General features: G+C 73.4%; 37 protein-coding genes and 2 pseudogenes (2 of these 39 running past the window's edge). 29 read left to right on the forward strand and 10 right to left on the reverse strand.

The features are described 5' to 3' along the window. The 5 genes and pseudogenes from ACWCRA_RS21240 to ACWCRA_RS21260 all read left to right on the forward strand — a co-directional run. Positions 1-1,042, forward strand: the 3' portion of a protein-coding gene (locus tag ACWCRA_RS21240; protein WP_451068318.1) for a hypothetical protein. Its footprint begins 266 nt before the window's first position; only the last 1,042 of its 1,308 coding nucleotides appear in the window; its start codon lies beyond the left edge, outside the window; the stop codon is at positions 1,040-1,042. 516 nt (positions 1,043-1,558) lie between these two features. Next, positions 1,559-1,753, forward strand: a pseudogene (locus ACWCRA_RS21245) (IS5 family transposase); the annotation flags it as partial. A 389-nt stretch (positions 1,754-2,142) separates the two neighbouring features. Further along, entirely contained in the window at positions 2,143-4,092 is a 1,950-nt protein-coding gene (locus tag ACWCRA_RS21250) for an FG-GAP-like repeat-containing protein (protein ID WP_451068319.1), read from the forward strand. Between the two features lie 481 nt (positions 4,093-4,573). Next, a pseudogene (locus tag ACWCRA_RS21255) lies at positions 4,574-5,311 on the forward strand (Tn3 family transposase); the annotation flags it as partial. Between the two features lie 608 nt (positions 5,312-5,919). Then, complete coding sequence (locus ACWCRA_RS21260) at positions 5,920-13,296, forward strand: LamG-like jellyroll fold domain-containing protein (protein ID WP_451068320.1); 7,377 nt, start codon at positions 5,920-5,922, stop codon at positions 13,294-13,296. A gap of 203 nt (positions 13,297-13,499) precedes the next feature. Here ACWCRA_RS21260 and ACWCRA_RS21265 read toward each other — a convergent pair whose 3' ends face one another. Further along, the gene (locus ACWCRA_RS21265; RefSeq protein WP_451068321.1) at positions 13,500-14,135 is read right to left on the reverse strand and encodes a peptidase inhibitor family I36 protein; all 636 of its coding nucleotides are present in this window, start codon (positions 14,133-14,135) and stop codon (positions 13,500-13,502) included. A 332-nt stretch (positions 14,136-14,467) separates the two neighbouring features. Between ACWCRA_RS21265 and cutA the strand changes: the two genes are divergently transcribed. Continuing rightward, complete coding sequence (cutA, locus tag ACWCRA_RS21270; RefSeq protein WP_451068322.1) at positions 14,468-14,683, forward strand: divalent cation tolerance protein CutA; 216 nt, start codon at positions 14,468-14,470, stop codon at positions 14,681-14,683. A 352-nt stretch (positions 14,684-15,035) separates the two neighbouring features. Here cutA and ACWCRA_RS21275 read toward each other — a convergent pair whose 3' ends face one another. Further along, positions 15,036-15,458, reverse strand: a complete 423-nt coding sequence (locus ACWCRA_RS21275; protein WP_351549853.1) for a YjbQ family protein — start codon at positions 15,456-15,458, stop codon at positions 15,036-15,038. 146 nt (positions 15,459-15,604) lie between these two features. On the opposite strand from ACWCRA_RS21275, the gene ACWCRA_RS21280 reads away from it, so the two are divergent. Further along, complete coding sequence (locus ACWCRA_RS21280; RefSeq protein WP_451068323.1) at positions 15,605-16,675, forward strand: NAD(P)-binding domain-containing protein; 1,071 nt, start codon at positions 15,605-15,607, stop codon at positions 16,673-16,675. Between the two features lie 30 nt (positions 16,676-16,705). On the opposite strand, the gene ACWCRA_RS21285 is transcribed toward ACWCRA_RS21280, so the two are convergent. Further along, complete coding sequence (locus tag ACWCRA_RS21285; RefSeq protein ID WP_451068324.1) at positions 16,706-18,526, reverse strand: ABC transporter ATP-binding protein; 1,821 nt, start codon at positions 18,524-18,526, stop codon at positions 16,706-16,708. A gap of 178 nt (positions 18,527-18,704) precedes the next feature. Between ACWCRA_RS21285 and ACWCRA_RS21290 the strand changes: the two genes are divergently transcribed. From ACWCRA_RS21290 to ACWCRA_RS21355, 14 genes are all read left to right on the forward strand, one after another. Then, a complete protein-coding gene (locus ACWCRA_RS21290; protein ID WP_351549844.1) occupies positions 18,705-19,214 on the forward strand; it encodes a MarR family winged helix-turn-helix transcriptional regulator in 510 nt (169 codons plus the stop codon). Between the two features lie 112 nt (positions 19,215-19,326). Continuing rightward, complete coding sequence (locus tag ACWCRA_RS21295; RefSeq protein ID WP_451068325.1) at positions 19,327-21,279, forward strand: HAD-IIIC family phosphatase; 1,953 nt, start codon at positions 19,327-19,329, stop codon at positions 21,277-21,279. A gap of 22 nt (positions 21,280-21,301) precedes the next feature. Further along, a complete protein-coding gene (locus ACWCRA_RS21300) occupies positions 21,302-21,655 on the forward strand; it encodes a DUF6059 family protein (RefSeq protein WP_351549838.1) in 354 nt (117 codons plus the stop codon). Positions 21,656-21,860: 205 nt separating this feature from the next. Further along, positions 21,861-23,777 carry a fatty acyl-AMP ligase gene (locus ACWCRA_RS21305; protein ID WP_451068326.1) on the forward strand — a complete coding sequence of 639 codons (1,917 nt, stop codon included), beginning with the start codon at positions 21,861-21,863 and terminating at the stop codon, positions 23,775-23,777. A 3-nt stretch (positions 23,778-23,780) separates the two neighbouring features. Continuing rightward, on the forward strand, positions 23,781-25,736 hold the full coding sequence (locus ACWCRA_RS21310; protein ID WP_451068327.1) for an acyl-CoA dehydrogenase family protein: 1,956 nt from the start codon (positions 23,781-23,783) through the stop codon (positions 25,734-25,736). Continuing rightward, positions 25,726-27,519 (forward strand): acyl-CoA dehydrogenase family protein, encoded by a 1,794-nt coding sequence (locus ACWCRA_RS21315; protein WP_451068328.1) that lies wholly within the window; start codon positions 25,726-25,728, stop codon positions 27,517-27,519. The genes ACWCRA_RS21310 and ACWCRA_RS21315 overlap by 11 nt, the downstream gene beginning before the upstream one ends. Before the next feature lie 36 nt (positions 27,520-27,555). After that, positions 27,556-27,876, forward strand: a complete 321-nt coding sequence (locus ACWCRA_RS21320; protein ID WP_351549826.1) for an acyl carrier protein — start codon at positions 27,556-27,558, stop codon at positions 27,874-27,876. After that, positions 27,873-30,932 (forward strand): type I polyketide synthase, encoded by a 3,060-nt coding sequence (locus ACWCRA_RS21325; RefSeq protein ID WP_351549823.1) that lies wholly within the window; start codon positions 27,873-27,875, stop codon positions 30,930-30,932. The genes ACWCRA_RS21320 and ACWCRA_RS21325 overlap by 4 nt, the downstream gene beginning before the upstream one ends. Positions 30,933-30,999: 67 nt before the next feature. Next, positions 31,000-32,037 carry a 3-oxoacyl-ACP synthase III family protein gene (locus ACWCRA_RS21330; RefSeq protein WP_351549820.1) on the forward strand — a complete coding sequence of 346 codons (1,038 nt, stop codon included), beginning with the start codon at positions 31,000-31,002 and terminating at the stop codon, positions 32,035-32,037. A 139-nt stretch (positions 32,038-32,176) separates the two neighbouring features. Further along, complete coding sequence (locus ACWCRA_RS21335) at positions 32,177-32,404, forward strand: acyl carrier protein (RefSeq protein ID WP_351549817.1); 228 nt, start codon at positions 32,177-32,179, stop codon at positions 32,402-32,404. Next, positions 32,401-33,267 carry a 2-oxo acid dehydrogenase subunit E2 gene (locus tag ACWCRA_RS21340; protein ID WP_351549815.1) on the forward strand — a complete coding sequence of 289 codons (867 nt, stop codon included), beginning with the start codon at positions 32,401-32,403 and terminating at the stop codon, positions 33,265-33,267. Before ACWCRA_RS21335 ends, ACWCRA_RS21340 begins: the two co-directional genes overlap by 4 nt. Continuing rightward, positions 33,248-34,120, forward strand: coding sequence for a 4'-phosphopantetheinyl transferase superfamily protein (locus tag ACWCRA_RS21345; RefSeq protein WP_451068329.1), 873 nt, complete (start codon positions 33,248-33,250; stop codon positions 34,118-34,120). Before ACWCRA_RS21340 ends, ACWCRA_RS21345 begins: the two co-directional genes overlap by 20 nt. A 247-nt stretch (positions 34,121-34,367) precedes the next feature. Then, complete coding sequence (locus ACWCRA_RS21350) at positions 34,368-35,447, forward strand: alpha/beta fold hydrolase (RefSeq protein WP_451068330.1); 1,080 nt, start codon at positions 34,368-34,370, stop codon at positions 35,445-35,447. A gap of 48 nt (positions 35,448-35,495) precedes the next feature. Continuing rightward, positions 35,496-35,702: a hypothetical protein gene (locus tag ACWCRA_RS21355; protein ID WP_351549806.1), complete on the forward strand. Its 207-nt coding sequence runs from the start codon at positions 35,496-35,498 to the stop codon at positions 35,700-35,702. Between the two features lie 214 nt (positions 35,703-35,916). On the opposite strand, the gene ACWCRA_RS21360 is transcribed toward ACWCRA_RS21355, so the two are convergent. Beyond that, positions 35,917-36,222 (reverse strand): beta-Ig-H3/fasciclin, encoded by a 306-nt coding sequence (locus tag ACWCRA_RS21360; RefSeq protein ID WP_351549803.1) that lies wholly within the window; start codon positions 36,220-36,222, stop codon positions 35,917-35,919. 141 nt (positions 36,223-36,363) lie between these two features. Here ACWCRA_RS21360 and ACWCRA_RS21365 point away from each other — a divergent pair, with 141 nt between their 5' ends. Further along, a complete protein-coding gene (locus tag ACWCRA_RS21365; RefSeq protein ID WP_351549800.1) occupies positions 36,364-39,168 on the forward strand; it encodes an AfsR/SARP family transcriptional regulator in 2,805 nt (934 codons plus the stop codon). A gap of 21 nt (positions 39,169-39,189) precedes the next feature. Here ACWCRA_RS21365 and ACWCRA_RS21370 read toward each other — a convergent pair whose 3' ends face one another. Continuing rightward, on the reverse strand, positions 39,190-41,877 hold the full coding sequence (locus ACWCRA_RS21370; protein WP_451068331.1) for an AfsR/SARP family transcriptional regulator: 2,688 nt from the start codon (positions 41,875-41,877) through the stop codon (positions 39,190-39,192). A gap of 98 nt (positions 41,878-41,975) precedes the next feature. Beyond that, positions 41,976-43,022 carry an AfsA-related hotdog domain-containing protein gene (locus tag ACWCRA_RS21375; protein WP_351549794.1) on the reverse strand — a complete coding sequence of 349 codons (1,047 nt, stop codon included), beginning with the start codon at positions 43,020-43,022 and terminating at the stop codon, positions 41,976-41,978. Positions 43,023-43,435: 413 nt separating this feature from the next. Between ACWCRA_RS21375 and ACWCRA_RS21380 the strand changes: the two genes are divergently transcribed. The 6 genes from ACWCRA_RS21380 (at position 43,436) to ACWCRA_RS21405 (ending at position 51,369) form a co-directional block, all read left to right on the forward strand. Next, positions 43,436-44,488 carry an SMP-30/gluconolactonase/LRE family protein gene (locus ACWCRA_RS21380; RefSeq protein ID WP_351549791.1) on the forward strand — a complete coding sequence of 351 codons (1,053 nt, stop codon included), beginning with the start codon at positions 43,436-43,438 and terminating at the stop codon, positions 44,486-44,488. Between the two features lie 135 nt (positions 44,489-44,623). Beyond that, complete coding sequence (locus tag ACWCRA_RS21385; RefSeq protein WP_451068332.1) at positions 44,624-46,954, forward strand: MMPL family transporter; 2,331 nt, start codon at positions 44,624-44,626, stop codon at positions 46,952-46,954. Positions 46,955-47,253: 299 nt separating this feature from the next. Further along, a complete protein-coding gene (locus ACWCRA_RS21390) occupies positions 47,254-47,919 on the forward strand; it encodes an HAD family hydrolase (RefSeq protein WP_351549788.1) in 666 nt (221 codons plus the stop codon). Then, positions 47,916-49,574: an FAD-dependent monooxygenase gene (locus ACWCRA_RS21395; RefSeq protein ID WP_451068333.1), complete on the forward strand. Its 1,659-nt coding sequence runs from the start codon at positions 47,916-47,918 to the stop codon at positions 49,572-49,574. The genes ACWCRA_RS21390 and ACWCRA_RS21395 overlap by 4 nt, the downstream gene beginning before the upstream one ends. A 30-nt stretch (positions 49,575-49,604) precedes the next feature. After that, on the forward strand, positions 49,605-50,657 hold the full coding sequence (locus ACWCRA_RS21400; protein WP_351549782.1) for a ScbA/BarX family gamma-butyrolactone biosynthesis protein: 1,053 nt from the start codon (positions 49,605-49,607) through the stop codon (positions 50,655-50,657). A 103-nt stretch (positions 50,658-50,760) separates the two neighbouring features. After that, entirely contained in the window at positions 50,761-51,369 is a 609-nt protein-coding gene (locus ACWCRA_RS21405; protein ID WP_351549779.1) for a response regulator transcription factor, read from the forward strand. Positions 51,370-51,419: 50 nt separating this feature from the next. Here the strand turns inward: ACWCRA_RS21405 and ACWCRA_RS21410 are convergent, their stop codons facing one another. Genes ACWCRA_RS21410 through ACWCRA_RS21425 form a run of 4 tightly spaced genes read right to left on the reverse strand, consistent with a single transcriptional unit; the run spans position 51,420 to position 57,178 of the window. After that, entirely contained in the window at positions 51,420-52,676 is a 1,257-nt protein-coding gene (locus ACWCRA_RS21410) for a sensor histidine kinase (protein ID WP_351549777.1), read from the reverse strand. Between the two features lie 30 nt (positions 52,677-52,706). Then, a complete protein-coding gene (locus ACWCRA_RS21415; protein ID WP_451068334.1) occupies positions 52,707-54,386 on the reverse strand; it encodes a SagB/ThcOx family dehydrogenase in 1,680 nt (559 codons plus the stop codon). A 54-nt stretch (positions 54,387-54,440) separates the two neighbouring features. Beyond that, positions 54,441-56,816 carry a TOMM precursor leader peptide-binding protein gene (locus ACWCRA_RS21420; protein ID WP_351549772.1) on the reverse strand — a complete coding sequence of 792 codons (2,376 nt, stop codon included), beginning with the start codon at positions 56,814-56,816 and terminating at the stop codon, positions 54,441-54,443. Further along, positions 56,813-57,178 carry a TIGR04351 family putative TOMM peptide gene (locus ACWCRA_RS21425; protein WP_351549769.1) on the reverse strand — a complete coding sequence of 122 codons (366 nt, stop codon included), beginning with the start codon at positions 57,176-57,178 and terminating at the stop codon, positions 56,813-56,815. Before ACWCRA_RS21425 ends, ACWCRA_RS21420 begins: the two co-directional genes overlap by 4 nt. A gap of 251 nt (positions 57,179-57,429) precedes the next feature. Between ACWCRA_RS21425 and ACWCRA_RS21430 the strand changes: the two genes are divergently transcribed. Beyond that, positions 57,430-57,671, forward strand: the 5' portion of a protein-coding gene (locus ACWCRA_RS21430; RefSeq protein WP_451068335.1) for an AfsR/SARP family transcriptional regulator. Its footprint extends 598 nt past the window's final position; 242 of the gene's 840 nt are visible here — the first part of the coding sequence; its start codon is at positions 57,430-57,432; its stop codon lies off the right edge, out of view.

Genomic DNA, 57,671 nt, shown 5'->3' on the forward strand with positions numbered 1-57,671 from the left:
CACCGCCGACTACACCGCCACCATCGTCTACGACGCACTCACCGGCACCGCCCAGCCCATCGGCATCGGTCTCACCCTCGGTCTGGAAGGCGCGGTCAACAGCACATTCGGAGACACAGAGATCCGGATCCGGGAAACCTCCGGCACCACCCCCGACCCCGCCACTTTCACCACCAAGGAGACCAAGGTCATGGTCCGCAAAACCCCCGCCGACTTCTACATCAGGAACTTCATCGCCACCAAGCCGGCCAGCCCGACGGTCCCCTGCTCCGACTTCACCAAAGGCACAGACATCCGGCTGCAGTGGGAAAGCAATGGCACCAACTTCAAGATCACAACTCCGACTCAAACCATTGACCTGGGCACCCGCACCGAATACACCCTCACCGGCGGCGCCGGCCGCGACATCACCCTCCTGCTCATCGCGACCTCCACCCCCGCAACCGGCAGCCAGGCCGTTCTCTACGAAACGCTCACTCTCACCATCTCCAACCCCGACCTCACACCCACCAGCGTCGACATCGCCGGCACGCTCAACGTCACAGGAGACGCCACCCTGGCCACCGCGACGGCCGCCGCACTCACCGCCACCAACCTGACCGCGTCAGACGCCGCCATCAAGGTCAAACTCGACGCGGAAGAACTCGACACCAAGAAACTGACAGCCGCGTCCGCAGCGCTCACCGACCTCACCGCAAACGGTTTGACACAAGTACTCGGGCGGGTATCCCTCTTCGGCCGGCGCGAATTAATATACAGAGGAACTGACAGTAACGGCGAAAGTTCGGTAACAAGGAATACGGACGGGTTCATCCTGATGGAATCCAAGGGAGAGTGGAACCATCGAGCGGACGGAGGCATGACCGTGACCGTCAATATCGATGGCGAACAATTTGATCTGGGTCCCTCAGAATACTTGGAAACCGCCATCATTCCCGTTCCGGCCGGAACTCGTTGGACCTACAACGTCAGCACTACCAGCTTCGACTTCAACGTGGAGCCCACCATTTACTGGTGCCCCCTGGGAAAGACCCAGACGTAAACCCCGACCGGCTTCATTGAAAGAACGGCTCTTACCGGGGTTCGCAGACGCCGGCCGGTCGCTCGTTGCGGACCCGGTCAGGGGCTCTGCTGCGGCGTCGTTGCTGTTGGCGAGCCGGAGGGGGTCGGCGACTCTGTTGTAGAAGTCGTCGAATTGGGTGTTGTCCTGGCCGAGGTAGAAGGTCATGAAGCGGTACGCGTCGACCTTGCCGGGTGCCAGGATCGGTTCGCCGGGGGTGTCGTACTGGGTTGCCGTCGGCGTATTGCTGGAGGTCGCGGGCGGGGTTGCAGGCGACGTCGAGACGGTGGGTCCGGGTGGATGCCGTGGAGCGGTGGCGGGTGGTGGTCATGCCGCCGCCGGCGGCGGCGGAAGCGTCCGTCTGAAAGCCGGCGCCGGCAACAAGGCCCTGAACAGAGCTTCTATGCCTTTCAGTGCTGTCGGAGCCTTCCCTGATCACGCGGCGGAGAGTCCCTGGATCGGCCCTGGGGCAGGCGTGAAAGTCGCTCAGAGGTCGTTTTCACCGTAGAGCGGACCTACGGCCGGCTCACGCCGAACCGCCGCCTGGCCCGCGACTGCGAGACCCTCCCGGCCCGCTCCGAAGCCATGATCCACCTGGCCATGACCGACCTCATGGCCCGCCGCCTCGCCGGAGAGACCACCATCTCCTGGCGCGACCCGGCATCACCGGAACAAAATCGCGCAATGAGATAGAACAAAGAGAGAAAACGACGTCATAGTGGCAACTCCCCTGTGGTGAGCGGGACGGGGCGGGGGGTTGTGCGGCGATCGGTGTCCGGCACCGCGGGGCGGTCTCGGCGAGCCCAGCAAGACTCAGAAGAGACGACCTGGGGGGTGGGAGTGGCGGGTGGTGCCCCGGGCGCCGATGGCAGCCGGGGCGTCTCCTGCTTCACCGATCCCAGGAGGATCTTGAATGATCTAATGATCGACGGCCCAGCAGGCGTCGGTCGCCGTCTTCGCCATGGCTGTGGCGGGATGAACGATCCGGCCGGGCGAGGCCCGCCCCCGCGCACCCCCGCCGAGGGGTGCCTTTCTCTCGTTCGACGGCAAGGGATGTGAAGAGCTGCATGAGGAGACCCTCCATGGCAGTGGGCTCGGCCGTGCTGTGCTTCGCTCTGCTCGGCCTGTCCGCAGGCGCCGGCAGTGCGACCGCCGCGCCCGGGCAACCAGCAGGGACGGCCGCCGCATTCGACGGCACGGCGGATGCGCCGGCCAGTGAGGCGGCCGGACCGGGCACCGGTGTCCGCCACGACTACAACGGCGACGGCCGCAGCGATCTGGCCGCCTGGTACGACTACGCAGACGGGCACGACGCCGTACGCACCTTCCTCGCGGGCCCGGACGGCGCTTTCGCCGCGCCCGGGGTGGGCTGGGAGACCCCCGCGGGCAACTACTGGGCCGAGAACATGAAGCGCCTCACCGGCGACTTCGACGGGGACGGTGTGGGCGACCTCGCGGCCTTCTACGGTTACGAGAACGGCCGGGTCACCCTGCTGACCTGGCTCGGCCGTGGAGACGGCAGCTTTGCGGCTCCTCTCCATTCCTGGACCGCGGAGCCGGGCAACTGGAATTTCGAGGCCATGACCGCCCAGGCCGGCGACTTCAACGGGGACGGCCGTGACGACGTCGCCGTCTGGTACGCCTACGGGGACGGCAGCGACAAACTCTTCACGATGCTCGCTCGCCCGGACGGCGGTTTCGGCGGGCACTTCTCCTCCTTCCAGCGGGCCCCTGGGGATGGCTGGCACGTCAACCGCATGAAATTCGCCACCGGCGACTTCAACGGGGACGGCCGCGACGACCTCGCGGCGCTGTACGGGTACCGGGACGGCAGCGTGAAGCTGATGTACTGGGCCGGGCGGACCGATGGCGGGTTCGCCGAGCCCGTGCACGGCTGGGAGTCCACGGGCTGGACGTTCCGGCAGCCGAGTCTGCACGCGGGTGACTTCGACGGTGACGGCCGTGACGAACTGGCTGCTTGGTACAACTACGCAGACGGGCACGACGCGGTGATCGGGTTCCGTCTCGGCACGGACGGAAAGTTCGGCAACCGGCGGGACATGCTGGTCCTCCCGGCGGGCTCGTACGACCATGCGCGCATGAAGATCGTCACCGGCGACTTCAACGGGGACGGCCGCGACGACCTGGCCACTCTCTACGGCTACTCCGACGGACGGGTGAAGACGATCACCTTCACCGCCAGGTCCGACGGTGCCCTCAACAGCCCCCTGCACAGCTGGGAGTCCCAGCCGGGCAACTGGACCTTCGGCCGGGTCCACATGATCGAGGGGTACACCAGCCCCGCCACGCTGCCCTACTGTCCCGCTGTATTCGGGCACGGCGGGTATCCCCAGCAGGCGCAGGCCTCGACAGTCGACCAGATCCGTGCACCGAACCACCCCAGGGGCCTCGCCCAGGAGAAGAGCTGGGGCGCAGCCGGGGTGGAGGCCGATCTGCGGCTGACCAAGAACGGCACCAAGGCCGTGATGTGGCACAACGCCAGCACCAACGGGCTGACCGGACCGAACGGTTCCGTCTCGGAGCTGCCGTGGGCGAGCGGGACGAACCCGCTCAAGGGACGCACCATCACGCGCGGCCCTTACACGGGCGAGACCGTGTACACGTTCCGCGAGTGGCTCGACAGCGCCAGGTCCCTCGGCGTGGTCGTGATGGTGGAGGTGAAGGGGGAAACGAAGCAGTTCCTCCTCCACAGCGACCCGTCGGTACGGGAGACGGCCTGGAACGAGGTGCTCGCACCGGTCGCGGAGCGCATCGCGTCCCAGGAGATCATGATCTACACACATGACGAGGAGCTGGCTCCAGAGCTCCGGAGCCGGGTCGGCGCCGCCGGCCTCTCCGCGGCCCTCACCGGCTTCCCCAAGTGGTACGACGTCGTCGACTGGAAGGAGCCGCCCCCGCCGGCCTCCGGCAACCACGCTTCCTGGCAGCGGGCGCTGGACGCCGATGTGACCCGGCTGGCCACCTCGTGGACGAAGGACCTCACCGGCTGGATGGACGGACGCTGCGTCTGACGTTCGCACCGGGCCGCGGGGGAGGCGATGAAATCCGCCTCCCCCGCGGCCGGTACTCTCCGCATGCCGCTCCACGGCCGGATCAGCGGGAGAGCGCAGGCAGGAGCCGCGAATCCGCCGTGACCAGCTCCCACCATCGGGACAGACACCCCAGCCCACCGTGCTTCGGGCCTCTCTGTGCACCGCTTCGTCGCTCACGTCGACCGACACACCGCGACATCGGGGATCGACGGGAACAGCGACTCCTCCAGCCGGAGCACCACTTCTCCCACGGGCCGAACTGCCGGCCGTGCCGGTCGTACAGGTCCCTCACCATGTCACCGGTCAGCTGGAGGTGGCCGGTGGGGTCGGGCAGGACGCTGAAGTCGTCGCCGTGGCCTTGGACGAATCCGGGTTTCATGCGGCCGGCCGCGGCGCCGGCGCGGACGGTGGATGCCGTGAGCCCGGCGACGGTCCCGGTCTCGGCGTCGACAAGCAGGTCGTCGTTCTGCTCGCCCTGCTGGTCTCCCAGAGCGGCGACATCGGGCTGACCCCGGTCGTCGACCCGAAGAACAAGGCGCTGACCCGCTCGCGGCTCTCGCACGTCGACCGGAACCACGTGCGCGCCGACACCATCACCGCGGCGAACGCCGCGCTGATCGGCGCGCAGTCCCGCATCGAGCCGGCCCAGATGCGGGGCGGCGGACTGCTCGCCTCCGTCGACGGCCCGCGCTTCGTCGTCCCCGTCAAGAGCATCAACGCCGGGCCTTCGCCCAAGTACTGCGGCTGCAAACGCGGCGTGACCTGGCTCAACGCCGTCAACGACCAAGTCGCCGGTATTGGCGCGATGGTGGTGCGCGGCAGCCCGCGCGACAGCCTCTACACCCTGGACACCCCGCTGAACCCGGACGGCGGGGTGAAGCCGGAGATGGTGGCGACCGATAACGCCTCGTACTCCGACCTGGCGTTTGGCCTGTACAAGATGCTCGGATTCCGCTTCGCCCCGCGCTTCCGTGACCTGGCCGATCAGCGGTTCCGGCGGTCCGACCTGCCCGACGGAGAAAAGCCGTCGGCCGGGTCCGGACCGCTGGAGGACGTGGCCTGCAACAAGGTCGACTGCGAGAAGATCGCCACGCACTGGCCGGACATGCTGCGGGTGGCCGGGTCGCTCATCACCCACCAGGTGCGGGCTTACGATCTGCTGCGGATGTTCGGCCGCGAGGGGCACCCCCCCTGGCCAACCCCGACCTCCAGATCTATCCCGGCCAGGGCATGACCCGCGTCCGCCGCATCGGCACCAACTGAGCGCGGACGGCCGAGCGCCCGGCGCGGAGCCCGCGCCCGAACAGGCGGTGAGGGACTCCGGCTCGATACTCGTTTCACGGGGCTTCAACAGCGTGGCAAAGCCCCAGGGCACCACGTCCCAGCTCGTTGGTCTGCCATCTCAGTGTCGATGGAAGGCGCAACGGCCGACACCGCGAGGGGAGACTCCGGGTCATTCTTCACCATTGAGCTGAACGGTTCAGCTTGATGGTGCGCCACGGCGGGTGGTTGGGCGGGGTGGTATTCGCCGTGGTGGTGGCTGGTGCGGTGTGACGTGTTGTGGTGGCGGTGAGGGCGTCCTTCCTGTGGCGGGCAGGGGGTATGCGCCATTCCGTAACTGTGCGAGGGCTTTTGGCTGTGTGTTCGATATCCGGTGGGGGTGGGGTGTGGTCTGCTGTGCCCGGCCTCGTGTTGACCGCGTCTTTGCCGCCCCTTGGGGCGGCTTCTTTCTGTTGTCCGGCGTTTGCTCCACCCGTCTGCCCCACGCCCTGCTTCGCAGGGCATGGCCTGTCCGAGGGATGGTTCATGAGCACGGCTGATCAGAGTCTGGTGAAGATCTACAGCGACCGCACCTACACCCACACCACGATGGTGCGTCATCAGGGCACGGTGATCGCGTTCGCCGTCGACGACAAGCGGAGGATCGTTTACGCGGTTCTCGACCTGTCCTCCTTCGACGAGAAGAAGGGGGAGCTGGATGTGGCGTACTGGTCGGAGAACCCGGCCGAGTTACCCTTCCCCACCGAGGTGGTGAAGGTCGGCTACGCGGTGGCCGGCGCGACCGCGATGCCGGTGGTGAAGAAGGGCGGCCGGACCGAGGCCGGACCCAACGACCTCCTGACGCCGGAGGAGACGGACCCGTTCCTGTCCTCCACCGCGCGGCTGACCGCGCCCGGCGCCCCGTTCCAGGTGGTCTCCGACGGCTCGCATGTGGTGGTGCTGCGGCAGTCGATCGACGCGGGTCATGTGGACGCGGTGTTCACCCTCGCCGACGGTGTGAGTTCCACGGGGGACAGGGGCCGGGCGGATGTGGTGAAGACGGGCACCACCCCTGCGCCGGTCGTGGACGGGACCTTGCTGTGCGACCGGTTCCTGCTGGTCGGGGGGCGGCTGAAGCCGGTGGCGGAGGTGCGGTTCAAGCGCAGCCGGCACAAGACGCTGCCCGCGTCGGAGAAGGACAGCCTCGGCCCGGCCGACATGGACGGGAAGGCGTTCTTCGAGCCCACGCAGGAGCTGGACCTGATCCGCAACCTGACCGGGGGCCGGTTCACCGCCGTCCTCACCCCGACCGCGGTGCAGGGGCAGCAGCGGTGGCAGTTCTTCGCCCACAACAGCGCCACGCGCCGGATCGACTCCTTCAGCATTGAGCAGGACCCGGACGGGCTGTTCAACACGCAGGGCAGCCGCTACTGGACCAGCCCCGACCCGCAGTACCGGGGGTCGGTGTACGAGCGGGCGCCCGGTATCTGCCCGTTCACCGGCAAGGCACTGGTCCCGCTGGTCCCCGACACCCGGCATGCCGAGACCGCGCTCCAGTTCGACGGCGTCAACAATTATCTGAACGTGGGGGAGGCGTCCGCGCTGAAGTTCCAGGGCGGGGCCTACGCGGTGGAGGCGTGGGTCCGGCCGGGGGCGGCGGGCGGTCCGGTCGTCGCCCGGTGGGACGGTCCGGAGCAGGGTGGTTTCCAGCTGCGGATCACCGATGGCGGTCAGGTGGCGCTCGATCACAGCGGCGGCACCCTCACCTCGGAGCAGACCATCACGCCGGACACGTGGGCGCACATCGCCGCCTCGTTCGACGGCACCGCCGCCACCCTCTACATCGACGGGGCCTTCAGCGGCAGCAAGGTCCTGCCGGCCTCCGGTGACGAGTCGGCGCTGGTGCACATCGGGGCCAGGGAACACGGTCCGTTCTACAGCGGGACCATTGACGAGCTGCGGATCTGGAAACGGGCACGGGGCCAGAGCGAGATCGTCGACAGCAGCCGCTACCGGCTGATCGGCAACGAGCCCGGTCTGGTGGCCTACTACCGCTTCGACGAAGGCAGTGGCACCACCGCCCACGACCAGACCGACACCGCCGCCCACGCCCATCTGGACTCCTCTCCGCAGTGGGTGGCCTCCTCCGCCCCGGTCGGTGACCACCCCGGGGTCCGCCGCGACAGCTTCACCGTCGCCGGCCGCGACACCGTCTCCGGACTCGCCGCGACGCTCTACTACCAGCAGGAGGACGCCGCCTCCGGCTACCGGGCCGAGGCGCAGCCCGTCAAACGCCAGGCGAGGGTTCTGCTCGCCTTCGCCACCCGCCCCGCCGGGGACTCGTCGGCCGAGGCGCATCTCGCGAGTATCGACTTCGGTGTGGGGATCGACGGGCGGCTCGCGGACATCCCCGACGCGGTCACCCTGGCCGAGCTGGGCCTGGCGCAGGAGCAGGGCATGGACAGGGCCAAAACCCTGGAAGGGCTCATTCCCCGGCTGGAGGAGCAGGCGGCCGGGATCCAGCAGGACATCGATCCCCTCACGGCCGAGGGACAGCGGCTGGACGCGACGATCTCGTCCATCACGAGCGGGAACCGGGACGCGCTGGGATGGACCTACAAGCTGCAAGGCACGACATACCTTCCCTCCGGGCAAACCATTACCTATCGCTGGGATGGCCAGTGGTGGGCGCTGCCGCTCACCGGGGTGGCCGGGCGCTACGGCAACCCTGCCGTGGCTCTGTACGGCATCAACCTGCCCGGCGACTTCCCGACGAGCATCCTCATGCCGTGGGAGGGCAGGACGATTGACACCGTAGGGTGCGAATACACCGATCCGGTGCCTGAGAAAGCCCGTTGGTACATCGACGGCTCCTTCCCTGGTTCCTTCCGTCTGCAGCACGCCATCGACGACACATGGCTGATCATGGCCGGCAGGGGGGGTGCGACCGAGGCCGGCGAGGCCAATGGCACGCTGTTCTCCGGAACGCGAGGGGGAGCGGCGCCCACTCCGCAGCTGGCTTCCCTGATTGCCCGCCGGGCGGAGATCACCTCCGAGCTCGACAAGCTGAACGGGGACCTTCTCGCCAAGCGGGCGGAGATCAAGGCCGCCCAGGACGAGCTGAACCGGCTCCTGGGCGTCGGCGATGTCGCCCTGGTCCCTATCAGTGTCGACGTGGCCGGTCTGAGCTGCGCCGGGGGGCTGCTGAGGTTCGCGCGCACCGATACCGCGCCGTTCCTGATGGACGGTGCGGACGGGCGGGTGGCGCTCTACTTCCGGGGCGCGAACGGTCAGTTCTTCGCCGCCTATCTCGACACCGGCACCCTGCGGGGTGTGCAGCAGCTGACCGGCGGCGGGCAGACTCTCCGGTTCACCGCCCGTGACCCCGGGGTGGACCTGGGTTCGGGGACGGTCATCACCATCGCGGACAGTTCGGTCGCCGCCCGATTGTGCGATCTGACGATCGTGCGGGGCACGGACAGCGAGACGTTCCCCGGGGTGCCGCGCGCGGCGCGGGAGCTGGCGGCGGTCGTCAACGGGACGCCCGGTGAGAGTGTCCCGGTGGGCACGGTGGACTCGGTCCAGGGCACCGTGGTCACCCTCGCGGCCGGCACCCCCGTCGCACTGCCGGCTGCCGGATATCTGAGGATCGGTGACACCGTCCATCAGGTGACCGGTGCCGTGGAGGCGGGCGGCACCAGGGTCACCGTCACCGTCGAACCACCGGCCGAGTCGGCGGGGGCGGTGGTGTCCCTGGTGCCCTACGACACATCGCTGGCCACCGCGTCCCGCCCGGGGGCCTCGCTCACCGGAGGGTCGCGATGGGTCACGGTCAGCGCGGCCAAGGCCGATACCTCGGTACCCAACGGCACCGCGGCCGTGCTGGTCACCGGCTACGGTTCGCGCTGGGGGGCGGATTCCCCGGGGCGCGCGTTCACCTTCGACGGCACGGCCCAGCTCCTCGCCCTCCCCGACGGCCTGCTGGACCAGGTCACCACCCCGGCCGGGGATCTGAGCGCGGAGGCATGGTTCAAACCCGGCCTGCTCACCGGCGCGCGGGCCCGGCTCCTGCACCTCAACCGCGGGCAGACGAAGGCGGCACTCACCCTGCTCCCCGACCCCGTCGCGGGCGGCATGCTCCTGGACGGCAGCGACGACGCCCTGCAGATCGACGGCTTCAACCCGGCCGGGACGGACTTCACCATCGAGTGCTGGCTCCAGCGCGCCACCGGCCACAACGTCGTCGACACCGTCGTCGCGGACGGCACCAGCGGCCTGACCGTCGGTTTCACCCCGGAGGGGACCTTCAGTTTCGGCTTCGGCACGGACAGCGACGCCGAGCTCCTCACCACCCCCACCGCCATCACCGACGGGGCGTGGCACCACTGGGCGGTCACCTTCGACCGCACCACCCTCGCCCAGGTCATCTACCGCGACGGAGCGGAGGTGGCCCGCCGCACCGCTGCCGCACCGCCCGCCTCCGGCGCCAAGACCATCGTGGGCCGCACCGACAGCGGCGGTTCCGCCACCTTCTTCTCCGGCCGGCTCGGGGAGCTGCGGACCTGGAGCACGGCACGGTCCGGCGCGGACATCGACGCCGACCGTTTCCGCCGGGTCACCGCGGGTGAGCCGGGTCTGACCGGGGCCTGGATCTACGAGAAGGACCGCACCGGCACCACGTCCGCCGACGGACAGCAGCGGTTCACCGACATCAGCGGCAACAACCACCACGGCGGCGTCTGGGGCAACCCGGCCGCATCCGACTCCATCCCCATGACCTACCGCGTCCAGGCCGCGGTGGGCGACAAGGTCCGTGCCGGGCGGGAGAGCCACCGGTGCGGGGAGTGGGCGCATCTGGCGGCGGTGTACGAGCAGTCGTGGGCGCTGCGGTTCGACGGCTCCTCCTGGGCGGAGACCCCGGACGCCGATCAGCTGGACATCACCGGTGATCTGACGATCGAAGTCTTCGCGACCATCGACACCATCGGTGCCCGGCAGGGCCTCATCTCCAAGGGGCGGCTCGCCGACGGGGCCGGCGGGAGCGTTCCGTATCAGCTCTCCGTCCTCGCGAACGGGAAGCTGGAGTTCGCGTTCGAGGAGCCGGGACCGGTCGTCAAGCGGTTCACCTCCTCCACCGCGCTGTCCGCCGGCTTCCACCGCATCGCCGTCGTACGCCGGGCCGGCCGCACCACCCAGGAGGTCAAGAAGGCGCGCGACTTCCCCATCACCAACAGTGATGGGAACACCACCGTGCAGACGCTCGACGTGATCGAGCGGGTGGATGTCGAGGAGTGGCAGGACATCCAGTTCTTCGTCGACGGACATGATTACGGCACCACCCGCTACACCGGCCCCGGCCCGCGGGGCAACGACGGGGTGCTGGAGATCGGCCGCGCCCAGGACGGCGCCAGCCGCTATCCACTGACCGGGACGGTCGGCGAGGTGCGGATCTGGGGGAAGGCGCGGGACACCGACCGGCTCGGCACCCCTCTCCAGCCGCGTGACGAGGCCCTGCTCGCCCGCTGGACGTTCGAGGAGAACACCGGCAACACCGCCGCCGACCCCGTCGGCGGATTCGACCTGAAACTCCGCGGCGCCAGGTGGGCCACCGACCCCGACCCGGGCGCCTCCTCCTTCACCCTCTACCACAACGGCCTCCCGATCCCCACCGACACCCCCGACCCCAACCCGCTGACCGAGTGGGGCGACGACCAGCTCACCTTCGCCGCCCTCAAGAAGTCCGGGGCCTACAGCGACTTCTACGGCGGCACCCTCGAAGAGGTGCGGCTGTGGCGCACCGCCCGCACCCCGGAGGAGATCCTCGACAGCCTTTTCACCCGGCTCAAGGGCGACAAGCAGGACCTCCTCGGGTACTGGCCCTTCGACGACGCCTCCACCGCGGTCACCGCCAAGTCTGTCGCCGACCAGTCCCTGCGCGGCAACAACCTCGACCTGGGCACGGACGACACCCGCCCCAAGACCCTGCTGTCCACCGCTCCCGTGTCCACGGACACCGCCTCCGTCCGCTCGGCGCTGGCCGGAGTCCGCACTTCCTTCCAGGAACTCGTCTCCACCCCGCCCGCCGCCGGCGAGTACGCCGACGTCCAGTACACAGCCACCGGTGAGACCCGCGGTGTCCTCAAGCGCGCCTACACCCACACCACCGACGGCACCTGGCATCTGACCACCGGCTACAAGGTCGGCGACCTCGTCAGTGAATGGGTCAGCCAGGTCCAGTACGACCCCCAGCTCATCGGGTACATCGAAGGCGCACCTCCGGTCCCCTCCGAGAACCTCACCTCCACGGTTCATGATCCCGAGGGCTGCTCCAGCGTCACTTTCCGCCAGGCCGAACAGGTCACCTCCACCCTCTCCTCCTCCACCGAGAAAAGCGTCAACACCGCCTTCCACCTCGCCGCCGGAGTCGAGGTCGACGAGCACATCCTGCTGCTGACCGCGCCGCTCGGCTTCGGCACCGCCGAACCGCTGGCCCAGGTCACCGTCCGGGCCAAGGTCGGCGGCAGCTTCGAGTTCTCCAACGCCTGGACGGACGAAACCTCCGTCTCCCAGGGCACCACCACCGAACGCGACACCTCCGCCACCCTCACCGGCCACTGGGAAGACCGCGACCACATCCTCAACACCGCGATCGGCCAACGCTACGTGCCCGCCAACACCGGCTACGCCCTCGTCCAGTCCGAGACCGCCGACGTCTACGCCCTGCGCCTGGCGCACACCGGGGCGCTGGTCGCCTACCGGATGCTGCCGAACCCGGACATCCCCAAGGACTGGAACATCATCGACTTCCCGCTGAATCCGCAGTACACCAAGCAGGGCACCCTGGACGGGGCGGTCGGCTTCGACGAACACGGCAAGGTCCTCGACCCCGCCTACCCGAACGCGCGAGGGTACGGGGAGTACAGCTACTTCAAACCCCGTGAGGCGTACGCGCTCAAGCGGCGCATCCTGCGCGAGAGCCAGGAGCTGGAGAGCTACTACAACAATGTCTCGACCGACACCGGGGACAGCGACCCCACCGCCGGCCGGGCCCAGCGCCTCCTGGAGTCCTTCTCCGGACCCCTGCCCCCGGCCCCCGACAAGAGCGCGCCCTCACAGTCCCAGGACGCCTTCGCCAACCGCAACATCGCCAACACCTACGTCTGGACCGCCGACGGCGGCTTCTTCGCCGAGTCCACCAGCACCGTCGACGTCGTCACCCAGACCACCGGCGGCTCCTACAGCCTCTCCGGCTCCGTCACCGCCTCCGTCGACATCGGCTTCGAAATCGCCGGAGTCGGCGCCGGCGTCCAGTTCGACGCCTCCGTCGGCGGCGGCATGACCGTCACCCGTCACCGCTCCAAGGAATCCAGCCGCACCCACAGCCTCGATGTCGTCTGCAGCCCCACCCGCGACCTCCAGCAGTACGGCACCGACAACAAGCCCCGGTACGACGCCGGCAAACCGGTCCTGGTGCCCGGCAAGGTCGACGCGTACCGCTTCATGACCTTCTACCTCGGCCAGGACAACACCCACTTCGACGACTTCTACAACAAGGTCGCCGACCCCACCTGGCTCGCGAACAGCAACGACGCCGCGGCCGCAGCGCTCCGACAGGCCCGCCAGTCCGACACCAAACCCCCCTGCTGGCGCATCCTCCACCGCGTCACCTACATCTCCCGCATCCTCCCGCCCGTTCCACCCGCCGACGCACCCCCCGTGGAGAAAGCCCTCCACGACATCGACATCCCCAGCAACTACCAGCTCATCCAACGCCTCGACCCCTACACCGCCACCGCCACCGGCTCCCTCGGCGAACTCACCACCGCCACCCGCAACGCCCTCACCGCCCACCTCCCCCAGCTCCTCCCCCACGCCGATCAGATCGTCCAGTTCCTCGCCGACTACTACGGCATCGAAAGCTAGACCCGCGCCGGGAACTCTCCGTCCCGCCCCCGGATCGGGGCAGGACGGAGAACCTCGGGGATACCGCCCTGGCGCAGCCCGCCGCGAATCTCAGGAGCGGAATCAGCGCACGTGTGCGGTGCCCTGACCATCAGGAACAGGCACACGCCCCGTCCCTCGGGCTCGATGGGACGGGGCGTGTGCGCTGCGCCAAGTGCTCCGTGTCAGGCGAGGTTCCAGCGGCCCACCCATTGGCTCAGCGGGGCGGCTCTGCCCGTGTCGATGGTCCGGAGCCAGTTGGCCCCCAGACAGAAGTTGCCCGCGTAGAGATTGATGGTGCTGCCGCTGTTGTTGTAGACGGCCGTGGCCGTGATCCCCCTGGTGTTCTGGCAGAAGTTGGCCCACGGCCTGGTCGCCATCTCGCCGGTGAAGTCACCGTTCGCCCAGAAGCAGACATTCCCGGGGGCGCAGCCCCGGAACACCCGGAAGGACCCGATGTCCTGGGTGTTCGCGCCGGTTTTATGGCCCAGGACCTCCCCGGTGGACTCGCCCGAGCAGTCGGTGGGGGTCAGCTGGGCGACCGAGCCGGTGTCGAGCTGGTTGTAGACGCTGCGCACGGCCGCGGTGGTCCCGTCCGGCCATGTCTGGGTGGCGGAGATACAGGTGCCGTCCGCCGGCGCGTCGAACCGGATGATCTGCCCCGTGTTGTCGGCCTGGTCCCACACACAGACCTGATGGGTCCCACAGCTCTCCGCGGGGCTGGCCGGCGGTGCCGCGATCAGCGCCGTCCCCGCGACCGTCGCCAACGCCACCGCGATCAGGCGCACACCGCGCACCATCCGTACGAAGCGATCCGTCATGAATCCCACCCCTTGCCGACGAGGGCCGCCCACAGCGCACGGAGGCGGTCACGTGAGTGACTCCTGGTGAGATCTTCAGAGGAAGACGCAGTCCGAACCAGGGCGAGTACCAAGAATCCACCCTTAAGTGTCCGGCCGGACAATCGTTCGACCATACTCTGGGAAGGCAGCGAGGTCCGCATCTGACGGAGTGGCGAATCACGCCTGCCGACGGGTGAGAATCCGTCACCGCCGCGGCTGTCTGGGGACTTCGACCGCGACGGCAGCGGACCGGGGAGCAGGCCGCCGGACGGCTGGAGCTGAGCGTCCGCCACGCCGATGGTTCCACGACGGTGCGCGGCCGGGCCCTGGCGGAGCCCACGGTCCATACCCCGCTGCCGGCCCAGGCCGCGTACGGGATCTATGACGCGCTGGGTCCGGAGCGGGCCCGGGCCCGGGTGGCCGGGGAGCACACATACGAGGTGCCGGAATGGATTGTGCTCTCTGTCGAGGGAGGTTCGGAAGAGCATCTGTCCTGGGTGGTACGGGAGAGTGCGCCGGAAGACTGAGCACAGAGGGATGGACGGTGGGGCACATGGGCCGCACCGTCCTTCCTGTGCGGGCTCACGGTCCACGCGGCGAGTCCGCGCAGATGTTCCCCGGGATCCGAGACCTCCCAGTCGTCGGCCCAGCCGACGATATGGCCGCCGATCGAGGCGGCCGCGGCGAGCACGTCGGCGCGCTGCCGCTCCGGGGAGGTCGTGGCGAGCTTCATCCGGGACAGCCTGCCAACGCCGAGCAGGCACTTGCCGCGCCGTCATAGGGCCGTTCGATCACGTTCTGGTCCGTACCGCGCGCACTCTCTCCGTTGCGAACACGCAGAGTACGGAGATTGGACGGCCGACTCCAGGATGATCTTGCTCAGCCGAGGAAGCTCAGCCGCACCTGACGGTTGGCATTGTCGACATTGGTGTCGACCAGGCACACCGACTGCCAGGTCCCCAGCGACAGTCTCCCGGCGATCACGGGGAGGGTCGCGTGCGGGGGGACGAGCGCCGGGAGGACGTGGTCGCGGCCGTGGCCGGGGGTGCCGTGGCGGTGGTGCCAGCGGTCGTCGGCCGGGAGGAGGGTGCGGAGGGCGGCGAGGAGGTCGTCGTCGCTGCCCGCGCCCGTCTCGATAACGGCGATTCCCGCCGTGGCGTGGGGGACGAAGACATGGAGCAGGCCGTCGCGGCCGGCCGCAGCCGAGCGGAGGAACCGCTCGCAGGCCGGGGTCAGATCGGTCACCGTCTCCTGGGAGCCGGTGGTGAGGTCGAGCAGCTTGGTGGTGAAGGGTCCGGGCATGGGGGCATTCTCTCCCGGGCCGGGGCGGGGCGGGGCGCAGGGCAGTCCGGCGGGTTCGGGACGGTGGGCCGGGCGGGGTGCCGGGTGCGGGGTGCGGGAAGATCCATGGCTTCCGGCTAGTTAGTAGAAACGTGAACGATTCTGGGGTGCGCGAAGTCGATGTGGCCGTCATCGGGGCCGGGCAGGCGGGTCTCTCCGCCGCCCACCATCTGCGGCGGGTGGGGCTCGTACCGGACGAGGACTTCGTGACGCTGGACCACGCTCCCCGCCCGGGCGGCGCCTGGCAGTACCGGTGGCCCTCGCTGACCTACGACCGGGTGCACGGGATGCACGCCCTGCCCGGCATGGAGCTGACCGGGGCCGATGGCGCACGGCCCTCGTCCGAGGTGATCGGCGAGTACTTCACCGCCTATGAGGAGCGCTTCGGGCTGCGGGTGCGCCGGCCGGTCGATGTCACGTCGGTGCGGGAGGGCGGGGGCGGGCGGCTGCTCGTGGAGACCTCGGACGGGGAGTGGTCGGCGCGTGCGCTGATCAACGCCACCGGCACCTGGGACCGGCCCTTCTGGCCGCGCTACGCGGGACAGGAGACCTTCCGGGGGCGCCAGTTGCACACGGCCGGATACCGGGGGCCCGAGGAGTTCGCCGGGCGGCGGGTGATCGTGGTGGGCGGCGGGGCCTCGGGGACCCAGCATCTGATGGAGATCGCGCCGCACGCGGAGCGAACGTTCTGGGTGACCCGGCGGCCGCCGGTCTTCGTGTCGGGGGACTTCGGCGAGAGCGCGGGCCGCGAGGCGGTCGCCCGGGTCGAGGAGCGGGTGCGGCGGGGGCTGCCGCCGGAGAGTGTGGTCTCGGTGACCGGGCTGCCGCTCAATGACGCCGTCCGGCGGGCCCGCGCGTCGGGTGTGCTGGACCGGCTGCCGATGTTCGACCGGATCACCCCCACGGGGGCGGACTGGGACGACGGCCGGACGGTGGAGGCCGATGTGATCCTCTGGGCGACCGGCTTCCGGCCGGCGATCGACCACCTCCGGCCGCTGCGACTGCGCGAGCCGGGCGGCGGCATCCGGATGGACGGCACCCGTGCCGCACGGGACGAGCGCGTCCATCTGGTGGGGTACGGGCCCTCGGCCTCGACCATCGGGGCCAACCGGGCCGGGCGGGCCGCCGTGCGGGAGATCACCCGGCTGCTGGAGCGGGAGCCCGCGCTCCAGCGGTAGGGAGCCGGAGGGCACTCACCGGGGCACAGGTCACGGCACGGCCGGTTCCGTCGTCCGGGTGTCGCCGCGCACCAGCTCCGCGTACCGTCCGCCGATGCCGAGCAGCTCCTGATGGGTGCCGCGCTCGGCGATACGGCCCCCGTCCAGGACGATGATCTCGTCCGCGTCCCGCACGGTGGAGAGCCGGTGGGCGATCGTGATGGTGGTCCGGCCGGCCGAGAGCGCGTCGATGGCCTGCTGGACGGCGTGTTCGGTGTGGGTGTCCAGGGCGCTGGTCGCCTCGTCCAGGATGAGCACGGGCGGGTCGCGCAGAATCGTGCGGGCGATGGCCAGCCGCTGCTTCTCCCCTCCGGAGAAGCGGTATCCCCGCTCGCCGACGAGGGTCTCGTACCCGTCGGGGAGGGCGGCGATGTGGTCGTGGATCTGCGCGGCACGGGCCGCCTTCTCCATCTCCGCGTCGGTGGCGTCCGGCTTGGCGAAGCGCAGATTGTCGGCGACGGAGGCGTGGAAGAGGTAGGTCTCCTGCGAGACGACGCCCACGGCCCTGGCCAGGGTGTCGAAGTCCAGGTCCCGTACATCGACGCCGTCCAGCGTGACCCGGCCCTCGGTGACGTCGTACAGCCGGGGCACCAGATAGCTGAGGGTGGACTTTCCGGAGCCGGTGGCACCGACGACGGCGAGACTGCCGCCCTCGGGCACGGTCACCTCCACGCCGGTGAGGGTGGGGGTCTCCTGCGCCCGGTCGTAGGCGAAGCCGACGTTCTCGAAGCGGACCTCGCCGCCGATTCTCGCCGGCCGGACGGGATGTTCGGGCTCGGTGATGTCCACGGTGAGGTCGAGGTACTCGAAGATCCGCTGGAAGAGCGCGAGGGAGGTCTGCATGTCCACGCCGGTGGAGAGCAGGCTCACGGCGGGGCGGAAGAGGCCCTGCTGGAGCGAGACGAAGGCGACCAGGGTGCCGAGGGAGATCGAGGGGCCACCGCTCTGGAGGGCGGTTCCCGCCACCCAGTAGATGAGGGCGGGCATCGCGGCCATCACGATGCCGATGACGGACATCCGCCACCGCCCGGCCATGCTGGAGCGCACCTCCAGATCGACCAGCCGCTCGGACTCCCCGGCGAAGGACCTGGTCAGCGAATCGGACCGGCCCATGGTGCGGCCGAGGAGGATGCCGCTGACCGAGAGCGACTCGGTGACGGTCGCGGCCATCGCCGCCATCTGCTTCTGGCGCTGGGTCGTTATCCGCTTGCGCTCATTGCCCACCCGGCGGCTGATCCACACGAAGAGCGGGAGCAGCAGGAGCGAGACGAGGGTGAGCCGCCAGTCCAGGGCGAGCATCGCGACGACGGTGGCGATCACGGCCGTGAGGTTGGAGACGAGGGAGGTGGCGGTGGAGGTCACGGTCGCCTGCATGCCGCCGATGTCGTTGGCGATGCGGGACTGGACCTCCCCGGTGCGGGTCCTGGTGAAGAAGGCGAGCGGCATGCGCTGGAGCTGTGCGTAGACCGCGGTGCGCAGATCGTGCATGACGCGCTGGCCGACGGTGGTGGAGATCAGCGTCTGGAGCACTCCGAAGACGCCGTTCAGCACCGCGGTGAGGATCATGCCGAAGGCGAGCAGGGTGAGCAGTCCGGTGCGGCCCTGGGGGATCGCGGTGTCGAGGATCTCGCGCAGCAGGAACGGCGAGGCGACGGAGACCAGGGAGGCCGCGCCGACGAGCAGCCCCACGAGGGCGAGACGGCCGCGGTAGGGACGGAAGAGCCGGAGAATCCGCCGCACCTGGGCGGGCGGCTGCTCCGGTCCGCCGGCGGGGGCGGCGGGGGGTGTCCACGGGATCGATTCGGTGCGCATGGGCTCCTTCGCGGATACGGGCGGGATCGGATGCGAATCCAGTGAGGGCCGAAGGGGGCGGAGCGGGATTGAAGGGGGTCGAATGAGGGCCGGATGGGATCGGATGGGGTCAGATCTTGAGAGCATAGCTCACTGTTACCTATATACACAATGAACGACGTCCTGATATTGTTCCGATATGACCACCCCCGACCCCGAAGGTCTGCTCGCCGAGCAGCTGCTGCGGCTGAGCCGCCGCCTCCACCGCAGCCAGAAGCGGCAGCTGGAGTCGGCCGATATCGCGATCACCCCCGCCCAGTCCCGGCTGCTGCGCACGCTCACGCACTACGAGTCGGCGCCCCGCATGGCCGATATCGCCGCGCGTCTGGAGGTCGTGCCGCGCGCCGTGACCACACTGGTGGACGGGCTGGAGGCGAGCGGCTGTGTGCGCCGCGCGCCGGACCCCGACAACCGCAGGGTGACGAGGATCGAGCTGACCGACACCGGCCGGAGCACCCTCCGCGCCCTGCGCGAGGCGCGCCGGGCCGCGGCCGAGGACATCCTGGCGCCCCTCACCGCCGAGCAGCGCAGCGCCCTCGGCGGGCTGCTCTCCGCGCTCGTGGACGGGCCGGCGCTGGACGGGCCGGCGTCGCTGGACCGCCCGCTCCGGGGCGGGGCGCCGGTGTCGCCGTACCCGGAGGTGTGCTGAGGGCCCCGCCCGCGAGGCCGTCCTCCCACCGGGCTCTCCTCCCGCAAGGGTGTCTTAAGGGCCGCCCGCCAGACTCGGCCCCGTCGTCCCCCGTCAAGCGAACGGAGACACCATGGCCACGGTCGCGTCGGACACCACCGCGGGCGGGCGGACCGGGCCCCTGGACCGGCTGCGCGCCCTGCACCACGAAGGGCGGCTCGCCCGGGAATTCCTCCAGGTGCCCGCTCTGCTCGCCGAACTCGCGGCGGCCGGGGACCCGGCGGGAGCGCCCTCCCCCGACCTCGTGCGGGCCGGTTCACTGCTGGCCCGGCTGGACCCCGCCGATGTCCCGCCCGAGGTCGCGAAGGTCACCGGGACCGTCACCGTCGCCGTCACCGGCCACTCCACCCTCAGTGGCCTCACCTCCCCCCTCACCGCCGAATTCGCCCGCCACGGCTTCCTGCTCGATCTGCGCTCCGGCGACTTCGGCTCCTGGCTCCGCGACCTCCAGGACACCGGGAGCGAGCTGTACGGCGCCCGCGCCGACATCGCCCTGTGCGTCCTGGACGCCCAGGCAGTCCTCGACGAACTGCCGCACCCCTGGCTGGTGGAGGACGCGGAGCGGGTCGCCACCGCCAAACTGGCCCTGATCGGCTCACTCGTGGAGCGCTATCTCGCCCATGCCACCGGCACCCTGGTGCTCAACACCCTTCCGCTGCCGCGCGCCCACACCCGCCGGCTGGTCGACGCCCGGTCGCGGGCCCGGCTCGGTGTTCTCTGGCGGGAGTTCAACGCCGGGCTGCTGCGGCTCGCCGGCGCCCACGACCGGGTCCATGTGGTGGACCTCGATCCGCTGGTGGCCTCCTGCGGCCCGGTCACCGAGCCGAGGCTCGCCGCCTATGCGAGGGTCCACCTCGGCGAGGAGCTGCTCGCCTGCTACGCGCGCGAGATCGGGCACCTCGCCCGGGCACTGCGCGGACGGACCAGGAAGGTGCTGGTCGTCGATCTCGACAACACCCTCTGGGACGGCGTCCTGGGCGACGACGGCCCCGAGGGCATCGCCGCCTCCACCACCTACCGGGGTGAGGCCTTCGGCGGCTTCCAGCGGGCGGTCGCCCAGCTCGGCGCCCAGGGCGTCCTGCTCGCCGTGAGCAGCAAGAACGACCGCGAACCGGTGCTCCAGGTGCTGCGCGACCACCCCGACATGGCGCTGCGCGAGCACGATTTCGTGCGGATCAACGCCAACTGGGAGCCCAAGGACGGCAATCTGCTGGACATCGCCCGGTGTCTCAACCTCGGCGTGGACAGTCTGGTCTTCGCCGACGATTCGCCGTTCGAATGCGGGCTGGTGGCCGGGAGCCTGCCGGGAGTCGCCGTGATCCGCCTCGACGGGGAGCCGGCGCTGCACATCGAGAGACTGCTCGCCGATGGCTGGTTCGACGTGCCCGAACTGACGGCGGAGGACCGCGCCCGCGCCGAGCGGTATCGTACCGACGCGGCCCGGCAGGACCTCCAGGAGAGCGCGGGCTCCCTGGCGGAGTATCTCGCCGGACTGGGTGTCGAGGTCTCGCTGTCACCGGTGCGGGAGCACGAGATCGCCCGGGTCTCGCAGGTGACCCTGCGCACCAATCAGTTCAATCTGACCACCGAGCGCCTGCGGCAGGCCGATGTGCGGGCCCGCCGGGACTCCGGCCGCCATCTGGTGCTCGCCATCCGCTCCCGGGACCGGTTCGGGGAGAACGGCCTGGTCGGCGCGGTGCTGGTGAGCATCGCCGACGACGGCGACTGGATGATCGACAACATGCTGCTCAGCTGCCGGGTGTTCGCCCGGGGCATTGAGGAGTCCTGCCTGGCGGCCGTGTTGCGGCAGGCCCGGGACACGGGCGCCGGCGCGGTGCACGCGCGCTACCGGCCCACCGCGAAGAACCACCGGGTGCGGGGCCTCTATCCGGCCATGGGCTTCCGGGAGACCTCGGAAGCGGCAGACGGCTCCGTCCTCTTCCGCCATGATCTGACGGAGGGGAGTCTGCCCACCGCGCCGGAACACGTGCGTCTGTCGGCCGGGTTCACCGGGCGGCCCCACTGAGCGGCGGAAAGGTGGGGAGGGCGTGGCAGCGGCGTCGGGTGGGTGGTCGTCCGTGCGGCGGGCGCTGCGGCGGCTCGGGAAGGCGCAGTTGCGCGGCTTCGCCTCGCTGGCGGCCATGTTCGGTGTGCTCCCGGCCGAGCCCTTCAGGGACGCGTCGCGGGGCTGGCTCGCCCCCGAGCGGGACGGGCGGGCCCGGCGGGACGGGCAGGCCCGGCAGGAGCGCCAGGAGAGCCAGAACAGTCAGGACGGGCAGCACGGGCAGAACGGCGGGGGCCCACCGCCCGCCCACCCCGAGCGACTGATCCCCCAGGTGCCGCCCACCCCCGGCGAGCGGGCGCTCTGGGCCCAGTTGGAGGACCCCGGCCCCGGCGCCTGAGTCCCGTCCCGTCCCCGCTCCCCCGCCGCGCGCCACCGCCCGGTGTGTCCCGGCCAGGCGACGCACCGGGCTCCGCCATGCCCTCCCCTCCCCGCTGCCCGCCGCCACCGGCCCGCCCGCGCGCGCTCACGCCCAGCGCAAGACCGGCTTTAGAGGCCGCCCCGACGATCGACGGAACACATCGCTTCAAGGCGAGGGGAAGACGGTGGCGGAATTCGGTTCATTCACGGAGCTGGTGCTGGCGCGGTCGGAGGAGCGGGGCGAAGCGGACGCGTTCGTGTTCCTCTCCGAGGGGGCGCGGGGCACGCGGGCCCGGCGGCTGCCGTACGCGGAACTCGACCGGACCGCCAAGGGCATAGCCTCCTGGCTCCAGGAGCGCGATCTGCGCGGACGCCAGGTCCTGCTGCTGTATCCGTCGGGTCTCGCCTTCATCGGTGCCTTCCTCGGCTGCCTCTACGCCGGGGCGGTCGCCGTGCCCGCGCCGCTCCCCTCCGAACAGGGACGGCACTTCCAGCGGGTCTCCGGGATCGTCCGGGACGCCCGGGTGGGGGCGGTGCTGACCCTCGCCGAGTACGCGCCGGCCGTGGTCTCCTGGCTCGCGGACGAGGACTTCTCCGAGGTGGCGTGCCTGGCGACGGACGCGGACGCGGTCGGGGACCCGGGTGCCTGGAAGGACCCCCGGCTCGGCCCCGGGAACCTGGCCTTCCTCCAGTACACCTCGGGCTCCACCAGCGCGCCCAAGGGGGTGATGGTCTCGCACGGCAATCTGCTCGCCAACGAGGCCGCCATCTCCCGCGCCACCGGCACCACTCCCGATTCGGTGGTCGGCGGCTGGCTGCCCTTCTACCACGACATGGGACTGATCGGGCATGTCCTCCAGCCGCTCTGGCTGGGCGCCACGAGCGTGCTCATGTCCCCGGCGTCCTTTCTGCGGAAACCGGCCCGCTGGCTCCGGATGGTCGGCGACTACGGCATCACCAGCGGGGGCGGGCCCAACTTCGCGTACGACCTGTGTGTCCGGCGGATCACCGACGCGCAGATGGAGGGTGTCGACCTGTCGTCGTGGCGGACGGCCTGCAACGGGGCGGAGCCGGTGCGCGCGGAGACCGTGCGGGCGTTCGCCGATCGCTTCGCGCCGTACGGCTTCCGCCCCGAGGCCATGTTCCCCTGCTACGGGATGGCCGAGACCACCCTGCTGGTGACGGGCACCCCCCGGCACCGGAGCGCGGTGGTGCGCGAGGCCGACGCGGCCGGGCTGGAGCGCGGAGCGCTGGAGGGGCCGTATCCGGGCGCGCCCCGGCGGGCCCTGGTGAGCAGCGGGGTGGCCCGGGCCGAGGACTTCGAGGTGCGGGTGGTCGACCCGGAGAGCCGGGTCGAGCGGCCCGGCGGCCGGGTCGGTGAGATCTGGGTGCGCGGGGCCAGTGTGGCGGCCGGGTACTGGGAGCGGCCCGAGGTCAACACGGAGGTGTTCGGCGCCCGGATCGCGGGCCGGGAGGAGCTGGGGTCGTGGCTGCGCACCGGTGATCTGGGGGTGCTGGACGGCGCGGAGCTGTTCGTGACCGGCCGGCTCAAGGAGATGATCCTGATCAACGGCCGCAATGTCTATCCGTACGACGTGGAGAGCGCCGTCCGCACGCTGGACCCGGCGCTCGGCGCCGGGGCGGCGTTCGGGGTGGAGGCCGGGGGCCGGGAGCGTCTGGTGGTCGTCCAGGAGATCCGGGCCGCCGCGGCGGCGGCGGACCCTCGGTCCGTCGCGGCGGCCGTGCAGCAGCTCATCGGGCGGGAGTTCGCCGTCCCGGCGGGTGCGGTGCTGCTGGTCCGGCCCGGGACCGTGCGCCGCACCACCAGCGGGAAGATTCAGCGGACGCTGATGCGGAAGCTGTTCCTCCAGGGCGGGGTGGCCTCGCTGTACGCGGTGGTGGACCCGGCGCTGCGCGACTGCGCGGCGGAGGGCGCGTCACCGGGCCCGGGGGGTGCGCGGGGCGCAGGAGATGCGCGGGACCCGGGGGGTGCACAAGGCCCCGGAGGCACGCGGGACCCGGGGGGTGCGCAAGGCTCCGGAGGCACGCAGGGTGATCAGGGCCCGCAGGGACCCGGCCCGGCCCTCACGGCGGTGGGCTGAGCCGTGGAGCATCCGCCCAGTCTGCTCGCGCAGGAGCTGGAGCTGCGGCTCGGCGACCCGCGCGACCCCGACGAGATCTTCTCCCACGCCCGCGCCCTGGAGCTGGACGAGAACGAGGAGTTCCCGTCCGACATCTGCCGGGCGCTGGAGTCCTGGGGGCTCCAGGACTTCTATGTGCCCGTCGAGCACGGCGGCAGGCTCACCGACTACGAGACCGTGATGCAGGTGATGCGGGTGGTCGCCCGCCGCGATCTGACGGTCGCCATCGGGCACGGGAAGACCTATCTGGGCGCGGTGTGCGTCTGGGTGTCGGGCAGCGCGGGGCAGGCCCGGCGGCTCGCGGCGGACATCCGCGCGGGAGTCCCGGTCTCGCTCGCCCTCACCGAGCGCGCCCACGGCAGCGATCTGCTCGCCGGGGAGGTGACCGGCGAACCGGACGGCTCCGGCGGCTGGCGGCTGACCGGTGAGAAGTGGCTGATCAACAACGCCACCCGGGGCGATCTGCTCTCCGTGCTCACCCGTACGGCACCGGAGGGCGGTCCGCGCGGCTTCACCGTCCTGCTGGTCGACAAGCGGACGCTCGCGCCCGGCGCCGACTACCGCTGTGCGGAGAAGATCCGTACCCATGGCATCCGGGGCGCCGACATCAGCGGCATCGTCTTCGACGGCGCGCCGGTCGCGGGCGACGCGGTGGTCGGCACGGCGGGCGGCGGCGTCGAGACCGTGCTCAAGGCGCTCCAGCTCACCCGCACGCTGTGCGCGTCGCTGTCGCTGGGCGCGGCCGATCACGCGCTGGACATCGCCCTGGACTTCGCGGAGCGGCGCGAGCTGTACGGGCGGCGGCTCATCGATCTGCCGCAGGCGCGCCATGTGCTGGCCTGCGCCGCCGCGGACGTGCTGGCCGGGGAGGCGCTGGCGACGGTGGCGGCCCGCTCCGCGCACACCGCGACCGGCGAGCTGAGTGTGACCGCCGCCGTGACCAAGTATCTGGTGCCGACCGGCACCGAGGCCGTGATCGCGGAGCTGACCCGGCTGCTGGGGGCGCGGGCGTTCCTCAAGGACGTCCACGCGCGCGGGATGTTCCAGAAGGTCGACCGGGACCATCGCATCGTCGGCATGTTCGACGGGAACACGCTGGTGAATCTGAACTCCCTGGTGAACCAGTTCCGTTCGCTGTCCCGGGTGTGGCGGCGGCGGACCGGTGACACGGCCGGGGCGGTCGCGGCCTTCGATCTGTCGGTGCCGCTGCCGCCGCTGGACCCGGGGCGGCTCTGTCTGGTCGCGCGGCGGGGCAGCGGCATCGTGGGCTCGCTGCCGGACTCGGTGGCGGCGCTGCGGGCCGAGTCGGAGGCACGGCCGGAACTGAAGGGCGCGCTGGCGTCGGCGGAGCGGCTGCTCGCCGTCACCGACGGGGTGCACGAGGAGATGGACGCCTTCCGCGCGGTGGTCCCGGATGTGCCGCCCGCGGCGTTCGAGACCGCCGGGCGGTACGCGCTGTGCCTGGCCGGGGCCGCCTGTCTCGGCCTGTGGGCGCGGAACCACCGGGCGGGGAGCGCGGGGCGCACCGGAGGGCTGTGGCGGGACGGGGTGTGGCTGTGGCCCGTGCTCGACCGGCTGCTGGTGCGGCTGGGCGAGCCGGGCGGCGCCGATCCGGCGGCGTACCCCCGGCTGCTGGAGCAACTGCGGGCCGCACGGGCGTCGGGCGAGCTGTTCTCGCTGCTGCCGCTGCGGCTCGCGACGGCCGGCCCCCGGGCCCGGCCGGGACCGCCCGCGCCCCAGCCGTCCGTACCCCCGGACCGCCCGCGCACCGCGCACACCGCGCACACCGCGCACACCGGCACCGTACGCCCGGACCCGGTACGCCCGGACCCGGTACGCGCGGACTCCGACACCGAACGCACCGACAGCGGGGCGCCGGAGCGCGCGCCCGGATCTTCGAGGGGACGTCATGCTGAGTGATCCCGCCGTCCCGGGGCCGCGGAGCCCCGCGGCCCCCGCGGCCACGGCCACCGCGCCGCCCGGTGGGCCGGAGCGCGCCGTCCGGGCCCGTATCGCCGCCCTGGAGACCCGTTTCGGCGACCCGGACGACCCGGCAGGCCCGCTGTCCGCGGCCCGGGTGCTCGCCGCCGACGAGGCCGGGGAGCTGCCCTCGGCCGGGGAGCGGCTCCTGGACGAGCTGGTCCTCAACGCCGAGTTCGTGCCCACCGCCCTCGGCGGGCGGCTGGACCGGCTCGACGCGCTGGTGCGGGTGATGCGCCAGGTCTTCCGGCGCGATGTGGCCCTGGGCCTCGGCTACGGCATCACCTCGTTCATGGCCGCCGTCAACGTGTGGACGGCGGGCAGCGACGAGCAGCGCCGGCGGCTGGCGCGGCTGCTGCTCGGCGGCTCGAAGGTCTCCGTCGCCTACCACGAACTGCCGCACGGCAACGACTTCGTGCGCAATGAGTTCCGGGCCGCCCCGGTCCCCGGCGGCGGCTACCGGCTGAGCGGGCGGAAGGAGGTCATCAACAACGCCGACACGGCGGACGCCTTCTCCCTCTTCAGCCGGACCCATGACCGGCCGGGCAGCCGGGGCCACTCGGTGCTCCTCGTCGAGCGCGGGCAGCTCGACCCGGAGCGCTTCCGCGTGCTGCCGCGCTACCGCGCCGTGGGCGTGCGCGGCTGCCGCCTCACCGGGCTGGACCTGCGCGACTGCCCGGTGCCGGCCGGGACCCTCGTCGGCGAGGAGGGCCAGGGCGTCGAGCTGGCCCTGCGCTCCTTCCAGATCACCCGCAGCGCCATCCCCGGGATGGCGATCGGGGCGCTGGACACCAGTCTGCGCACGGTGGTGCGGTTCGCCGTCGGACGGCGGCTGCACCGGCGGACGGTGATGGAGATCCCGCACGCCTCCGCCACCCTCGGCGGAGCCTTTCTGTCCCTGCTGATCTGCGACAGCATGGCGCTGGTCGGCTCCCGTGCGGTGCATCTGCTGCCGGACGAGACCAGTGTGTACGCGGCGGCGGTGAAGTACCTGGTGCCGAGGATGCTCACCGACACCATGTACGACCTGTCGATCGTCCTCGGGGCGCGGTTCTACGTCCGGGAGGGCGCGTTCGGTCTCTTCCAGAAGCATGTCCGGGACCTGCCGGTGCTCAGCCTGGGTCACGCGGGTTCGGCGGCCTGTCAGACGACCATCATTCCGCAGCTCTCCCGGCTGGCGCGGCGCGCCTGGTTCGCCGGGGACGAGGCGCCGCGCTCGCTGTTCCGCCCCCGGGACGAGCTGCCCGCGCTGCCCTTCGACCGGCTGGCCCTGGCGAGCGGCCGGGACAGTCTGAGCGCCTCGCTGGTGGCCGCCGCCGACTCGCTGCCCAGCGGCTCCCCCACCGAACTGGCGGTGCAGACGCTGGTCATGCGGATGCTGGACCAGCTCCGCCGGCTCCGGGAGGAGAGTCTCGGCCTCTCCCCCCGGGACCGCACCGCACTCGCCAGCCCCGCCAGTTTCGCCCTCGCCGACCGGTACGCGGTCCTCCTCGCGGCGGCCTCGGTGCTGGGCGTGTGGCGGGCCGCGCGGGAGGACGGCGCCGACCCCTTCCTGGCCGACCCCGCGTGGGCGGCGGCGGCCCTGCACCGGCTCGCCCGGCGGCTCGGGGAGCGCCCGCCGGAGCTGCCGGCCGACTGCGCGGGCCGTATCCACGAGGAAGTGCTCCGGCGCTTCCGTGAATGCCGCAGCTACGACCTCCACGACACCCCGCCGGCCGGCTGACCGCCGGGTCCGGCACGCCTTCACCGAGGAGCACCCATGCCCGTTCCCGCGACCCACCGTCCCGCGCACCCCGCGTCCCCCGCGTCCCCCGCCGAGCACAGCGTCGAGGTGCTGGGCGGCTGGCTGGCCGACCGGATCGCGCTGTATCTCAAGCGGTCGCCGTCCGAGATCGTCTTCACCGTCCCGCTCGCCGAGTACGGTCTCGACTCGGTCGCGGCGCTGAGCCTGTGCGGCGACATCGAGGAGGACTTCGATCTCGTCCTGGAGCCCACCGTCGCCTGGGACCATCCCACCGTGGACGCCCTGGCCGCCCATCTGGTGGAGGAGCTGCGGGCCGCGGGAGGCGGTGCCCGATGAGGCCCGTCGCCATCGTCGGGCTCGATTGCCGTTTCCCGGGCGCGCCGGACCCCGGCGCGTACTGGGAGATGCTGATGCGCTCCGGCGAGGGCGTGGGGAGGGTGCCCGCGCAGCGCTGGGACGCCGGGGAGTTCCACTCGCCCGCCGGAGCCGAGGGGCACTCCAACACCACCGAGGGCGGCTTCATCAGCGACCCGGACGCCTTCGACAACGAGTTCTTCACCGTCTCCCCGCGCGAGGCCGCGGCGATGGACCCGCAGCAGCGGCTGCTGCTCCAGTGCGCCTGGCGGGCGGTGGAGGACTCGGGGGTGGCCCCGCACCGGCTGGCGGGCAGCGGCACCGGGGTCTTCGTCGGGATCATGGGCAACGAGTGGGCGCAGCTGCACCTCACCGACTACGCCCGGGTCACCGCCCAGGTCGGCTCCGGCAACGGCTACTGCATGACCGCCAACCGGATCTCGTACCATCTCGACCTCAAGGGGCCGAGTCTGGCGGTGGACACCGCGTGCTCGTCCTCGCTGGTCGCGGTCCATCTGGCCTGCAACTCACTGCTGTCGGGCGAGTGCGACACGGCCATCGCCGCCGGGGTGAACGTGGCGCTGACCCCGGCGCTGGGGATCTTCTACACCCAGGCCGGGCTGTCCGCGCCCGACGGCCGCTGCAAGCCCTTCAGCGCCGACGCCGACGGGATCGGCCGGGGCGAGGGCGTCGGCGCCGTGGTGCTGCGGCGGCTGGAGGACGCCCTCGCGGACGGCCAGCCGGTGTACGCGGTGATCCGGGGCACCGCCGTCAACCAGGACGGGCGGAGCAACGGCATCACCGCGCCCAACCGCTGGTCCCAGCAGGAGGTGCTGGCCGCCGCCTACCGGCGGGCCGGGGTCGAGCCGGCCGATGTGGTCTTCACGGAGGCGCACGGCACCGGGACCGCGCTGGGCGACATGATCGAGGTGAGGGCGCTGGGCCGGCTGCACTCCGGCCGGACCGGGCCGCCGATGGCCTTCGGTTCGGTGAAGGGCAGCATCGGCCACACCGAGGGCGCGGCGGGCATCGCCGGGCTGATCAAGGTGGCGCTCTCGCTGCACCACCGGACGGTCCCGGCGAGCCGGTACGCGGCCCGGGAGAACCCGGCGCTCAAGCTGGCGGGACAGGGGCTGCGGCTGCTGAAGACCCCGCTGCGGCTGCGTCCCGGCACCTCGGTCGGCGGGCTGAGCAGTTTCGGCATGGGCGGCACCAACGCCCATGCCGTCCTGGAGACCGCGCCCCCGTACGCGGCCCGTCCCCCGGCGGGCGGCGCGGGGCCGGGCGGCGCTGACGCGGAGCCGGGGAGCGGGCGTACGGGAGTGGGGAGCGCGGTGTTCACGGTGAGCGCCCCCTCGCCGGCCGCGCTGCGCCGCAATCTGCTGGCCCAGGCCGACGCCGTACGCCGCCGCAGGGTGCCGGTGGGCCCGCTGTGCTGGAGCAGCAACCGGGTCAAGACGGGCCACCGCTACCGGTTCGCGGTGCCCGCCGGGGACAGCGGCGAGCTGGCGGCGGCCCTCCGGGAGGCGGCGGCCGACGGCGACCCCGGGGCCCGGCCCGCCGGGCGTCCCGGCGGAAGGCCCCTGGTGGCGCTGTTGTTCACCGGGCAGGGCTCGCAGTACCCGGCGATGACGGCCCGGCTCTACCGGCGCTCCCCGCTGTACCGGCGGTTCCTGGACGAGGCGGACGCGGCGCTCGCCCCGTACACCGGGGGCTCGGTGCGGGAGCTGCTGCTCTCCGGCGGGCCCGGGGTGCACCGCACCGGCTGGGCGCAGCCCGCGCTGTTCGCCGTCGGCTACGCGCTGTCGGCGAGCCTGGCGGAGCTGGGGGTGCGGCCCGCGCTGCTGCTCGGCCACAGTGTCGGCGAGTACGCGGCGGCGGTGCTCGCCGATGTCCTCCCGCTGGAGCGGGCGGCCCGGCTGGTGGCGGCGCGCGGTGCGCTGATGGAGGAGCTGCCCGCGGGCGGCGGCATGGTGGCGGTGCGGGCGGGGGCGGCCGAGCTGGCGGAGCTGGTCGCGGCGGAGCCGCTGGTCGGCGTGGGCGCGGTCAACGGCCCCCGGGCGACGGTGCTCTCCGGCGATCTCGGGGCGCTCGGCCGGATCGAGGAGATCCTCGGCCGGCGCGGGGTGCGCTGCCGCCGGCTGGATGTCTCGCACGCCTTCCACTCGCCGCTGATGGCCCCGGTGCTGGAGCGGTTCGCCGGCATCGCCCGGGAGTCGGACACCGGGAGCGGGGTGCCGAAACTGCCGGTGTACTCGACGCTGCGCGGGCGGCTGCTGGAGGCCGAGCCGATGGACGCGGCGTACTGGACGGAGCACATCCGCGCCCCGGTGCTCTTCGGCGACGCGGCGGCGGCGCTGCTGGCGGCCGGACCCTCCCATCTGGTGGAGGTCGGCCCCCGGCCGGTGCTGACCCGGATGCTGCGCGAGCCGGTCGCGGCGGCCGGGGCCGGGCCGCACACCGTCGCCCTGGTGCCGGGCGCGGAGGCCGACGGCCGGGAGCTGGCGGGCGCCGTGGCGGAGCTGTACCGCGGCGGGCTCGACCTCCGGTGGGACGCGGTGTACCCGGAGGAGGAGCGGGTGCCGCAGCGGCTGGCGCCGTACGCCTTCTCCGACGCGCACCGGTTCTGGACCCGCGCCCCGATCCGGGCGGCGGCGGTGGGCGTGGGGGTGCCGCCCGCCGGGCCGCTCGCGGCGGAGCGGTCCGGGCCCGGCGCGGAGACCACCGGGTCCGGCGGGGGCCGTACCGCCGTGCTGCCGCCGGCCCGGGGCGCACGGCCCGGGGACGCCGTGGCCCGGGAGGTGATCGCGGCGGTCGCCGGGGTCGGCGGCTACGCCCCCGGCGAGGTCTCGCCGCACTCGCTCCTCTACGAGGACCTGGGGTTCGACTCCGTGATGGTGATGGAGCTCAAGGACCGCGTCCAGGAGCGGCTGCCCGGCCTCGCGGAGCTGAGCGTGCAGGATCTGCTGCCGCGGCTCTCCTCGGTCGGCGATCTGATCGGCTTTCTGCGGGACCGGGCGGGCCCCGCCGTCGCCTGAGAGCGGGCCGTCCCGCGCGCCTCTCCCGCCGGGAGGGGAGAAGGGAAACAGAGGAAAGGACCGCACCATGCAGCCAGAGCCGAACCCCCGGGGAGCGGCCCATCTCGCCGCCGTGGGGACCGCACTGCCCGGAGACCCCGTGGACAACGCGAAGCTGGCGAAGGTACTGGGCGTCAACGAGGAGTGGATCGATGTCTTCATCGGCACCCGGACCCGGCACTTCGCCCGCGACCTGGACACCGGCGAGGTCCGCTGGTCCCTGGCGGATCTGTGCGCCCGGGCCGCCGAACGCGCCGTCGCCGCGTCCCGGGTCCCCCCGGAGGAGATCGGGTTCGTGGTGATGGGCACCGCGACGCCCGACCATCTGATGCCCGCGACCGTCAACCAGGTCGCCGATCTGCTCGGACTGGACCAGCTCCCCACGTATCAGCTCCAGTCCGGCTGCGCCGGTGCCGTCCAGGCGCTGGAGCTGGGACGGACCCTGATCACCGGCGGCGGCCACCGGGCCGGTCTGGTCATCGGCGGCGATGTGTGCAGCAAACACCTCGCCCTGCGCCGGGATCTCTCCGGGGCCGCCCCCAGCGACCTCGTCAACTATGTGCTCTTCGGCGACGGGGCGGGGGCCGCCGTGCTCACCGCCGAGCCGCTCGGGCGGCGGCTCGCGCTGCGCCGGGTGCTCAACCGCTTCACCGGTCTGGGCCGGGAGCCGGGCCAGGTGATCGACTGGTTCGGTCTCGCCGACCGGCACGAGGACCGCCAGGTGGTGCGGGAGGACTACAAGGCCATCGAGGAGTACGTCCCGCTGATCGCCGAGGAGATCCTCTGGGAGCTGCTGGAGGATCTCGGCTGGTCCCCGGACGAGGTGGACTATCTGCTGCCCCCGCAGCTCTCCGGGCATATGACCCGGCGCATCACCGAGCGGCTCGGGCTGCCCGGCGCCGTCGAGGTGTCCTGTGTCGCGGAGACCGGCAACAACGGCAACGCCCTGCCCTTCCTCCAGTTGGAGCGGCTGCTCGGCCTGATGGGGACCGGTCAGCGGGCGCTGGCGATCGCCGTGGAGTCCAGCAAGTGGATCAAATCCGGTTTCGCGCTCGAAAAGGTCTGACGGCGGGAGCCGGAGGCCACCACCGTCCGGGGCCAGGACCCGGGCCCGTCCCGCGCACGGCGGCGCGCGCCGTGCCGGGCCGGCGGCCCGCTTCCCCGACCCGGCCACCACCCACCGCACGCCCGGGAGGGCCGTACCCATGCACTCGATCGACGACTTCGTCCGCCTCGTCAGGGACGAGCTGGGCATGCCCCTGGAGCAGCACGAGGTCTCCTCCGACCTCGACCAACTGCCCGAGTGGGACTCGCTGTACCTGCTGAAGCTGGTCACGGTCCTGGAGCAGACCACCGGCCGGTCCCTGCCGATCGGCCGGCTCCTGGAGGCCCGCAGCCTCCAGGAGATCTACCGGCTCACGGCCGGCTCATGACCGGCTCCCGGGCGGACCGCGCGGCGCGGCCGGCCGTACGGAGCCGGTCCGAGCGGCGCCGGCGGCACACGCTCTGCTTCCTGGAACACGCGGCCCGGCAGCGCCCCGTGCACCTCGACACGGAGATCGACATGACCCGGATCGCGGCCCACCGGGCCGCCGCCCGCGCGGAGGGACGGCGGTACGCGGTGGTGGCGTATCTGCTGTGGGCCACCGGGCGGGTGCTGCGCCGCCGGCCGGAGGCGAACGCGGCCCTGGCTCCGGGCGGGTTCCCCTGGCTGCGCGGGCCGCGCACGGTCCGGTTCCCCGGGGTGACCGCCAAACTCGCCCTGGACCGGTCCTTCGACGGGGAGCGGACCGTGCTCTCCGCGCTGCTCCCCGGCCTGGAGTCCGCCGGTCTGGACGCGATCCAGGAGCGGATCGACCGCTACCGGGACCCCGGTGCCGCGCTGCTGCCGGAGTTCCGCGGGGTACGTCTGCTGAGCCGGCTGCCCGTGCCGCTCGGGCGGCTCGCCTTCGCGGCGGCGGTGCGCGACCCGGCGCGGCGGCCCGCCGTGCTGGGGACGGTGGCGGTCAGCTCGCTCGGCCACCGGCCGGTCGACGGATTCCACTCCAGCGGCGGCACGGCGGTCACCCTGTGCGCCGGGCGGGTCGTCGACCGTGCCGTCGTCAGGGAGGGGCGGCTCGCGGTCGCCCCGGTGATGCGGCTGGGGCTCACCTTCGACCACCGGGTCATCGACGGAGCGGCCGCGGCGGATGTACTCGGCGATCTCAAGCACACCCTGGAGGGGTTCCATGGCGGCGCCGAGGAGGACAGAGCCCGGACCCTCGTTCGCGGAGCCGGTGACGATCTCCGGGCGTGACGGGGCGTGGGACCGGGTCCGGGCCGATCTGGAGGAGCACGCGGTGGCGGTGCTGCACGCCCGGCTCGCCGACTGGCGGCCCGACCAGGCGGGCGGGCCTCGGCTGCGCGCCCTGCTGGGCCGGGACTGGGAGCGCTATCTGGAGATGGGGCATCCGGACGTCCGGGTGCGGTTCGCGGCGTCCCGGGTGCTGCTCAAGTTCGCGGCGGCCGTGGCGCTGCGGGTGCCGCCGCAGGTCATCGAGCTGGGGTACGGCCCCACCGGCCGGCCGTATCTGCGGGGCTGCGACGCGGTGGACATCAGCCTCAGCCACACCGAGGATCTGCTGCTGATCGGTCTGACCACCCGGGGGCTGATCGGGGTCGACGCGGAGCGGGAGGACCGTCCGCTGCACACCCGCGGGCTGCACCGCCATGTGTGTACGCCCCATGAACTCACCGGGCTGGCGCGGCTGCCGCCGGAGCGGCGGGGCCCCGCGCTGGTGCGGCTGTGGACGCTGAAGGAGGCGTACAGCAAGGCCATCGGACAGGGGCTGCGGCTCCGCTTCACCGATTTCGGGTTCGGGCCCGACGGCGGGCCGGCGCGGGTGCTGGCGCCCGACGGGGCGCCGGGCACCGGTGTCGAGTGGGAGTTCGGGACCTTCTCGGTGGCCGGGGGCTACGCGGTGAGTGTCGCCGTGAGCGATTCCGGTTTCGGCGCGGTGCGGGACACGGACGCGCGGACGATGCTCGACCCCCGGGTCGTCGACGCGCTGACCGAGGCGCTCGGGGACGACGGCGGGCCGGAGGGGGAGGCGGAGGCGGCGGCCGGGCTCCGGCAGGACACCCCGCGAGCGGCGCACCGGCTCCGCTAGGGAGTTTCCTCCGGATCGGGCCGGGTCGGTGAGCGGGGTCCGGTGCCGTGGATCGCGAGGCGGAGGAGGGAGCGCGCGCGGAGCGCAGGCGCCGGACGACAAGCGGGGCTTAAGCGGTGGCGCGCACCCTCGGTCGCGGGCGGGTGCTCCGCCGGGGCCGACCCCCCGGCCCCGGCCGGGGCGCCCGCCCGCACCGCGCGGGCCCCGGCATCCCCGCACCCGCGCCCCGGACAACGGAGGGATGGTCATGGAACACCTGGACGAGCTGCGGGAATTCGCCCTGCTGCACGCCCGCGGGCAGGGCATCCCCGAACGGCGGGTGGCGCGGATACTGCCCCGGATCGCCAACGACGAGCCGGGCCACCCCGCCTCCTGGGCCCGGGTCTGGACCGCCGAGGCGGACCGGCTGGCCCGGGCCGGCCGGCCGCTGGACGCCTGCCGCCACTACGCCATCGCCCGCTTCCCCCACCACGGGGACGAGGTCCGCGACAGGGCCGGGCTCAACTGTGTGCGGACCTTCGACGACTGGCGCCGCCGGCGCGGCATCGAGCGGCTGCTCCTGGGCCACCCCGGCGGTACGGTCGCCTGCTGGGCCGCCGGGCTCGACGCCCGCAGGCCCCGGCCGCTGGTGGTGGTCCTGGGCGGGATCGTCAGCGTCAAGGAGCAGTGGGCGCCGCTGCTGCCGAAGCTCGCCCGGATCGGATACGCGGCGGTCGCCACCGAGCTGCCGGGGGTCGGCGAGAACACCCTCCGCTACCGGGCGGACTCCTGGCGGCTGCTGCCCTTCCTGCTGGACCGGCTCGCGGGCCGGGCGCGGGTGCGGCGGACCTCGGTGCTCGGGCTCAGCTTCGGCGGGCATCTGGCGCTGCGGGCGGCGGCGGACGACCCGCGCATCCGGAGCGTCCACACCGTCGGCGCGCCGGTGGCCGGCTTCTTCACCGATCCGCTGTGGTGGCCCCGGGTTCCGGGGATCACCGTCGACGCCCTGCGCAGGCTCACCGGCGCCCCGGGGAGGGACGAACTGCGGGAGCTGCTGGCCGGGTTCGCGCTGGACCCCGGGACGCTGGGCGCGGTGCGGGTCCCGGTGGACTACGTGGTCAGCGCCCGCGACGAGATCATCCCGCCCGGGGAGCGGGCGCTGCTCGGCTCCCTGCTGCCCCGGGTGCGGTTCAAGGAGTTCGACGATGTGCACGGGTCGCCCGCGCATGTGCGCGCGACCCGGGCGTGGCTGCTCGGCTCGCTGCTGAGGGCGCGGTTCGCGGACGGCCCCGGCCGGTGCGCCGAACCATTCGCCGGGCACGGGACCCCCGGCGGCCGGCGGCCGTAGCGCGCCCGCACATCCCTTCCCGTACGGACCCTCCGAGAGGCGGTTGCCATGTCCTCCCCGACCTCCCCGACCACTCTTGACCGAACCCCCTCGCGCTCCGCGGCACACGGCACGGTGCTGCCGTGGCGCTCCCTCGCCTCGCTCGGCATCGACGCCGGAGCGGCGGCCGGGGAGGCGGACGGGCCCCTGCTTCTCACGGGGGAATCCCCTCCGGAGGCCGGGGCGGGCGAGGCACCCGGCGCGCTGGCGGCGTAGACGGCGCGCTCACGGGACACCGCGCGCCGCTCCCCGGCGGTGCGGCGCTCACCCGGCCGTGGGCCCGGCCGGGAACGCTCCCGGGGCGGGACGCGGCGTGTGCCACACCCCGCCCCGAGATCCATCGCGCGCGCTCCCCGGGACGACGACAGGAGCGCGGGACGGCCCGTTCGACATCGTCAGACACCCCCGCGGCCGACGAGCCGGCGTTCCGTCAGCAGTTCACCGTGCGGTCGTAGTTCCCGAGAACCCCGGTGTAGATGTACAGCTCGCTCGCCCCGCGCGCCAGCGTGTAACAGCGGCTGTCGGAGGCCAGGGACACGACGACCTTCACCGAACGGGTGCCGGAGCACCTGTTGGTGAGCAGGACGTCGAAGCCGTTGGTGGTCTCCGTGACCATGCGTCCGACGCAGGACGGGGCCGTCGTCGCCGCCGCGGCGGGCGCCGCCGAGAGCGCCAGGGAACCGACGAGAGCCACCGCGGTCACCGCGGCCTGTGCGGCCTTCCGGGACTTGCGCATCATGTACTCCTTGCCAAGAGGTTGTTCACAACAGCCCGAAGGTTAGGCTGACCTGCGCACAATGTGCGCACGATGTGTGCACAACCCGGCATCGGACGGCTCAGGTCCTGGGCCCCGCTCTCGCGACATGGTTGGTGAACGGTGCGCTTCGCTCTCCTCGGCCCCCTGGAGGTCACTCGCGACGGCGAGCGCGTCGCCCTGGGCTCCGTCAAGCAGCGGCTGCTGCTGGCCACGCTGCTCAGCCGCCCCTCGCAGACGGTTCCGGCCGGTGTGCTGGTGGCCGCCCTGTGGGGCGAGGACCCGCCGGCGTCCGCCGCCGCCAATCTGCGGACCTACGCGCGGGGGCTGCGCGGCGCCCTGGACGGCGACGGCTCCCGGGGCGCCATGCCCCACACCCGGGGCGGCTATCTGCTCCGCGTCCCGCCCGGCGGGACCGACGTGGAGCGCTTCGACGAGGCCGCCTGCCGGGGCCGCCGCGCCCTGGCGGCCGATGATCACGCCCTGGCCTGCGAGGAGTTGTCCCGGGCGCTCGCCGTGTGGCGCGGCCGGGTCCTCGAAGGGCTCGCGCTGCCGGAGGTCCTGGAGCCCTGGGCGGCCGGTCTGGAGGAGCGCCGGTGCCATGCCGAGGAGGAGTACGCGCGGGCGCTGCTCGCGGAGGGCGACCTCTCCCAGGCGGTGCTGCGGATGCGGAGACTGGTGGCGTCCCATCCGCTGCGGCAGCGGGCCTGGGGCCATCTGATGCTCGGCCTGCACCGGGTGGGCGATGTGGGGGGAGCCCTGGAGGCGTACCGCACGGTGCGCGACGCGCTGGTCCGGGAGACCGGTCTGGAACCCGGCCCGGAACTGGCGCGGCTGCACGAGGACATCCTCCGGCAGCGATCGGCCGCGGCCGGCGGCGCGTCACCGCCACCGCCGCCCCGGCCCCGGCAACTCCCCCTCATCACGCCCGATTTCGTCGGACGGGAGGAGGCCGTCGCCGCGCTCGACTCCGCCCTCCACCGCACGGACGGCGCGGCACCGGACGGCGCCGCACCGGGCGTCGTGATCACAGCCGTCTCCGGGATGGCCGGCGTCGGCAAGACGACCCTCGCGCTGCACTGGGCCCACCGGGTCGCCGACCGGTTCCCCGACGGGCAGCTCCACGTGGATCTGCGGGGTTACGACGAGAGCGGGGCGGTGTCCGCGTCCGACGCCCTCCAGGGGTTCGTTCAGGCGCTGGGGGTGCCGCAGGCCCGGATACCGTCCGGTACGCAGGCCCGGGCCGGCCTCTTCCGCAGCCTCCTGGCCTCCCGCCGGATGCTGGTGGTGCTCGACAACGCCCGGGACTCCGCCCACGTCCGGCCGCTGCTCCCCGGCGCCGGGAGCAGCGTGGTGGTCGTCACCAGCCGGAACCGGCTCCAGGGGCTGGTGACGTCCGAGGGGGCCCGGACGCTGATCCTCGATGTGCTGAGCGCGCGGGAGTCGGCCCGGATGCTGGCCCGCCGGCTGGGCGGCCCCCGGGTGGAGGCCGAGCCGGACGCCGCCGCCGATATCGTGGCTCTGACCGGGCGGCTGCCCCTCGCCCTCGCGGTCGTCGCCGCCCGGGTGGCGGACCACCCGACGTTCCCCCTGCGTTCCTTCGCCGCCGAACTCCGCCCCGCCGGAGCGCTGCTGGACGTCCTGGAGGACGGCGACGCGCGGCGGGTGCTGTCCTGGTCGTATCTGGCCCTCTCCGAGGAGGCGGCCCGGCTGTTCCGGCTGCTCGGACTGCACCCGGGGCCCGACCTGACGCTCGACGCCGCCGCCGCGCTCGCCGGTGCCCCGGTGCACTCGGTGAGGCCCCTGCTGCGGGAGCTGACCCGGCTGCATCTGCTGACCGAACACCTCCCCAGCCGCTACCTGTTCCACGATCTGCTGCGGACGTACGCCGCCGCGCTGGTCGGGAGTGTCGAGCCGCCCTCCGGTGTGCGCCGGGCCCGGGAGCGGTTCTACGACCACTGTCTGCACCGCGCGCACGCCGCCGCCGTGCTCGTGCAGCCGCAGTGGCCGGCCGTCGTGCCCGTGCCCGCGCTGCCGTCGAACAGCGGGGACCGCGCCCGGGACGCCGAGGCCGCCCTCGCGTGGTTCGCCGGCGAGCGCCAGGTGCTGCTGCGGGCGGTGGCCCAGGCCGCGGCGTGCGGTTTCGAGACGTACAGCTGGCAGCTGGCCTGGGCGCTCACCGCGTATCTGGCGCCCCTCGGTCTGTGGCAGGACCAGCGCACGGCCCAGGAGACCGCGCTGGCCGCCGCCGAGCGGTCCGGTGAGGAGGTGGGCGAGGCCATGGCCTGCCGGCTGCTCGCCCGGGCCGACGCCCGGCTCGGCGCCCTCGACACCGCCGAGCGGCTGCTGCGCCGGGCCCTGGGAGTGTACGAGCGGCTGGGCGACAGGAACGGCCAGGCCCAGACGCTGCACAACTACGTCGAGCTGTGCTACATGGGCGGCCGGCTGGCGGAGGCGCTGGAGCACGGGCGCGAGGCGCTGCGTCTGTACGGGCTCTGCGGCAACCGGGACGGCGAGGCCCGCACCCTCAACGCGATGGGCTGGCTCCACGCCGCCGAGGGCGACTACCCGGCCGCCATCGACCACTGCACCCGGGCGCTGGAGCGACAGCGGCAGGCGGGCGACCGCAACGGGCAGGCCGCCACCCTGGACAGCCTGGGGTTCGCCCACCACCACCTGGCCCGCTACGACCGGGCGGTGGCCAGCTATCAGGAGGCCATCGGTCTGTTCCGGTCCTCGGCCGACCGCTATCACGAGGCCGAGACCCTGGTCAGGCTGGGCGACACCCTGATGGTGACGGATCGTCCGGCGGAGGCCGAGGAGGTCTGGGAGCGGGCCGCCGCGATGTTCGACGCGCTGTGGGACCCGGAGGCCGACGCCGTACGGGAGCGCCTGGCCGGGCTCCGGGAGGGCCGCCGGGGCGGATGACCCCCGGACGTCCCGCTCGTGTCAGGGCCCGTGCGCGGGTGACCGCGCGGTGGAGGCGCCGATGAGCCACATGCCGGGGCGGACCTCGACCGAGCGGGCGCCCGGGCCGGGGCCGGCGAGGGACAGGCCGCCGTGGTCCGGAGCGGCGAAGCGGGCCGTCGTGCGCCGGAGGTACTCCACCCAGCGGCGGTCGCCCAGCCGTTCGGCCGCGCGGCGGCACTGGTCCCACTGCGCCGCCGCGGCCCCGGCACGGCCCCGGCGGAGGTTCACCAGCGCCAGGCCGTTGAGCGCGGCGACGGCGCCCCACGGGTCGCGGCCTGCGGCGCAGAGGTCCAGGGCGCGGCCGTAGCGGCGGCCGGCGGCGTCCAGCCGGTCCTGGCCGAGGAGGATGTCCGCGACGCCGATCCGGCAGCGGGCCGAGCCGATCCGGTCGCGCACCCGGTCGAAGCGGTGCCGGGCCGCGGTGTAGTGGGCCAGCGCGCGGTGCGCCTCGCGGCGCTGCCAGGCGAGGGTGCCCAGTGAGTACCGCACCACCGCCTCGGCCGCCGTGTCCCCGGCCCGGAGCGCGGCGTCCAGCGCCAGCCGGTGGGTCTCCTCCCACTCCTCCCAGGCGGCGCAGGAGTGGAAGTACCCGGCGGCGCTGTCCGCCAGCTCCCACACCAGGGGCCAGGCCCCGGCGGCGTGGGCCCGGCGGACGGCGCCGACCAGCCCCGAGGCCTCGTCCCGGAACCACCGGAGCGGTCCGGCGCCGCCGGGTTCCGGCGCGCCGTCCGCGGCGGGCGGGGCCCGCCAGTCCCGGCCGGGGGCGAGCCGGGCGTCCGCGAGCCGGGCGCGGTCCCGGTAGGCGCGGCAGAGCCGCTGGGCGGCGGCCCCGGCCGCCGCCGTGCCGTCCGCGTCCCGCAGTTCCGTGCCCAGCACCCGCAGCAGGGAGTGGAAGCCGTAGCGCGGCTCCCCCGCCGCCCCCGGCCGGGCCTCCAGGAGCCGGGCGCGGACGAGTTCCTCCGCCAGCTCGCGCGCCTCCCGTCGCGTGGTGTCCAGCAGGGCGGCGGCGCACCAGCCGGCGAAGTCGGGGGCCGGGGCGAGGGTCAGCAGCCGGAACGCCCGCCGCTGCGCGGGCCCGGCCTCCTGATATCCGGTCAGCAGGGTCGCGCGCAGATCGAGGTCCCCCTCCCGCAGCAGGCTCAGCCGGGTGCGTTCGTCACCGAGACGCTCGGCGAGCGCGGCGGCCGTGGTGTGCGGGCGCGCGGTCAGGGTGGCGGCGGCGACCCGCAGCGCGAGCGGCAGACAGCCGCAGAGCCGGGCGATCTCCGCGGTCGCCGCCGGGTCCTCGGCCATGCGCGCGCCGCCGGCGGCGCGCAGCAGTTCGGCGGCGTCGTCCGGGCGCACCGCCTCCAGGACGAGATGCTCGGCGCCGTCCAGCGCGGCGGCGGTGCGGCGCCCGGTGAGCACCACGGCGCTGCCGTCAGCGGGCGGCAGGAGCGGGCGGATCTGCTCCTCGGCGGCGATGTCGTCCAGGACGAGGAGCATCCGGCGGCCGTGCAGTGCCCGCCGGAGCTGTTCGGCGGGCTCCGGCCGTCCTTGGAGGGCGAGCGGGGCACCGGGGTCGTCGCCGGTGAGCCGGCGCAGCAGCGCCGCGCTCACCTGGGCGGGGCTCAGCGGGCGGCCGTCGGGGCCGCGCAGGGCGATCAGCACCTGTCCGTCGGGGAAGCGGTCGGCGGTGCGGTGGGCGAGCCACAGCGCCAGCGCGGTCTTGCCGACCCCGGCGCGGCCGGAGATGCCGAGCACCCGTACCGGGGGTCTTCCGGCGCCGCCGCGCAGGGCGCGCTCCGCGTGCGCCAGTTCCTCGTCCCGGCCGGTGAACCCGGGGGCGGGCGCGGGCAGGACGGGCGGCGGGACGGGGGTACGGGGGGTGGTGGCCGTGTCCGCCGCACCCTGCGCGGGCCGGGCCCGGCGCCAGTCCAGGGCGGGATCGCGGCGCAGTACGCGCTCCTGGAGGCGCGCCAGCGGCGGGCCGGGTTCGACGCCCAGCTCGTCGACGAGGGAGTGCCGCAGTCTGCCGTACACCCGCAGAGCGTCGGAGCCCCGGCCGGTGCGGTACAGCGCGACCATGAGGTGGCCGTGGAGATTCTCCCGCAGGGGGTGCTCGTTGGCGAGGGCCATCAGCTCCCCGGCCAGCTCCTGGTGGCGGCCCAGCCGCAGATCGGCGAGGATGCGCTGCTCCAGGACCTCCATCCGCAGCTCGTCCAGCCGGATCGCGGTGGACTCCAGGCGGACCCCGTGCGGTATCCCGGCCAGCGCGGGCCCCGCCCACAGCCCGAGCGCCTCGCGCAGCAGCCCGGACGCCCGCTCGTAGTCGCGTTCCCGGCAGGCCGTGCGGCCCTCGGCCCGCAGCCGCTCGAAGAGGGGCAGATCGAACTGGGCCTCCGGGTCGGGGACCTGGAGCAGATAGCCCGGTGCGCGGGTGAGCAGCGATCCGCCGCTCTCCCCCGGGCCGGCCTCGGCGAGCACCTTCCGCAGCTGGGAGACGTACACCTGGAGGGTGGTGGTGGCGGTGCGCGGCGGCTCGGTGCCCCACAGCTCGTCGATCAGGCTGTGCGCCGGGACCACCTCACCGGCGCGCACCAGCAGGGTGGCGAGCAGGGCGCGCGGTTTGGCGGCGGAGGGGGTGCGCGGAGAGAGGCTCACCGGCCCCAGTACCCGGAATCGCATGGAAGGGCTCCTCTCGGTCACGAGGGGTGGTGCGGGGGACGGCGGGGGCGGTGCTCCCGTCGGCGGGCCCGGCCGGGGGCGGGCGGCCGGGGCGGGGGTCAGCAGTCCTGGAGCAGGGTGGCGGATGCCGTGCACAGCACCCGGCTGCCCTGGCTGAAGGTGAGGCGGGTGCGGACCATCGGGCGGTCCGCGCCGTCGCGCAGCGGGGAGCGGGAGTTGACCGTGCAGGTCAGCGGGAGACCGGCCTCGCCGAAGCCGCGGAACGACGCCCACCAGTGGGTCAGTACGGCGTGGGCGGGCCGGAATCCGTGGAGTTCGGCGGCGACCACGAGCGCGGCCTGCCGGGACGCCTCCAGGAACACCGGTCCGGGGATGTGCCCCTCGGGTCCCGCGTCGAAGACCTCGTGGCCGGGGGCCGGCGCCACGGGGAGGACGAACTCGCCGTCCACGGCCCGCAGCGGCGGTCCCACCAGGACATTGCGGGCGTCGCCGCGCCCCACCGGCTCGGGCCCCACCGGCACCCGTCCGAGCGGTCGGGGCGCGGGCGCGGTGCCGTGCAGGCTCTCCCGGCGGCCCCGTTCGCGGTGCGCCCGGTAGACCCGGGGCATCAGGAACAGCAGCCGCGCCGTTCCGCTGCCGCAGGTCACCCCGTCGATCGCCACCCCGCCCCGGCAGTCCAGGCCCCGGGGTATCCCCTGGACCACATCGACCGGGGTCAGGGTGATGTCCAGGCTCATATGGGCCGGCCGGCCGGTGCGGCGCCAGGGGGCGAGTTCCCGGATGTCGACACCGCTGGAGACGAAGACCGCGGGGCGTTCGGCGGGGACCCGGAAGTACTGGTGGGCGACGAAGTGGGTGGCCTGGCGGAGCGTCTCGGCGGCGAAGAGCAGGTCGTGGAAGGTGCCCGGGCCGTCGTTGAACAGCGGGTGCCGGTCGGGCAGTTCGGCGGAGAGCGCGAAGTGCTGCTCGACCGGCGCCGTGGCGTCCAGCAGGAACCCCTCCGGCGTGACGGGTCTGTGGAGCAGGTGGAGCGGTGCCGTGGTGTGCGGGCCGGCGGTGCGGCCGGCCGGGGGCGCGGGGGCGGCCGGGGGCGCGGTGGGCGAGGGGACGGGCGCGGTGGCGGAGGCATCGATGGCGATGTCCATGCCGGCTCCTTCGTGGTGGGTGGGGGTGCGGTGCGCGGCCTTGGCGCGGCCGGAGGGACTCCGCGCCAGGGCCGGAACGGACCGGTGGCGGTGGCGGGAACTCCTCCGTCCCTGCCACCACGCTTCCCCCGGTCACTGCATTCGCTCTGGACTCGGCCTGGACCGGGGCGGGGGCGCGGGCGCGTGGCGGGAGCCCCGCCCCCACCGGTTCAGCGGTGGTCCAGCCCCACTCCAGGGGCCCCGGCGACGCTGGTGCACGGCCGGGCGGCGCTCCCGGCGGCCCGTATCCCGCGCCGTGGCGCACCCGGTCCCCCGTACCACGCGCCCGCCCCGTGACCCGTGCCGCGACCCGTCGCGTCGCCTGTCCGTCCCGTACCCGTCCCGTACCTCCGTCGCGCTCGAAGGAGCAGCCAGTGGAACCGTCAGTCGAGGCATCGCGCCGTACCCTGCTGCGCATCGCGGCGGCCGGTGCCACCGGCGGCGCCCTCGCCGCCGCCCCGTTGCCCGCCCTCGCGCACCCCGGCGGCGGTGACGGCACCGGCCGCCGCCCATGGCCGCGCACGCTCTCCGTCGCCGCACCGGGGCTGTATCCGGAAGGAGTGGCCTGGGACGGGGGCCGGCGGGCGTTCCTGGTCGGGTCGAGCGCCCGGGGGACGGTGTCGGTGGTGCGGGCGGACGGTTCGGTCAGCCCGCTGGTGACCCCCTTCGCCCAGGTCTCCGTGCTCGGACTCCGGGTCGACGCGGTGCGCGGCAGGATCGTGGCCGCGTACTCGGACTACTTCTTCCGCGCGCTGGGCCTCGTCGACCGCTCCCTGCCCCCGGTGAACGGCGTCGGTGTCTTCGACCTCGCCACCGGGGCCGTGCGGTCGCTGACCCCGGTCTCGGTGGGCACGGCCGAGCCCCGGACCAACGATGTCGCCGTCGACCGGCGGCACGGCGATGTCTACGTCACCGACACCGAGGCCGACACGGTCACCCGGGTGAGCCGGACCGGGGAGGTGCTCCGGGTCATCCGGGACGAGCGGTTCGCCACCCCCGAGACGGGACCGAACGGCATCGTCCACCACCCCGACGGCTTTCTGCTGGTGGGCCGGTACACCGGCGGCAGGCTGTTCCGGGTCGACCGGCCCCGTTCGGCGCACCCGGTGGTCCGGGAGGTGCGGCTGGACCGTGCGCCGGTCTCCATCGACGGTCTCGCGCTGCGCCCCGACGGCTCCCTGGTGGTCGTCGCCAACGACCTGTCGCTGACGGGCGGCCGCCCCGGCCGGGACGCGGTGGCGGTACTGCGCTCCCGCGACCGCTGGCGCACCGCGCGGACCGTGCGGGACGACACCTGGCCGATCGCCGACCCCACGACGGTGGCCGTCACCCCGTACGGCGACTACGTCGTCAGCGGCGGGCTCCGGGAGATCCTCACCGGTGTCCCCTCCCCCACCCCGGGCCGCTTCCATCTGCGCCGTCGCTGACGGCCCCGCCCGGGGTGCCGCGGCCGGTCCGGGCCGCCGGCACCCGATCCGTCCGTCCCCGCCGGCGGCCGTGTCGCGGAACACGGCGCGCACGGCCCCGGCCTCCGCCCGCCGACCTCTCCCGGGAGTCCCTCCATGCCACATCCGCCCCGTACCGCACCCGCGTCCCGCGGGCTCTTCGCCGCCCTCGCCCGGCTGGCCTCCGGCCGGCCCCGGCTGTTGCTCTGGCTCACGCTGATCCTGCTGGCCGGGGCGGTGGTCCTCGGCGGCGGAGTCGCCGACCGGCTGCGCAGCGGGGGCAGTGGCGGGGTGGTGGACCCCGCGTCCGAGTCCTCGTTCGCGGCCGGCGTCCTGGAGCGGGAGTTCCCCGGCGCCCGCCCCAACCTCGTGCTGCTGGCCGATTCCGGTGCTACCGGAGCCGGTGTCGACGACCCCGCCGCGGCACGGGACGGCCGGGAGCTGGCGGCCCGGCTGGCCGCTCTGCCCGAGGTCGGCGGTGTCACCTCCTACTGGGACAGCGGCGCCCCGGCGCTGCGCTCCGACGACGGGCGCCGGGCGCTGATCGTGGCCAGGATCAACGGCGGCGAACTGGCCGCCGAGCGCGCTCTCGGAGAACGGATCGCCCCGCGCTTCGGCGGCGCGCAGGGCCGGCTCGACATCGAAATCGGCGGGAGTGTCGCCGTCCAGCGGGAGCAGCAGGCCTTCATCGGCGAGGATCTGCTGCGGGCCGAGCTGATCGCGCTGCCGATCACCCTGATCATTCTGATGGTGGTGTTCGGGAGCGCCGTCGCCGCGCTGCTGCCGGTGGCCATCGGGATCATCGCGATCCTCGGCACCAACGCGGTGCTGCGGGTCATCACCTCGTTCACCGATGTGTCGGTGTTCGCGAGCAATCTGACGACGGCGCTCGGCCTGGGGCTGGCCATCGACTACGCGCTGCTGATCGTGCGCCGCTACCGGGAGGAGCGCTCCGGCGGCCGGGACACGGCCGACGCCCTCGCGGTCACACTGGGCACGGCCGGGCGGACCGTGCTGTTCTCGGCGGCGACGGTCGCCGTCTCGCTCGCCGCGATGCTGGTCTTCCCGCTCTACTTCCTGCGCTCGCTGGCCTACGCCGGGATCAGTGTGGTGGTGCTCGCCGCGGTCGCCGCGCTGGTGGTGCTGCCCGCGCTGCTCGCCGTGCTGGGACGGCGGATCGACTCCCTGGACATCAGGAGGCTGGTCCGGCGCCGCTCGCGCGCGCCGAAGGAGCCGGGCGCCGGGTGGGCCGCGGCGGCGCGCTGGGTGATGCGCCGCGCCCCGCTGGTGGCGACCGGCACCCTGGCCGTGCTGCTGCTGCTCGGGGCGCCGTTCCTCGGCGTCGACTTCGGGACCGCCGACTACCGGCAGCTCCCGCCTTCGGCTCAGTCCCGGGTGGTCCAGGAGCGGATCGGGGAGGACTTCGACGGCAGCCCCACCGGGGTGATCGAGGTGGTCGCCGAGCGGGCCGGCGCGGCCGAGCTGAGTGCGTACGCCCGCCGGCTGTCCGAGCTGCCGGGAGTGGTGCGGGTGGACGGCCCGGCGGGCCGCTGGGCCGGCGGCGCGCCGGCCGGACCGGTGCGGGAGACCCGGACCTCCGGCGAGATCTCGTATCTCACCGTGGTGCCCGGTGTGGAGGCCGTGTCGGAGGAGGGCAAGGAGCTGGTGCGGGAGGTGCGGGAAGTCGGGACGGGTTTCCCCGCCCATGTCTCGGGGACGGCGGCGGCGCTGATCGACAGTCAGTCCGCCATCGGGCGGGGGCTGCCCTGGGCGATCGGCGTGATGGTGCTCGCCACGCTGGTGCTGGTCTTCCTGCTCACCGGGAGTGTGCTGATGCCGGTGCAGGCCGTGCTGCTCAACACGCTCAGCCTGACGGCGATGCTGGGCGCGGTGGTGTGGGTCTTCCAGGACGGGAATCTCTCCGGGCCGCTGGGCTTCACCCCGACGGGGAGCATCGAGACCGCGCTGCCGGTGCTGATGTTCTGCCTGGCCTTCGGTCTCTCCATGGACTACGGGGTGTTCCTGCTCTCCCGGATCAAGGAGGAGCGGGAGCGGCTGGGTGATCACCGGGCCGCCGTGGTCGCGGGAATCCGCGGGACGGGCGGGGTGATCACCGCCTCCGCGCTCGTCCTCGCGGTCGTGATGGTCGCCATCGGCAGCTCCCGGATCACCAACACCAAGATGCTGGGCCTCGGGGTGGCGCTGGCCATCCTCATGGACGCCATGGTGATCCGCACGCTGCTGGTGCCCGCGGTGCTGTCGCTGACCGGCCGGGCGACGTGGTGGGCGCCGGGGCCGCTGCGCCGGCTGCACGCCCGGTTCGGCGTCGGGGAGGGCGGCCCGGCGCGGCCCGTGCCGGAACCCGCCGGCCCGGACGCGGCCCCGTGCCCGGACCCGGACGGAGCCGGGGGCCGGGCGCGGGTGACGGCGGGGACGGGCACCGGCTGAGCGCCGGGGCGCGGAGGGAAGGGTGCGGGCGGGCCGGCGCGGCCCGCCCGCACCCTTCGCCGCCCCCGCTCACACCCCCGCGCCGCCGCCGTTCCCCGCCCTCCGCGCACCGGGTCCGGCCTGGTGCTTTGGCGGTGCGCAAGGGGGCGTCCCTAGCGTCCGTGGCAGCGCGTCACGGCGGACGCCGGAGCAGGCCGGCGCGAGCCCGACCGAGGGGGAGAGGTCCGTTGACAGCCATGCAGCAGACGGCGCCGCGCGCGGCGCCCACACGAGCGGCCCCGGGACGGGAAGGAGACACCATGACCGTCGACACGGTCGTCGTCGACTACGGAGGGGTGCTGACCAACCCGCTCGCCGAGACCTTCGCGGCCTTCGCCGAGCTGGCCGGGATCGGGGTCGACGACCTCGCCCGGGCGTTCGCGGCGGCGACCGCGCGGTACGGGGAGAGCCCCATGGCCGCGCTGGAGACCGGCGCGATCGGTGAGCGGGAGATGACCGGCCGGGTCCTGGCCGAACTGCCGGAGGGCGCGGGCCGGGTCCTGGACGGCGGGGCGGGCTTCGGCGAGCTGTGGTTCCGGGGGCGCGCCGCCAACGAGCCGTTCCTGGCGTTTCTGCGCGGGCTGCGCCGCGACGGGTACCGGCTGGCGCTGCTCACCAACAACGTCCGTGAGTGGGAGCCGCTGTGGCGGGCCGGGCTGCCGGTGGACGAGTTGTTCGACGTGGTGGTGGACTCGCACCGCGAGGGTGTGCGCAAGCCGGACCCGGCGATCTACGGCATCCTGCTGGAGCGGCTCGGGGTGGAAGCGGCCCGGTGTCTGTTCGTCGACGACACCGGGGAGAACTGCGCGGCGGCGGCGCGGGCGGGTATGCGCGCGGTCCTGTTCACCGGTACCGGGGCCGCCATCGGCGCGATCACGGCCGAGTTGGGGCGTCGCGCCGCACCGGTGGGGGGTGGGGGGCGATGACCGTGCCCGCGCCCGTGCTCGTCGTCGGCGCCGGACCCACCGGGCTGACCGCCGCCTGTGCCCTGTGGGGCCTCGGGGTGCCCTGCCGGGTGGTGGACCGCCGCCCGGGGCCCGGCGGCGCGCCCAGGGGGCTGGTGCTCTGGAGCGGGGCGCTGGAGTGCCTGGAGCGGGTCGGGGCGGCCGGGCGGATCGCGGCGGACGCGCTGCCGCTGGACGGTGCCTCGTACTGGTCGAAGGGCCGCCGGATCGGCGCGGTCCGCTTCGGCGGGCTGACGGGCACCGCCTTCCCGGGGCCGCTGAGCGTGCCGCAGCCCGTCACCGAACGGGCGCTGCGCCAACGGCTGGAGGAGCTGGGCGGCGCCGTGGAGTGGGAGACCGAGGCCGTCTCGGTGACGGTTCCCCGGGGCGGCTCCCGGGACCCCGGCGCGCGGGCGGTCGTGGTGCTGCGGTCGGCGGCCGGCACGGAGAGCGTGACGGTGCCCTGGCTCGTCGCCGCGGACGGCGCCCGCAGCCTGCTGCGCGACCGGGTCGGCATCCCCTTCGCGGGCCACACCTTCGACCGTACGTTTCTGATCGCGGACGGCGTCCTTCTGGGCGCCGCGCCCGGGGCGGAGGTGGAGCACCACATCGCGCCCGGCGGGGTGCTGGTGATCGTGCCGCGGCCGGGCGGCCACCGGGTCTTCTTCGACACCGAGCCGGACGGGCGGACCGGCCCGCCGCCGGCCGGACTCCTCCAGCGGCTGCTCGACGAGCGCGGTCCCGGCGGGCTGCGGCTGCACGGCATCGGGTGGTCCAGCCGCTTCCGGGTGCACGCCAGGGTCGCCCCGAGGTTCCGCTCGGGTCCCGTGCTGCTGGCGGGCGACGCGGCGCACACGCACACCACGGCGGGCGGCCAGGGACTCAACACCGGTGTCCAGGACGGGTACGACCTCGGCTGGAAGCTCGCCGCCGCGGTGCGCGGCGCCGATCCGGCGCTGCTCGACAGCTATGAGGCGGAGCGCCGCCCGCCCTCGGTGCGCGCGGTCCGCGGCGGGGACCGGCAGACCCGGCTGTGGCTGCTGCGCAACCCCCTGGCCCGGCTGCTGCGGGACACCGCCGTGCGGGCGCTCTCCGCCGGCGGTCTGCTGGAGTCCAGGGTGCTGCCGCTCCTCGCCCAGCTGGATCTGGACCACTCCGGGAGCCCGGCCGTGGGCGACACCGAGGGCGCGGGGGCGGCGCCGCGCGCGCTGCGGGCGGGGCGCCGGGCGCCCGATGCCGCGCTGATGCCGGTGCACGGCGGGACCGCGCTCTCGCTCCACGCGCGGCTCTCCGAGGGGCGGCACACCCTGCTCGCCTTCGGCGGCGCGGCGGCCGGCGAGCGGGCCGCGCGGATCTGCTCGGAGCTGCGCGGACGCGGGGCGGACGACGCCGTACGGGTGGTGTGGGCACAGCCGGCGGGCTCGGTCACCGAGCCCGGGACGGCCTTCGACGCCGGATACGACATCGTCCGCGACCGGAGCGGGGCGCTGGGCGGCGGCGACGGCCCCTGGTTCGCGTACATCCGTCCCGACGGTGTCGTCGGGGCCCGGTGCGGCCCGGACGGTCTGGACACGCTGCTCGGCCGGCTGCCCTCGGGGCCGGCGCTGCTGTCGCCCGCGCCGGCCGTCCGTCCCTGACCCTCTCCTGTCTCGAAGGGAACCCTCACCATGTCCGTATCCCCGCCCGTGCCGACGCCGGCACCGGCACCCCGGAAGGTCCCGGCCACCACGGCGCCCCCGAAGGAGCGGCCGGGGGAACAGAGCGGGAAGGCCGCGCTGAGCTATGAGGCGACCGTGCCGCGGGCCCTGGTCCACCGGACCTCGGTGGCGGAGGTCTTCGTCACCGACTCGGTCCGGACCGGAGAGGACCGGTTCGCCGTCGCCGCGCAGCTTCCCCGGGGCCATCTGATCGGCGAGGACTCGCCGCTCTACGACTTCACCCTGCTGGTCGAAGTGGTGCGGCAGGCCGGGGTGCTGGCCGCCCACCGCCATCTGGAGGTGCCGCTGGGTTCGGCCTTCATCTTCCGGGACCTCCATCTGCACACCACCGGGTTCGAGGCCCTGCGGATCGGGCCGAGGCCGGCCGATCTGACGATCGCGCTGGACGCCCGGCCGAAGCGGAACAGGGCGGGGCGGCTCCAGGGGTTCGGCTTCACCGGGGAGATCGTGGTCGACGGACGGCCCGCGCTCATCGGCGAGGGCGGGCTGCTGATCCTCTCCAGGGCCGCCTACCGGGTGCTGCGCGGCCGGCGGCAGGTGCCCGACCACCCGGGGTTCCTGCTGCCCCGGTTCACGGCGGCCGAACCGTCCGCCGTGGGGCGGCGGGACACCCGGAATGTCTTCATCACCGATCCGGTGGCGGAGACCGAATCGGGCCGCTTTTCGGCGCAGTTGGTGGTGGACACCACCCATCCGCATGTGTTCGACCATCCGCTGGACCATGTGCCGGGGCATCTCCAGATGGAGGCGGCCCGTCAGTTGGCCGTCGCGTCGGTCTCCCGGCTCCAGGGCCTGGACCCGCGCACCCTGGCGGTGGCCTCCATCACCACCAGCTTCTCCGACTACACGGAGCTGGACCGGATCACCCGGCTCCGGGCGACGGTGGAGGGGTTCCGCTGGGACGAGCGCCTGCGCACCTTCACCGTTCCGGTCGCGGTCGAGGCGCTCCAGGAGGGAAGGACGACCACGGCGCTCAGGCTGGAGGTGGCACAATGGAGTTGAGCGTGAGAAGAACCTTCACAGAATCCCCGAACAAACGTTCCATCCAGTAGCATTTCCGCCCAAAAGGTGTCGGCCGATCGACCGAGCCCGACGGGGGACCGCATTGATTCGCATCCTGCTCGCCGAGGACATGCACATGGTTCGCGGGGCGCTTGTGGCACTGCTGGCCCTGGAGGACGACTTACGGGTGGTCGCGGAGGTCGAGCGGGGCGACACCATCGTCAGCACGGTCCTGGAGTTCCGGCCCGATATCGCGATCATCGATGTCGATCTGCCCGGCCTGGACGGACTGAGCGCCGCGGCGCTCCTCGCCGAACAGGCCCCCTGGTGCCGGACGCTCATCCTCACCAGCCTCGGCCGGCCCGGGACACTCCGCAAGGCACTCGCCGCCCGGGTCGGCGGCTTCCTGCTCAAGGAGGCGCCGCCGGCCCGGCTGGCCCACGCGGTGCGGGAGGTGTCGGCCGGCAACCGGGTGATCGATCCCCAACTGGCCCTGGCCGCCTTCGACAACGGCGAGAACCCCCTGACCCCGCGCGAGGTCGAGGTGCTCCGGATGGCGGCCGACGGGGCGGAAGCGGCGGAGATCGCGGTACGGCTGTTCCTCTCGGTGGGCACCGTGCGCAACTATCTGACGACGATCGTCACCAAGCTCAACGCCCGCAACCGGGTGGACGCGATCCGGGTGGCGCGGGAGAGCGGCTGGCTGATGTGACGCCGGAACCGCAGGCCCGCACACCGTCCCGGCACTGACCGACCAGCCGGTCAGCCGGCCAGCCGCAGCGGGGCCTGTGCCGTCAGCACGAACCACCCCTGCCCGTCGATTCCGGAGCTGAGCCGGCCGCCGACCGCCGCGAGCCGGAACCGCAGGTTCTGGAGCCCGCTGCCGTCCTGTGTCCGGGGCTCGGCCGGCCCCTCGGGTCCGGCCGCCCGCTCCCGGCCGGTGTCCACCCCGTCGTTGGCGATGACCAGCACCAGCTCCCCGGCCCTGGTGGTCCAGCTCTCGATCCGGCAGTGCTCCGCCTTGCTGTGCCGCAGCAGATTGGTGACCGCCTCCCGGAGCACGGTGGCCATGATGGTGTTCGTCTCCCCCTCGGGCAGCTTCCCCCGGATCTCCACGGTGGCCTGGATGCCCCCGGCCTCCAGCACCGCCTGGGCCGAGACCGCCTCGGTGGCCAGCGACATGTCGCGGTAACCCCGGGCGACCGTGCGGACGTCGGAGAGCGCCTGCCGGGATATCTCCAGAATGTTCTCCAGCTCCTCCAGCGCGCGGTCCGCCTCGCAGTGCACCAGCCGGCGGGCCAGCTCGCTCTTGAGAGTGATCGCCGAGAGGCTGTAGCCCAGCAGATCGTGCAGATCCCGGGCGAACCGCAGCCGCTCCTGGCTCACGGCGAGCCGGGCCAGGGCGTGCTGGGCCTCCTGGACCTCGACCACCAGCTCGGCGAGGCGGGTGAGCCCGAAGACGGTCAGCCCGGTGAGGATGGTGGCCACACCGAAGTACGCCGCCCCGACGAACCCCGACGAGCCGAGCAGCGGTCCGGTCATCCACCCCACCAGGCCCACCAGGGCGAAGAGCGGCCAGGCCACCGGGGGCCGGAGCACCAGCAGCACGGAGGCGCCGAGGAAGCCCGCCATCCCGCCCCAGCCGAACCCGAGGGCGAAGAGGGGCAGATAGGTCAGCAGCGCCTGGAGGGCGAGGGTCCACCGGCCCCAGCGGGCGCGCAGACCCCGTAACCGATAGGTGGAGTGGACCAATTGAAGAAGGAAGATGGCGGCGAAGCCGAGCGCGGACGCGATGAGGGTCAGCGTCTGCGGGTGCGCCTCCACGATGTTGAGAAAGCCCACGACGAGAAACCCGCACTCGACCAGCAGCAGGATGGTCATGGCGAGCTGGGGCGGGGGCGCGTCCGTCCCCAGGGTGCGCAGCGCGGCCGACAGCGCGGGCCTGCCGCCGGTTCCGTGTTCGGCCTCCCGTATGCGGAGAATCCGGAATCTGCCCGAGTGCGTCGTGCCTTCCTTCATGGAATCCCCCGCCGGCGGCACCAAGGGAGATCAGTCTAGGGAGAGACGGTGAGCCCCGGTGCCCGAATGTGGATGAGACCTCTGAAGTTCATGAGCCGGAGAGACGGAACGTTCCTCTCCATCCGGGAGTGTACCGAGGACAAAGCCGCCGACGCTCGGCTCGATCCGCCAGTCCTGGCCGGTGGCACGGGCGGCCAGTTCGATGTCCCCGCTGCCCAGCGCGCAGGGCGCGAGTCCCATCGCGGTGCCGATCAGATAGAGGTTCTGGGTCACCGCGCCGACGTGCTTGAGCGTCAGCGCGTACGCCAGCCCGCTGTACTTCCAGGTGAGCCGGTGGATGCGCGAGGTGATGGTGATGACCACGGCCGGGGGGTCCGTCAGCCCGGCGGTGATCCGGGCCTCGTCGAACAGTTCGGACATGCCCGATCCCCGGTCCGGGGTGCCGACCTGGACCAGGCAGTGCTCCAGCGGGGCGTAGTAGTGCATGCCCGGCGGCACCCCCGCGCAGTCCCGGACCGCGAGGTAGAACTCCAGCTCGCAGGCGCGGCCACCGCTGGGATAGGGCCGGTCGGTGAAGGGGCCCTCCTGGCTGCCGCGCGGGTACTCGTGCGTCGAGCGGACCCGCAGCGCCCGGTAGAGGAACTCGCCCAGCGCCGCCGCGTCGAGCCGGCCGGAGCCGTAGGCGCGGACACTGCGGCGCTCCTCGACCACGGTCGTCAGCGGGGGGTCCCCGGCGGCCACGTCCGACAGCGAGGGCCGCGCGAGCGGGATGCGCGGACCCTCCGGCAGGGGTTTGACGGCCGGCGCCGGCGCCATCCGGTCCGCGAGCGGATAGGTGGCGCCGAAGTCGGCATCGTGGCGGCCCAGGGTGGAGCGGGTGTGGAAGAGCAGATCGACCGCGGACCACGAGGCCAGGGCGGGATCGCGGTCCTCGGCGAAGCCCGGGACGGCCGGGGCGGGATCGCCGGGTCCGCCACCGCCGGCCCGTTCGGACCCGGCGGACCCGGCGCCCGCATCGGGGGGTGCGGACGGTTCGGCGGGCACCGCCATGCCGGTGGCCAGCAGATGGGCGATGATCTCCATGGTGGCGTCGACGGGCAGCGGCACGGCGGCGGCCACCTCGGAGCCGGTGACCGGCCGGCCGAGCATGCCGATCACCCAGGCCGCCTCCGGCCGGTGCACCACCACCCGGTGCAGCGAGTTCGGCGACTCCAGCACGAACCCCTGGCCCTCACTGCGCAGAAACGCGAACTGGGAGAGGCGGATCGGATGGCTCGCCCCGACCGCCAGGGGGCCGAAGCGCGCCGACGGGGAGATCGGGACCACGGAGAGCAGCAGATGGTCGGGGCTGTCCAGGCTCAGTGACCGCACCACCAGGTGCTGGAGCCGTTGAAGAACCATCAGGATCTCGGCGAGCGAGCCCGCGATGGGCCGCCCCGGCGTCTCCGGGCCGTCCTCACCGGACGGGGGGACGGTGTCCGCGACGACATTCGCCAGCGAGATGGGCCCGAGGCTCATCCGGCGCAGCGCCTCGCGGACCGACGGCCGCGCGTGGCGCAGCCGTACCTCTCCCCACCGTCCGGAGAGCACGACGGAGCCGCTCGCGCAGCCCGTCTCCACCAGTACGTCTTCTCTGAGCGCCCACAGCGAGAGGCTGCGCCGTCCGCGGCGTACGGTCGGAAGGGCGTCGTACGACCTCTCCACTGGCATGGGAACTCCTGAACGGGACACGGGAAGTACCCGTGGGTGGCGGCCCACGGGGACTCAGACGAACAGGGGGATGGGGTTGAGAGCGTCGTACGGGGTGGGCGCGGCCAGCCGGCCCAGGCGCACCGGTACGTCGAAGAGCCGCCCGGGTCCGTAGCGGGCCCAGAAGTGGCGCAGACCGGGGACGACCACCTTCACCACCGGGATGTCCAGATCGGGCCTGGTCTGGTCGAGGACGAGCAGTTCCATGCCGCGCTCGCGCAGCAGCGCGACGGCCGCCTCGGTGTCCTCGCGCAGATCGGCGCGGTACCGGTAGCCGAAGTCCGCGGGTCCGGCGGCCCGCAGGGTGGGATCGGGCAGCAGATAGGGCTGGTTCCGCACGGTCGCGCCCCACCACCAGCCGAGCGGTTCGGGGGCTCCTGAGCCGTAGCCGGTGCCGTCGGCGCGGGCGTCGACGACGGCGGGCAGGAGCTGGTTCATCTCGGTGAGGGCCCGGCGCATCGCGACGACGGGGTCGAAGTGGGCGCCGAAGCCGAACATGATGTCCTCGGAGGGTTTGTCGGTGCGCCGGGAGAGCGCGGCGAAGACCGGGACCCCGAGGTCGGAGGTGAGGTCCAGGGCCCACACCTCGCGGTGCAGGTCCCGGTAGACACCGATCAGCTCCTCGGTCCAGCCGTCGCCGAAGCCGCCGCCCGCGCCGTCGAGCCGTGCGGCGGGCTGGCGGGTGCGGTTGTACCACCACAGGGCCACCGCGTCCCGCTCGACCAGTTCGAAGAAGCCCTGGAGGATCGCGTCCTCCAGACTGCTGCCGGCGGCGTTGCCGTTGGAGTCGGCGCGCAGGGAGCGGCGCCCGGCGACCGGTGGGACCGTCTCGTCCGGCGGCCCGGCGAAGTACAGCATTCCGGTGGGCAGCAGCCGGCCGCGCTGTTCGGTGAGCGACCAGACGGGGGTCCAGTCCACCGGGGCGCGGTCGTCGAAGGGCTCGGGCACGTACTGGCAGGAGCTGTGCAGCGCGTTCCACCGGTCGCGCTCGCGGAACTGCCGGGGGGCGAAGAGCTGGCAGGCGTCCGGGGAGAGGGCCGTGTCGCCGAGGCCGCGCAGACTGTCCCGTACCCGTGGTTCGTCGCCCTGGAGGGTGCCGCTGTACCGCTCCAGGGCTTCGCACAGGGCGCTCGTCTCGGCCTCCAGCGGGGTGGTGCCCTTGCCTCCGCTGACCTGGCGGAGCCCGGCGCGCAACTGGGCGAGGTCGTTGCCGCCGACGGCGGGGTTGCGGCCGGCGAGCCAGCAGTGGAGGGCGGCGGGGGCCCGGGGGTCGCGGCGGATGGCGTCGACGACCCCGGTGACCGGGCCGACCAGGTGGCGGTAGCGGTCGTGGACCTCCTGCACGGTGCGGGAGCGGTGGCCGCCGCCGGAGTGGGGCGCCTTCGGCCGGGAGACGAGGACCACCGGGCGCCGGGTCCGTTCGGCGACCAGGCCGGGGTCGCCGCAGTCGGGGCACTGGGGGCGGCGGCGCAGTTCGTGGTGGCGGGCGGTCAGGGAGAGGGTCTCCAGGGTGAGTACGCGGGACTGGCCCGGGTAGCGGTAGCCCGCCAGCCACTTCGCGGCCTCCAGGACGGTCAGTTCGGCGGCGGCGCTGCTGGAGGCGGGGACGCGGGCGGCGGGGCGGGGCACCGGCCCCGTCAGTCCGAGCGCGCGCCGGACGGGGGCCTCGGTGAGCCGGTGGCCGCGCAGCCGGTGGGCCAGGCAGGACCAGCAGGCGCCGGACGCGGGGGTGAAGACGGGGCCGATCCAGGTGGTGGAGCCGCCGGGTCGCGCCAGCAGCCAGGGGCGGCCGGTGACCTGGTGCAGGGCGTCGAGTTCGCGCAGGTCGGGGTTGAGGTAGTCGTCGCAGACGACGATGGACAGATGCGCGGAGCCCGCCGCTCCGGCGGCCCTGCCGGTGGTCCGGGCGGTCGCCGCGAGGCCGGCGGCGGCGCAGGCCTCCAGTACGCGGTCGGGGGCGGCGGAGCCGGCCGTCAGCACCTGGACGCGGGCGGCGGCGAGCCGCTGGAGGGTGTCGGTGCCGTCGAGCCCGGCCAGTTCCCAGTAGGCGCGCGCGGGGCCCCGCACCGCGTCGGCCGCCGTGTCCTGGCCGGTTGCCGCGTACCCCACGAGCCCGGCCTGGGCGAGCCGTCCGATGAGCCGCCCGGCCTGTTCGGCGGGGATGGTGCGGGCCGCCTCCCGCAGGACGGACGCCAGGTCGCGGGTGCCGTCGAGCAGGGGTACGAGGGCCTCTATCCGGTCGCCCTGGAGCGCGGTGACTCCCCGGTCGGAGAGCAGATAGGCGGCGTCACCGGCGACGACCTCGGCTCGCAGATGGCTGCGGAACCCCACGCGCCGCCCGCGCGCGGTCTCCGCCGGGCGCACGGAACGCTCTCCGTGGAGGGCCGTCATCGCCGGACGGCCCGGTTCTCGGCGGCGGTCTGCGCGGCGCTCACTTCCCAGGTCAGGCAGGCGCCCGCATGGGCGGTCGTCGGCCGGGTCAGCTCCTCGATGGACAGCTCGCACACGGGGGATTCCGGCAGGGCGGGGGCCGGCTCGCCCACGTCCAGGGTGACCCCGAACTCGTCGAGCACGGCCCGGGCGTCGGCCCGGTAGCGGGCGGCGAGCGCCGGCTCCAGCCAGGTGCGGGCGATCAGTTCGACGAGCCACTCCCGGTCGTGCGGCAGGCTCGGTCCGGCGGTGGTGGTGCCGGGTGCGCCGGCCGCTTCGGCCACGATCGGATTCTCGGGGGCGACAAGGATGGTCTCGTTCACGTTGTCCTCCGCATGCGCTCTGGGGTGGGACGGGAGCAACGGTTCAGGTGCCGGGGGAAGAAATTCTGCGGGCGCGGCGGGGCCCGGGGACAGTGTTCGCTTCATGCCTCCCGCATGAGTTCCTCATGGGCCGCACCGTCGTGGATTCATGTGCGGCCGGTGATCGGGTCACTGGGGCGGGGGCGTCCCGGCTGCCATCGTGGAACTCCCCGGAGAGGAAGCCGGGCGGCTGTGGCTGGAGGGAGAACCAGATGGAGATCCGGGTCCTGGGACCGCTCGTCGCTCAGCTCGGGCGCACGTCGGTGGTGCCGAGCGCGGCCAAGCCCCGCCAGGTGCTCGCGCTGCTGGCGCTGCACCCGGGCAGGGTGGTGACCGTCTCCGCCCTGCTGGACGAGTTGTGGGGGGACGCTCCGCCGCGCACGGCGCCCGCGACGCTGCAGACCTATGTCCGGCATTTGCGCCGGATGCTGGGGGAGGCGATGGACCCGGCCGG

This window comes from Streptomyces sp. NPDC001889 (assembly GCF_053594535.1).

Coding starts and splice junctions, on each gene's coding strand:
- ACWCRA_RS21370 (WP_451068331.1), bottom strand. CDS start 41,877: ATGCGATTCCGGGTACTGGGGCCGGTGAGCCTCTCTCCGCGCACCCCC.
- ACWCRA_RS21420 (WP_351549772.1), bottom strand. CDS start 56,816: ATGACGGCCCTCCACGGAGAGCGTTCCGTGCGCCCGGCGGAGACCGCG.
- ACWCRA_RS21410 (WP_351549777.1), bottom strand. CDS start 52,676: ATGAAGGAAGGCACGACGCACTCGGGCAGATTCCGGATTCTCCGCATA.
- ACWCRA_RS21340 (WP_351549815.1), top strand. CDS start 32,401: ATGACCGGCTCCCGGGCGGACCGCGCGGCGCGGCCGGCCGTACGGAGC.
- ACWCRA_RS21375 (WP_351549794.1), bottom strand. CDS start 43,022: ATGGACATCGCCATCGATGCCTCCGCCACCGCGCCCGTCCCCTCGCCC.
- ACWCRA_RS21355 (WP_351549806.1), top strand. CDS start 35,496: ATGTCCTCCCCGACCTCCCCGACCACTCTTGACCGAACCCCCTCGCGC.
- ACWCRA_RS21400 (WP_351549782.1), top strand. CDS start 49,605: ATGTCCGTATCCCCGCCCGTGCCGACGCCGGCACCGGCACCCCGGAAG.
- ACWCRA_RS21260 (WP_451068320.1), top strand. CDS start 5,920: ATGAGCACGGCTGATCAGAGTCTGGTGAAGATCTACAGCGACCGCACC.
- ACWCRA_RS21335 (WP_351549817.1), top strand. CDS start 32,177: ATGCACTCGATCGACGACTTCGTCCGCCTCGTCAGGGACGAGCTGGGC.
- ACWCRA_RS21275 (WP_351549853.1), bottom strand. CDS start 15,458: ATGCCCGGACCCTTCACCACCAAGCTGCTCGACCTCACCACCGGCTCC.
- ACWCRA_RS21250 (WP_451068319.1), top strand. CDS start 2,143: ATGGCAGTGGGCTCGGCCGTGCTGTGCTTCGCTCTGCTCGGCCTGTCC.
- ACWCRA_RS21265 (WP_451068321.1), bottom strand. CDS start 14,135: ATGACGGATCGCTTCGTACGGATGGTGCGCGGTGTGCGCCTGATCGCG.
- ACWCRA_RS21320 (WP_351549826.1), top strand. CDS start 27,556: ATGCCCGTTCCCGCGACCCACCGTCCCGCGCACCCCGCGTCCCCCGCG.
- ACWCRA_RS21295 (WP_451068325.1), top strand. CDS start 19,327: ATGGCCACGGTCGCGTCGGACACCACCGCGGGCGGGCGGACCGGGCCC.
- ACWCRA_RS21285 (WP_451068324.1), bottom strand. CDS start 18,526: ATGCGCACCGAATCGATCCCGTGGACACCCCCCGCCGCCCCCGCCGGC.
- ACWCRA_RS21290 (WP_351549844.1), top strand. CDS start 18,705: ATGACCACCCCCGACCCCGAAGGTCTGCTCGCCGAGCAGCTGCTGCGG.
- ACWCRA_RS21385 (WP_451068332.1), top strand. CDS start 44,624: ATGCCACATCCGCCCCGTACCGCACCCGCGTCCCGCGGGCTCTTCGCC.
- ACWCRA_RS21395 (WP_451068333.1), top strand. CDS start 47,916: ATGACCGTGCCCGCGCCCGTGCTCGTCGTCGGCGCCGGACCCACCGGG.
- ACWCRA_RS21315 (WP_451068328.1), top strand. CDS start 25,726: ATGCTGAGTGATCCCGCCGTCCCGGGGCCGCGGAGCCCCGCGGCCCCC.
- ACWCRA_RS21360 (WP_351549803.1), bottom strand. CDS start 36,222: ATGCGCAAGTCCCGGAAGGCCGCACAGGCCGCGGTGACCGCGGTGGCT.
- ACWCRA_RS21325 (WP_351549823.1), top strand. CDS start 27,873: ATGAGGCCCGTCGCCATCGTCGGGCTCGATTGCCGTTTCCCGGGCGCG.
- ACWCRA_RS21415 (WP_451068334.1), bottom strand. CDS start 54,386: ATGCCAGTGGAGAGGTCGTACGACGCCCTTCCGACCGTACGCCGCGGA.
- ACWCRA_RS21390 (WP_351549788.1), top strand. CDS start 47,254: ATGACCGTCGACACGGTCGTCGTCGACTACGGAGGGGTGCTGACCAAC.
- ACWCRA_RS21350 (WP_451068330.1), top strand. CDS start 34,368: ATGGAACACCTGGACGAGCTGCGGGAATTCGCCCTGCTGCACGCCCGC.
- ACWCRA_RS21330 (WP_351549820.1), top strand. CDS start 31,000: ATGCAGCCAGAGCCGAACCCCCGGGGAGCGGCCCATCTCGCCGCCGTG.